This window comes from Micromonospora marina (assembly GCF_900091565.1).
In the GTDB taxonomy this organism is placed as follows: Bacteria; Actinomycetota; Actinomycetes; order Mycobacteriales; family Micromonosporaceae; genus Micromonospora; species Micromonospora marina.
In genome coordinates this window covers 285,263-342,710 of sequence record NZ_FMCV01000003.1, presented here as the reverse complement: position 1 = coordinate 342,710, position 57,448 = coordinate 285,263, and the positions used below count along the sequence as shown (strand labels likewise).

Here is a 57,448-nt window from a genome sequence, read left to right as displayed (position 1 = left end):
ACGTGGCGGTCGGGCCGGACGACCTGACCGTCTCCACCCTGGACGGCTCGGTGGTCGAGCGGAAGGTCCCGCTGCCCGGCCGCTGGCTGCGCGGGTTCGCCGAGGTGCACGTGCTCACCGCCGGTTTCGAACCGCGCGCCGAGATCGCGACGGCGGAGGCGGCGGCGTTCCTGCGCCGGCTGCCCGCCGCCGGCGACCGGAGCGTGCTGTGGGCGGTGCCCGCCGGGCGTACGCTGCGGCTGACCTCCCGCCCGGTGCCGGGCGCGGTCTGCCTGGCCGGCGCGGGAAGGCTCGCGGCGCTGCGCGGCGTGCTGCGGCACGCGCGCTCCCTGCGGGTGTACGGCCCGGCCGTGCGGGCCGGTTCACCGGCCGTGCCGAGCACGTGGGAGCTGGACACCGGGGCGTTGCGGGTGTCGCTGACACTCTCCCCCGAGCCGTACCGGGGGTTCTCCGGCGAGGGGGCGGCCCTGGCGGCGCTCGCGGGCGACGAGGTGGTCGACGACGCGGAGCTGGTGGGCGCGCTGCTCAACTGGGATCCGACGATCGACGTCGCCGCGCTGGCCGACGCCGCCGCGCTGCCCGACGAGCGGGTCCGCGCCGCGCTCGCCCAGCTGGGCACCGCCGGGCGGGTCGGTTACGACGTGGCGGACGGGGCGTACTTCCACCGGGTGATGCCCTACGACGCGGGCCGCGCGGAGCGGGACAACCCGCGGCTGGTCGGCGCGCGGGCACTCGTCGAGCGCGGCGCGGTCGAGCGCGACGGCGAGCACGCGACGGTACGCACCGGCGCCGAGACCTACCGGGTACGCCGGCACCCGGACGGCGCGTACTCCTGTTCCTGCCGCTGGTGGGCGCGGCACCGCGGGCAGCGGGGGCCGTGCCGGCACGCGCTGGCCGTGTCGATGGCCGCGGCGCCGGTGGAGGCGCTGTCGTGACCGGCTTCGTCGAGGCGGTGGCGCGCGGCAGGATGTCGAAGGTCCGGTCGGCTCTGGCCGGGCTGGACGAGCCGGCCCGGCGGGCGCTCGGCGACGAACTGGTCGCCGATGTGCGCCGCCGGCGGGACGCCTGGTGGTGGCAGGGCGAGGCGGCGACGCTGGCGGTGGCCGCGGTGGGGACGCTGAGCACCCCGACGAAGGTCGCCGCGCTGCTGGGCCGCCGGTCGGTCTGGCTGGTCGGCGTCGACGCCGCGCCGGTGGTCGACGTCGCCCGGGAACGCGGGGTGACCTGGCTGGCCGACGTGGCGTACAAGCTGGCCGACCGGCTCCCCCGGGCCCGGATGGTCGCGGGCTGGCGGTTCGTCGCCGGTCTCCTGCTGGCCGAGAAGGCGCCGCCGTCGACCGCTGACGACTTCGTGCGCGGCTGGGCGGCGGCGCAGGGCTGGCCGGACCCGCGCGGTACGCGCCCGCCGACGGTGGACCGGCTGCGTGCCGACCCGTTCCTCGACGCCCTGCTGCCGCGCCTGTTCGAGGTGGACGGTGTGGGCACCGAGCTGGACCGCGGCGACGGCACGGGGACGGAGGCGGTGCCCCGGGCGCTGACGGCGTTGGCGGCGGAGGGCCGGCTCGACCGGGCGGTCCTGCTCAACGGCGTCCTGGGCCGGCTGCTGCGCGGCGACCGGCCGGGCGCGCTGCGACCGTTCCTGGTCCTGCACGACCTGCTGGCGCCGACCCCCGACGAGGTGGCGGTGCGGTCGAGCGCCTATCTGCGGCTGCTCGCCGACGGCCCCGGTCCGGTGGCCAGCGCCGCCCAGCGGACGCTGCGGCAGGCCGGTGACGTCGCCGAGCCGGAGGCGCTGTGGGAGGCCGCCCGGACGGTGCTGGCCCGGCCGGAGAAGGCCCTGGTCCGGGCGCAGGTGTCCTGGCTCGACCGGCTGGCCCGCCAGCACCCCGACCGGGCCCCGCAGATCGGCGCGGTGCTCGCCGTGGCGGCCGACCATCCCGATGCCGGCCTGCGCGAGCGCGCGCTGACGCTGGCGCAGCGCCACGGTCACCGGCCGGTGGCCGTCACCAGAGTGGCCGAGGCGCGCGACGACCTGCCGCCGCCGCTGCCGGCAGCGGCCGCGCCGCCCCCGATCGCCGAGGTGGACGAGTTGGTGGAGGAGGTGGCGGCAGCGCTGCGCGGGCAGTGGCCGACAGCGGTTCTCGAACGGGTCGTGGAAGGTCTGGTGCGGCTGGGCACCCGCGAGCGCGACCGGGTCGCGGCGGCGCTGGCGCCGGTGCTGCGCCGGGCGGGGGTGGCCGAGTGTGACGAGAGCTGGGGCCGGTTCCTGCCCGCGGCGCAGGTGAACGGGTTGCTGCTGGCAGCCGCCGGGATCGGGGACGCCACCCGCCGCCGGGACCACTGGGCCTCGGTGCTGGCGACGTCCCGGTCCGCGCAGGCGGCATCCGGGCGTCCCGCACCGACGTGGCTCTACCGCCTGCGCCTGGCCGAGGCCGGGCAGCGGCTGGCCGGTCACGACGATCCGGGGTTGATGTCCGCGCCCACCTCGACCAGCGGGGCGATCGAACCGGCTGTGCTGTACGAGCGGCTGGCCGCGCTCGGCGACCGGCCGCACTGGCGGTGGGACTGCACGCAGGCCTTCCTGCGGCTGCCGGCCGTCGTCGACGAGCCGCTGGCGGCACGCGCGGAGGCGCTCGGCACGACCGCCGGGATCGAACTGGCGGTCTGGTTGCGTGGCGAGGTCGTGCCGGTGCCGGCGCAGGAGGTGGTGACTGTGGGCCGGCGGGAACGATCCCGCGCGTACGACTGGGCCTACGACTCGTTGCCGGACCGACGCCGGCTGGTAGCGCTCACCCCGCCGGCCGACGTGGACGACCGGTTCGGACTGCTCACCCTGGCGCCTCCGGCGATCGGCACCCGGATGTTCGGCGCCGTCGACCTGTGGCCGGCGGTGCTGCCCGGGCACCGGGGCGTGGTCGCCGCCCAGGTCCTCCCCGAACTGGCCATGGCCGCCCAGGAGGGTCTCGGCGGGCGAGGACCGGTCCTGCTGGCGCTCGCCGAGTGCACGGGCGCGGGCGGGCCCGCGCTGGACCTGGCCGTGGCGTACGGGCTGTGCGCCCGGCACGAGGCGGACCGGGTGGCCGCGCTCGACGCGCTGCTGCTCCTGGCGGCCGCCGGTGACCTGGACGCGCCTCGGATCGGCCGGCATCTGGGCGAGATGGGGACGCAGGGGCAGGTCGTCCTCACCCGGGCGGTCACGCCCCTGCGCGACGCGGTGGCGGCGGGTGCCCCGCTGAGCGCGTGGCGGCTGCTCGCCGAGGCGTTGCCGCCGCTGCTGGCCGCGCCGGCACCGCCCCGGGGCACACCGGACCTGCTGGCGCTGGCGGCGGAGGCGGCGGCCACGACAGGCGTCCGGATCGAGGTGCCCGGACTGGCCGACGTGGTGGCCCGCGGCGGCGGCAGCAGGCTGGTCGCCGAGGCCCGCCGGCTCACCACCGCCCTGGCGGCCTGAACCGGAGCCTCACCGGCCGAACCGGCGCTGTCCCCCGGGCGGTCCCGTCGTCACCCGAGCGGGCCGGCGTGCGGACGCGCACCGGCCCGCCGCACCCCCGGGCACGGCTCGCCGGGACGGACGCACCAGCCGGTGACCCGTGGACGGGCGGCGAAGCTGGCCGTCAGGTCCACCGCGTCCGCGTTGCCCTTGATCAACGACGCGCCGAGGTCGTCGACTGTCACCCGCCGGTCGGCCATCCGCCCATTCTGCGGCCCGTGGGCCGGACCCGCCCGGCAGTCGTCCCGGCCCGGCGGTGCGCCGCCGCGCGTGAGGGTGGTCATAACGGCTGGACGGCGGCCACGGCGGTGCTGCTAGCCTTCCGGGCAGGTCATGAGTGCCAGCGCGAAGCCCCGGCTCGCTGGCCGGCAACCCTCCTCCGCGGTGGGGTGCCCCGGGTGAAGACCAGGCACCGGCAGCCGCCGGTGCAAGCGTGGCCTGGCACCCAGGTCAGCAACAGACCAGGGAGACCGATGATCGCACCACCCTTCACCCCCTCCGACGACGTCGCCGCGTACCCGGCCCGCTTCGCGCTGGTCAAGCGCCGCCACGTCGACCTGATGCGGGTGTGCAGCGACGCCTGTCGCCGCGCGCGCTGAACGAACGCCACCCTCCTTTCCCCGATCCACCCTTCTCCGGCCCGGCCGTCCGTCCGGCGCGGGCCGGCACCGACGCGCGCCGCGCGTCAGTCCATTCTGGAGAGACATCGTGCGTTTCCGTACCGTCCTGACCCGTGCCGCCGCCGTCGGTGCGGCGGCCCTGCTCGCCGCCACCGCGCTCACCGCCTGCGGCGGCGACGACACCGCCGCGGCCGACAACCCGTACGGCCTGCTCCAGCCCGGCGTGATCCGCGCCGGCACGCTCACCGACGCCCCGCCGAACGTCTTCCTGAAGGACGGGAAGTTCACCGGCTTCGACAACGAGCTGCTGCGCGCCGTGGCCGCCAAGCTCGGCCTGAAGGTGGAGTTCGTCGGCACCGACTTCTCCGGCCTGCTCGCCCAGGTCAACAGCGGCAAGTTCGACGTGGGCAGCTCCTCGATCACGATCACCGAGGCGCGGAAGAAGACAGTCGACTTCGGCAACGGCTACGACTTCGGCTACTTCGGCCTGGACGTGCCCGCGGGCTCTGCGATCACCGGCTTCGACCAGCTCACCGGCAAGCGCGTGGTGGTGGTCCAGGGCACCGTGCAGGACGACTACGCCACCAGGCAGAACCTCGACCCGGTGCGGGTGCCCGACTACAACAGCGCGATCAACCAGCTCAAGGCCGGCACGGCAGACGCCTGGATCGCCCCGGCCGAGATCGGCGACAAGTCCGCCGCCGACAGCAACGGCAGGATCAAGGTCGCGGCGAAGCAGCTCAGCCCCACCCCGACCGCGTACGCGGTGGCCAATGGCGACGACAAGCTGCGCGAGGCGCTGAACAAGGGCCTGGACGAGGTGATCGCCGACGGCACGTGGAGCCGCCTGCAGGCCGAGTACTACCCGGGGCGGCCGATCCCGGCCGGCTTCGAGCCGGGCAGCGGGTCGGTGGCGGTGCCGTCGCCGTCGGCCGCCTCCTGAGCCGGTGACCGGGCACGAGCGGGGCGGACGGAGCGGACATGGATCCACTGAACACGCTGTGGGAGACGTTCTTCGACTGGGACTCGATGCGCGAGGCGCTGCCCGAGATGCTCACCGTCGGGCTGCCCAACACGCTGACCCTGGCGGTCTCCGCCGCCCTGCTCGGCTCGGTGCTCGGCATGCTGCTGGCCGTCGCCGGCATCTCGCGTACCCGATGGTTGCGGTGGCCGGCGCGGGTCTACACCGACGTGTTCCGCGGCCTGCCGGCCGCGGCGACCATCCTGCTGATCGGCGTGGGCCTGGCGCCGCTCGGCATGCAGGTGTGGGGGCCGAACCCCTACCCGCTGGGGGTGCTGGCGCTGTCCCTGATCGCCGCCGCCTACCTCGGTGAGATCTTCCGGGCCGGCATCCTGAGCGTGGAGGCCGCCCAGCTGGAGGGAGCACGGGCGCTCGGCTTCTCCTGGGGCGAGGCCATGCGCCTGGTGATCATCCCGCAGGGCGTACGCCGGGTGCTGCCCGCCTGGGTCAACCAGCTCATCGCGTTGATCAAGGACTCCAGCCTGGTCTACTTCCTCGGCCTGCTGGCCAGCCAGCGGGAGCTGTTCCGGATCGGGCAGGACTACGCGGCGAACACCGGCAACCAGTCCGCGCTGCTGCTGGCCGGGTTGTTCTACCTGGTGCTGACCGTGCCGCTGACCCACGCGGTCAACTGGCTGGACCGGCGCCTGCGGCAGGGCCGCCCGGCCGCGCCGCCCGAACCCGAGACCGAGCCGGCCGGCCTCACCCCGTCCGGAAAGGATCCGCGATGACCACCACCACCTCGGTCAGCCTGGCCGTCCGCGACGTGCACCTGGCCTTCGGCGCGCACCGGGTGCTGCGCGGCGCGGACCTCGACGTGGCCCGGGGCCGGGCGGCCTGCGTGATCGGCCCGTCCGGCTCCGGCAAGTCGACGCTGCTGCGCACCGTCAACCGGCTGATCGAGCCGGACCGGGGTGACGTCCTGCTGGACGGGCGCAGCGTGCTGCGCGACGACCCGGACGCCCTGCGCCAGCGCATCGGGATGGTGTTCCAGCAGTTCAACCTGTTCCCGCACCTGAGCGTGCTGCGCAACATCACGCTGGCGCTGCGCAAGCTCAAGAAGCTGAGCGAGGACGAGGCGGTGGCGCTGGCCCGTGCCCAACTCGCTCTGGTCGGCCTGGCCGGCAAGGCGGACGCCCGGCCCGCGCAGCTCTCCGGCGGCCAGCAGCAGCGCGTCGCCATCGCACGGGCGCTCGCGCTGCGCCCGCAGGTGATGCTGTTCGACGAGGCGACCAGCGCGCTGGACCCGGAACTGGTCAAGGGCGTGCTCGCGGTGATGGCGGACCTGGCCGCCGCCGGGATGACGATGGTGGTGGTGACGCACGAGATGGGATTCGCGCGCAGCGTCGCCGACACGGTGGCGTTCATGGACGCGGGCGTGGTGCTGGAGGCCGGGCCGCCGGAGGCGGTGTTCGAGGCGCCGGAGCACCCGCGGCTGCGGCGCTTCCTGTCCCAGGTGCTCTGACGTGCCCGGGCTCAGCCCCTGGCCGCGACGATCGGGGTGACGGTCAGCACCACCACCATCGTATGGTCAACGAACTGATCAAGACCGTGAGCTTGCCCAAGGGCGGATCGGGCGGGACGACGGGTCAGGCCGGGCAGCGGTCGGACAACGCGTAGCGGGTGAGCACCACGTCGCCGATCTGGCGCACCTCGACCACCCGGGCCCGGCGGCCCGGGTGCCACGGGAAGCGGCCGTCCCCGACGAAGCGCGGCGCCCGCCGGTCCCCCACGAAGAACGGGGCGACCACCAGGTGCAGCTCGTCGGCCAGGCCGGCGGTGAGGAACTGGCGGTGCATCGAGCCGCCGCCCTCCACCATCAGGCGCGTCACCCCGCGCCCGGCCAGGTCGGCCGCCACCGCCTCCGCGGTGGCCGGATCGCCCGCGTCGACCACAGTCGACACGGCGCCGACCTGCTCACGGGCCTTGTCCACCACTCCGCTCGGGCAGTACACCAGCTTGAGCCCGTCACCCATGGTGAAGAAGCGCGCCCCCGGATCGAGGTCGCCGCTGCCGGTGACAGTCACCTTCACCGGCGACGGGGGCAGGCCGCGCGCCACCCGCTCGGCGCGCCGTCGCTCGCTGCGGATCAGCAGGCGGGGGTCGTCGCGGCGCACCGTCGCCGCGCCCACGAGGATCGCGTCGCACCCGGCCCGGGTCGCGTCGACCCGGTCCAGGTCGTCGTCGTTCGACAGCAGAAGCCGGTCGGTGGTCGCGTCGTCGATGTAGCCGTCGATCGACATCGCGCAGCTGAGCAGCACGTACGGGCGGGTGGTCACGGCACGAACGGCAGGTCGAGGGCGTGATCGGCGCGGGTCACCTTGGCCGCCAGGTAACTGGCGTTGGCGGGCGACAGGTGCACGCCGGTGGACACCCGGTCGGCCACCGTGACGCCCAGCCGTTCGAGCTGGGCCGCCTTGTCCGGGTTGTTGCTGAGCAGGGCCACCCGGTCCACGCCCAGCGCGGCGAGCATCTGCGCGGCCACCGTGTAGTCGCGCTCGTCCGAGCCGTGCCCGAGCGCCAGGTTCGCCTCGTAGGTGTCGAGGCCGCCGTCCTGGAGGGCGTACGCGTCGAGCTTGGCGTACAGGCCGATGCCGCGCCCCTCCTGCCGCAGGTAGAGCAGGTAGCCACCGGCCTCGGCGATCCGCTCGACCGCCTCGCGCAACTGCGGGCCGCAGTCGCAGCGCTGGCTGCCGAACACGTCCCCGGTGAGGCATTCGCTGTGCGGCCGGACCAGCGGCGGGCCGGCGTCGGCGTGCTCACCGAGCCCGAACGCCAGGTGCTCGCGGCCGTCGACGAGACCGTGGAAGGTGTGCACGCGGGCCGTGGTCACGTAGCCGTCGGGGAACCGGAGCGGAACCGTCACGCGGGTCCGGACCGTCGCGGTGGGCAGCGTCTCGTCCATGGTTCTCCTGTCGTCCGGTCGCCGGGCGGACCCGGCGACGCACACCTCGTTCCCCACCGTAGGCGGGATCACCGACAGTTGCCGGGCTCGCGCCGAGGCATCCGCCGTGCCAGCAGCACCGCGGCGCCGGGCAGGCTGGCCACCAGCACCAGCGCGCCGTACACCGTGCCGGTCGCCACACCCTGCGCGGCGGTCAGCCCGGCCGAGGCGAACGCCCACGCGGCCACCCCCTCGCGCGGCCCGAAACCGCCCACGTTCAGCGGCACCGCCATGGCCAGCAGGGCGAGTAGCGTCAGCGGCAGCAGGTGCGACAGTGGGGCGTCCGCGCCGGCCGTGCGGGCGGCCACCACGAACGTGGCCAGGTGACCGGCGAACACCACTGTCGAGGCGACCACCACACCGGCCCAGGTCCGGCGGCCCAGCACCCCGGAGCGGACGTCGGCGAGCGCGGTCCGGGCCGCCCGGGCGAAGCGGGACGCCCCGGAACGGGGCACCGCGCGGGCGGCCAGCACCAGCACCAGCGCGACCACCGCGAGCGCGGCGGCCAGCGACGGCAGGTACCGGCGAACCGGCGACGGGAACGCGGCGAGCAGCGCCACCGCGATGACCACCTGCACCACCTGCCCGGCGGTGCGCTCCCACACCACCGCCCGGACGCCCCGGGCCACGTCCCCGGCGTCGCGGCCGTGCCGCACCGCCCGGTGCACGTCGCCGAGCACGCCGCCGGGCAGCGTGGAGTTGAGGAAGACCGCCCGGTAGCAGTGCGCCACCGCGGCACCCAGCGGCAGCCGTACGCCCAGCCCGCCGGCCACGAGCGACCAGCGCCAGGCGCAGCAGACGGTGGTGATCACGCCGATGCCGAGCGCGGCGGCCAGCGCCGGCGCGTCGATCAGCCGCAGCCCGGCCAGGAACGGTCCGGTGCCGACCGAGGCGACGAGAACGGCGAGCACGGCGAGCCCGAGCAGCGGGCGTACCCATGCCCGGCCCGCCCTGGCCCGGCGCGGCGGCGCGGGCGTGACGGCCGGTACGGGCCCGGCGACGGCGACGTGTGACAAACGGTCCTCCCTTGTTCCCACCGGTTGTCACGTGCCGACGGCCGGTACGGTTCAGCCGGCGAGCAGGTCGGCGTGGTGCAGCACCACCTCGAGTCGGCCGGCGGCGGCCTCGGTGAGCCGCCATCGGGTATACGTCGCGGCGGGCCCGGACAGATGCGGTCGTTCCTCGACCGCCGCGTCGACCCAGCCGGTGAGCCACTCGGCGGCGAGGTCCGCCTGCTCCGGGCCGAGCCGCCACGGCGTCGGCCGCAGGAGCGTCTCGACGCCGTGGCGGCGGAAGGCGGCCACCGTGACGTCCACGGCGTCCGGTCCGAGCAGGACCCGGCCGTCGACGGTACGGCGCTGGTGGGCGTTGAACGCGGCGGTCAGCTCGGCGTCCAGCGGGTCCGGCGGGGTGAACTCGGCCCGCCCGGTCACGGTGAGCGCGAACAGCGTCGGGTGGCCGGCGCAGGCCGCCGCCATCCGCTCGACCTCCTCGGCGGTGAGCATGTCCAGCAGCGCGGACGCGGTGACCAGGTGGGCGTCGGCCAGGTCGGCGGCGGTCAGCCGGGTGACGTCGGAGCCGCGCGTGGTCACCGCGACGTCGGTGCCGTCGGCGGCGGTGAGCCGTCCGGCGCGGGCCAGCGCCAGCAGGTCCGCGTCGCGTTCGTGCAGCACCCAGCGCTGCGGGCCGGGCAGCCGGGGCGCGAGCCAGCGGGCCATCGAACCGGTGCCGCTGCCCAGGTCGTGCACGACGACCGGCCGACCGGCGGGCAGCCGGTCGCGGACCGCGTCGGCCAGCTCGGCGCTGCGGGCCGCCGCGTCGGCGGGCTCACGCAGTCGCAGCCAGTCCGCGAAGCCGGGCGGGAGTGAGGTGGTCATGCCGCTGTCGCCTCCTTGAGCGCCGTCGCCAGCCGGTCCACGGTGACCGGCCAGCCGGAGAGGGTACGCCGCCGCTGCCGGGCGGCGTGGCGCAGCCGGTCCCGCAGGCGGGCATCGGTGAGCCAGCGGCGCAGCGCCGCGGCTGTCGCGCCCGGGTCGCCCGCCGGCACCAGCAGTCCGGGCCGGGCCCCGCCGGGGGCGTGCCCGAGCGTGGCCGGCAGGCCGCCGGTGTCGCTCGCCAGCACCGGTACGCCCCGGGCGAGCGCCTCGGTGACCACCATTCCGTACGTCTCCCGCCGGGAGGGCGCAACCAGCAGATCGGCGGCGGCGTAGGTGGCGGCCAGGCCGGGGCCGGTGCGCGGGCCGGTGAGCCGGACCCGGCCGTCGAGACCGGTGGCGGTGAGGCGTTCGCGCAGCCGGTCGGCGAACGCCCGGTCCCGGTCCACCGGCCCGACCCAGTTGCAGGTCCAGTCCAGGTCCGCCACCTCGGTGAGCGCGGCGGCGAGCACGTCGTGGCCCTTCACCGGGGTGACCGCGGCGACGCAGAGCAGCCGTCCCCCGCCGGGGGTGCCGGACGCGACGGGCGCCGGGTCGACGCCGGGCGGCGCGACGGTCACCCGTTCGGGGCGCAGCCGGTAGCGGGTGAGCAGCCGGTCGCGGGTCCACTCGCTGGTGGCGACCACGGCGGTGGCCGCCGCAAGCGACCGCGCCTCCGTCTCGCCCTCGATCGGCAGGTGCACCAGGATCACCAGGGGCAGCCGCGCGGCGTGCGGGGTGAGGACGTCCGGCACGGTCGAGGCGACCAGGCCGTCGAGCAGCACCGGCACGCCGTCGGGCAGCCCGCCGAGCAGCCCGGCCAGGTCGGCGCGTTCCCGGTGCCCCGGGTGCGGCCAGCCGCCGGGCACCTGGTGTTCCCGTACCGTCCAGCCGCGTGCCGCCAGGCCCCGGCAGACCTGGCGGTCGTAGGCGTTGCCGCCGCTGGGGTCCGCCGGGTCGTCGATGTCGCCCGGCAGCACCACGTGGACGGCGCTCATCCGGTCAGAGCGACCGCTCGTAGCTCGCCCAGGCGATGTGCGACTCGTGCAGCGTGACGGTGATGCCGGCCAGCCCGCGGGCGCCCTCCCCCAGCCGGCCGGCCGCCACCGCGTCGGCGAGCCGGTCGGCGACCGTCCGCGCGAGCACCTCGGTGGTGGTGTTCACCCCGGCGAAGGCCGGCTCGTCGTCCAGGTTGCGGTAGTTCAGCTCGGCGAGCACGGCCTTGAGCTGCTCGGTGGCCAACCCGATGTCGACCACGATCCCGTCGTCGTCCAGCTCGGCGCGGCGGAACGTGGCGTCGACGACGAACGTCGCCCCGTGCAGCCGCTGCGCCGGGCCGAACACCTCGCCGCGGAAGCTGTGGGCGACCATCATGTGGTCCCGGACGGTCACGCTGAACACGTTCACTCCTCGCCGTAGGTGATGAGATGACACAGCGCCGGCAGCCCGCCCGAGGCGAGCCGGTCCAGCACGTCGGGCAGGTCGTCGAAGCGCGACCGGCCGGTGAGCAGCGCGTCGAACACCGGGTCGGCCAGCAGGTCGAGCGCCAGCGCGAGCCGGGCGGCGTAGCTGCGGCCGGCCCGCCGGGGCGACACGGTGCCGACCTGGCTGCTGCGGATGCCCAGCCGTCGCGAGTGGAACGCGCCGCCCAGCGCCAGCGTGACCGGCCGGTCGCCGTACCAGCTCAGTTCCAGGACGGTGCCCTCCGGGCGCAGCAGTTCCAGTCCGCGTTGCAGCCCGTCGGCGGTGGCACTGGCGTGTACCACAAGGTCGCGCTCGCCGGTGGCGCCGGCGGGCACGGCGAAGTCGGCGCCGAGCGCGGCGGCCACCTCCGCCCGCGCCGGGTCGGCGTCGACCAGCTCCACGCGTACGCCGGGGAAGCGGGCCAGCAGCGCGGTGACCGCGCAGCCGACCATCCCGCCGCCGATCACGGTGACCCGGTCGCCGACCAGCGGGGCGGCGTCCCAGAGCGCGTTGACAGCCGTCTCCACGGTGCCGGCCAGCACCGCGCGCTGCGCCGGCACGCCGTCCGGCACGACGGTCACGGCGTCGGCCGGGACCACGTACGCGCTCTGGTGCGGGTAGAGGCAGAAGACGGTGCGCCCGAGCAGCCGCTCCTCGCCCGCCTCCACGGTGCCGACGCTCAGGTAGCCGTACTTCACCGGTGCTGGGAAGTCGCCCTCCTGGAACGGCGCCCGCATCGCGTCGTGCTGGTCGGCCGGGACGCGGCCGGTGAACACGAGCGTCTCGGTGCCGCGGCTGACGCCGGAGAAGCGCGTGCGCACCAGCACCTCACCGGGGCCGGGCGCGGCGAGCCGGACCGGCCGGATCTCGCCCTCGCCGGGGGCACGGAGCCAGAAGGCGTGGGCGTCGACCGTCACGAACTCTCCTCTTCCCCGCATTCCGACCGAGTTGTCGATCATAGACACGCAAGCGGGGCGTCCACGGTTCGAACCGCCCGTGACCCGATGCTCAGGCGGCGCGCCGGCGCTGCTCCGTACGCCAAATTCCGGGCTCGGCCCGCTCGGCGTGCCGGTCGCCGGCCAGTTCCATCGCCCGGTGGGCAGCGGTCAGCGCGTCACACGGCGCGGCCTGACCGTCACACAGCAGGCTCTCGCACCGGCCGGACCCGTCGGGCCGGTGGGCGACTGCCACGTCGTACGCGGCCCGCCAGAGCAACGGGTCGGTGACTCCCCGTGGCAGGTCGGCGTCCAGACTGGACCTGTTGCGGATCGTGTCGGGCACCGTGTCCCCCTTTGCGTCGTCGCTACCGTCCCAGTGACCGGCTGAGCGCAGATCAAACCTCTCACCTGGGCACATGCCGCGACCAGCGGTGTTTGTCACGCCGGATAGGCGCGCGTCTCGGCCGCCTTGACCGCCGCCCAGACACTCCGGCCGGGGATCAGGCCGAGATGCGCCGCGGCGGCGGGCGTGACGTCGGCGGCGACCTCGACCGGCCCGGTCAGCTGCACGCGCAGGTTGTCGCCGTGGCGTTGCACGCCGGTGACGGTGGCCGCCCAGACGTTGCGCGGGCTGCCCTCGGGCCGGGACGGGTGCAGCGCGACAGCGGCTGGCGGGTACGCGACGAACGCGTCACCGTGGACGGTGTCGGCGGTGGTGAGGGCCAGCTCACCGACGGTCACGGCGTGCCCGTCGGCGCGACCGCGGTGCAGGTTGAGGCCGACCAGCCGGGCCACGTAGTCGGTGCGCGGCCGGGCCGTGACGGTGGCGGCGTCGCCCTCCTGCACCACCCGGCCGTGCTCCACGATGACCAGCCGGTCGGCGAGCACCAACGCGTCGAGGGGATCGTGGGTGACGAGCAACGTCGCGCCGGAGTGCGCGCCGAGGTGGCGCTGGAGTTCGGCGCGGGTGTCCAGCCGGGTCCGGGCGTCGAGCGCGGCGAGCGGCTCGTCGAGCAGCAGCAGCGCCGGGTCGACGGCGAGCGCGCGGGCCAGCGCGACCCGCTGGGCCTGCCCGCCGGAGAGCTGCCGGGGCCGGCGGCGGGCCTGGTCACCGAGGCCGACCCGGTCCAGCCACTCCTGGGCGCGGGCGCGGGCGGCGCGCCTGTCGGCACCCCGGCGGCGCGGCCCGAACGCCACGTTGTCAAGCGCGCTGAGGTGCGGGAACAGCAGGTAGTCCTGGAACACCACGCCGACCGGCCGGCGCTCCGGCGGCGTCCACACCCGGCGGTCCGGCCGGTCCAGATCGGCACCGTCGAGCGTCAGGTGACCGGCGACGAGCGGGTGCAGTCCGGCGAGCACCCGCAGCGCTGTGGTCTTGCCGGCACCGTTCGGGCCGAGCAGCGCCACCACCTCACCGGCGGCGATGCGCAGCCGCACGTCGAGGGTGAACCCGTCCCGCTCGGCGACCAGGTGCGCGTCCAGCAGCATCCTCATGTGCTGCCGATCCACTTGTCGCGCAACGCGGCGAGGATGACCACGGAGACGGTGAGCAGGATCAGGCTCAGCACGATCGCCGCCTGGAGGTCGGTCTCCAGCGCCAGGTAGACCGCCAGCGGCATGGTCTGGGTGCGGCCGGGATAGTTGCCGGCGAACGTGATGGTGGCGCCGAACTCGCCGAGCGCGCGGGCCCAGCAGAGCACCGCACCGGCCGCCACGCCCGGGGCTACCAGCGGCAGCGTGACCCGGGTGAAGGCGGTGAACCGTCCCGCGCCGAGGGTGGCGGCGGCCTCCTCGTACCGGGGATCGGCGCCACGCAGTGCCCCCTCGACGGCGATGACCAGGAACGGCATCGCCACGAACGCCTCGGCCAGCACCACCCCGGCGGTGGTGAACGGCAGCGTCACCCCGAACGTCTCGTCCAGCCACGACCCGATCAGCCCGCGCCGGCCGAAGACCAGCAGCAGCGCCACGCCGCCGACCACCGGCGGCAGCACCAGCGGAACCGTTACCAGCGCCCGGACCAACCGCCGGCCGGGGAACTCCACCCGCGCCAAGAGCCACGCCAGGGGTACGCCGAGCGTCACGCAGAGCAGGGTGGCGACGGTGGCGGTCTCCAGCGACAGCCGCAGCGCGGTGAGCACACCCGGCTCGGCCAGCCGCCGGGGCAGCGTGGTCCAGGGTGCCCGGAGCAGCAGCCCGGCCAGCGGCAGGACGAGGAAGGCCAGTCCGAGCCCGGCGGGCACGAGCAGGGCGACCGGCACCCGCTGCCGGCGTACGCCGCGGCTCATGCGCCGGGCGGCGCCTGGAACCCGGCCGCGGTGAGCACGGCGAGCCCGGCGTCCGAACGGACGAAGTCGACGAAGGCGCGGGCGCCGGCCGGGTTGCCGGCGGCGCGCAGCACCACGATCGGGTAGTCGTTCACCGCGCGCGCGGACTCGGGGAACTCGACCGCGTCGAGTCCCGCGGCGGCGCGGACGTCGGTGCGGTAGACCAGCGCGGCGTCGACCTCGCCGAGGCGCAGCTTGGCCAGCGCGCCCTTGACGTCCTGTTCGAGCGTGGCGGGCGTGAGCCGCACACCCGCGGCGTCGAGCGCGGTGCGCGCGGCGGCGCCGCAGGGCACCTGCTCGGCGCAGAGCGCCACCTTCACTCCGGGGCGGGCGAGGTCGGCCAGGCGACCGACCCGGGCCGGGTTACCAGGGGGTACGGCGACGACGAGCTGGTTGCGGACCAGCACGACCGGGTCACCTGCGGCGTCACCGGCGTCGGTGACCGTCTTCATGGTGGCCGGGGAGGCGGCGGCGAACACGTCGGCGGGCGCGCCCTGGGTGATCTGGGTGGCGAGTCCGGAACTGCCGCCGAAGTTGAACGTGACGGCGTGGCCGGGGTGGGCGGCTTCGTACTCCTTGCCGAGCCGGATGAACGCCTCGGTGAGCGAGGCGGCGGCGAACACGGTCACCGGGCCGGCACCGTCCGGACCGGCCGGGTCGTCGGCGCTGCCGCAGCCGGACAGGCCGAGCGTCGCCACCAGCGCGGCGGCGAACGCGGCGCGGATCCACCGTACGGTCACGGACCGGTCCTTCCCCGGGGGGCGGTGGGGGCGCGCTCGACCACGACGGTGGTCGACTTGATCACCGCGACGGCGACGGAGCCGACCTGGAGGTCGAGGTCGTCGACGGCCTCGCGGCTCATCAGCGACACCACCCGGAACGGCCCGGCCTGGATGTCGACCTGGGCCATCACGGTGTCCTTGACGACGGCCGTGACGATGCCGCGCAGCCGGTTGCGGGCCGAGGACAGCTCGGGGTGGCCGGGGGCGCGGACGAACGCGGCCACGTCGGCGCCGTCGAGCACCCGGTGGCCGTGCTCGTCGCGGCTGGCCGGCAGCCTGCCGGCGTCGATCCAGCGGCGGACCGTGTCCGCGCTGACCCCGAGCAATTCGGCCGCCTCACCGATCCGGAACACCGTCACGCACTCACCCTAGCGGCCCGCAGGTGCGGGCCGGAAGGGGCGGGTTCGCTCGCATCCGCAAGCCTCGGCGCTAATCGGGGCCTGAAACTGCGGCTCAGCCGGCCGGGGCGATCCGGACCCGGCGCAGCAGTTGGGCGTTGAGCGCGACCACGATCGTGGAGGCGGACATCAGCACCGCGCCCAGCGCCGGGCTGAGCGCGATCCCCGCCCAGGCGAGGACACCGGCGGCGAGCGGGATCGCGACCACGTTGTAGCCGGCCGCCCAGGCCAGGTTCTGCCGCATCTTCCGGTACGACGCGCGGGACAGCCGGATCACGCCGCCGACCCCGCGCGGGTCGGAGCCGGCGAGCACCACCCCGGCGGACTCGATCGCCACGTCGGTGCCGGCGCCGATGGCCAGCCCGACGTCGGCGCGAGCCAGCGCCGGGGCGTCGTTCACCCCGTCGCCGACCATCGCCACCGTCAGTCCCCGATCGCGCAGCCCGGCCACCGCCTTGTCCTTGTCGGCGGGGAGCACCTCGGCGAAGACCTCGTCGACGCCGGGCCGGAACCCGAGGTCGGCGGCCACCGCCTCGGCGACCGGGCGCGCGTCACCGGTGATCATCACGATCTTGCGTACGCCGAGGTCGCGCAGCTCGGCCACGGCGGCCCGCGCCTCCGGGCGGACCTGGTCCTCCATCCCGAAGGCGGCGGTCACCTCCGGCGGGCCGTCCTCGGGCAGGCGGACCAGGTGCAGCACTGCCGCGCCGCGGCCCGACCACTCCCGCGCGGCCCGGGCCAGGTCGTCCGGCACCGGGGCGTCGAGTTCGCGCAGCAGCGCCGGCCCGCCGACCGCCCAGTCCACGCCGTCCACCGTGGCGCGCACGCCCCGGCCGGTCAGCGCCCGGAAGCCCCGCGCCGCCGGACGCACCGTCCCCGCGTCCCGGCCACCCGGACCCGCCTCGTGCGCGGCCGGGAGCCGGGCGGGCTCGGCCGGACCCGCCTGCCGGGCGTCGGCGGCGGCGACCAGCGCCCGGGCCAGCGGGTGCTCGCTGTCGGCCTCCACCGCACCGGCCAGGGCCAGGGCGGCGGCCTCGTCCATCCCGCCGGTGGCGGCCACGCCGGTCACCGTGTGCCGGCCGGTGGTGAGCGTGCCGGTCTTGTCGAACAGGACGGTGTCGACGGTGCGCATCCGCTCCAGCGCGAGCCGGTCCTTGACCAGGATGCCGGCGCGGGCCGACAGCGCTGTCGACAGCGCCACCACCAGCGGGATCGCCAGGCCGAGCGCGTGCGGGCAGGCGATCACCAGCACGGTCACGGTCCGCACCACCGCCTGGTCGGGGTCGCCGAGCAGCGCCCACACCGCGAACGTGGCCAGGCCGGCGGACGCCGCCAGGTAGAACAGGAGCGCGGCGAACCGGTCGGCGAGCACCTGCGCGCGCCCGCCGGAGGCCTGCGCCTGCGCCACGAGCCGCCCGATGCCGGCCAGCGCGGTGTCCGCGCCGACCGCCTCGACGCGTACCCGGAGGGTGGAGTCGGTGGCGACGGTGCCGGCGACCACCCGGTCCCCGGCGGCGCGGGCCACCGGCCGCGACTCCCCCGTGATCATCGACTCGTCCAGCTCGGCGGCACCCTCGACGATCCGCCCGTCGGCCGGCACCCGCCCGCCGGGGCGCACCAGCACCAGGTCGCCCACCCGCAGCTCGCCGACCGGCACCGGCTGCAGCCGCCCGGCGTCGTCCAGCCGCTCGGCGTCGTCGGGCAGCAGCGCTGCGAGCGCGCCGAGCGCGCCACGCGCCTGGCCGACCGCCCGCATCTCCTGCCAGTGGCCGAGCAGCATGATGGTGACCAGCGCGGCCAGTTCCCACCAGAAGTCCAGGTCGAACAGGCCGATGCTGGTGGCGGCCGAGGCGAGGTACGCGACCACGATCGCCATCGAGATCAGCAGCATCATCCCGGGGGTACGTTCGCGCAGCTCACGCAGGCCGCCGGTGAGGAACGGCCAGCCGCCGTAGAGGAAGACCACGGTGCCGAGCACCGGGCCGACCCAGCGCACACCCGGGAAGTCCAGCGTGTAGCCGAACCAGTCCATCACCATGTGGCTGGTGGCGACGATCGGCACGGTGAGCGCCAGGCTCAGCCAGAACCGGCGGCGGAACTGCTCCGGGTCGTGCCCGGCGTGCGCGCCGTGCCCGCCGCCGTGGTGGCCGGTGTCGTGACCGTCTGCGTGTTCCATCCGGCCACCATACCCCCTGGGGGTAGCTGCCGTGGCGGCTCGGCCGGGCTCGTCACGCCGCCGCGCACGATCCGGAACTCCGCCATGTGCGGCATGCTGCCGCAGGGGTACGACGCTCAGCGCTGAGGGCGGGCGCCCACGCCCGGCCGCTCCACCGGAGGACGGCCCTGCCAGGGCCAGCGCCCGTCCAGCTCCACCTCCAGCGAGAAGCTGAGGAACGTGCGGACCAGCACGATCAGCGCCAGCACGCCGACGCTGGTGAACGTGGGCGACACCGCGACCGTACGGATGATGTCGCCGCCGACCAGGAACTCCAGGCCGAGCAGGATGGCCCGGCCGACGCCCTGCCGGTACGCCCGGTAGTGCCCGACCACCTGGCGGGTCCGGGCGCAACGCACCGCGAACACCGCCGTGGCGACCGCGACACCGACCGTGATGACGAGCACCCCGGCCAGGTCGAGCAGCGTCCCGACGTGCTGGACGATCTCCTTCGTCGACACCCGGCACCCCCGCGACAAGCCTGACGTACGGCCGGTCGCGGGGGCGGCGTTTCCGCACTCTCGCCATCCGGTGGGCGGGAGCGCGGATCGTGCTCAGTCCCGGGCCTGCCAGCGGTAGAAGGCGGTCGCCACGGAGTCCTGCGGCCCCTGCCACCTCTCCGGCCGGTACGGCTCGATGTACGGGCCCAGGTCCTGCATCACCTTGCCGAAGGCAGGCTTGTCGCCGTGCTGGTCCCGGGTGGCCTCGGCCGCCGACGACTCCTGTTCGAGCAGGTGCACGTAGACGTCGTCGATCGAGTAGAGCCAGCGTCCGGTGACCCCGAGGTCGGCCGGGAGCGACCCGGCGTCGGACTCGCCAAAGACCCGTGCCACGTCCGGTTCCGCGCCCGGCTTGATCCGCCCGACGATCACGGTGAGCGTGGTGTCGGCGGGCGGTTCACCATCGGGTGCCCAGTGGTAGAACTCCTTCGCCACCGAGTCCGACGGGTTCTTCCAGTAGCGCGGGTACGGGGTGACGTACGGGCCGATCTCCTCGGCGATCTTCTGGAAGGCGGGCAGGCCACGAGTCTGCCCGGAGATCCGCGGGTCCTGCTCCCGCTCGATCACGTGGATGTAGAGGTCGTGGTGCGACAGCAGGTACCGGCCGATGACGCCCAGGTCCTGCGGCCGGGTGGCCTGGTCGTAGTGGCCGAACACGCCGCCGACGATCTGCTCGCTGCCGGGGACCATGTGACAGACGATCACGTTGCGGAAGACCATGACTGCTCCTCGATGATTGCGACGGGGGCGGCGGCGCGCGGCGGCGGCGCCGTCAGGCGGTGAAGGTGACAGGCAGTTCCAGCAGGCCGCGGAACGGCGAGGCGGCGGGGAGCCGGCGCACCTCGGCCAGCGGTACGCCGAGACGCAGTCCGGGCAGCCGGCGCAGCAGCGCGCCGAGCGCGAGTTCGGCCTCCATCCGGGCCAGCGAGACGCCCAGGCAGTAGTGGACGCCGTGCCCGAACCCGAGGTGCGGGCCCCGGACCCGGCGCAGGTCCAGCCGGTCCGGGTCGGCGAAGTGCGCCGGGTCGTGGTTGGCCGCGTTGATCGCCACCCCGACGATCGCGCCACGCGGGATGCGTACGCCCTGGTAGTCGACGTCCTCGGTGGCGATGCGCGGGCTGGCCACGGGCAGCGGCCCGTCGAACCGGAGCAGTTCCTCGATCGCGGCGGGCAGCAGGCGGGGCGTGGCGCGCAGCAGTTCCATCTGCTCGGGGTGGGTCAGCAGGGCCAGCACGGCGTTGCCGAGGAAGTCGGCGGTGGTCTGGTGCCCGGCGAACAGCAGCAGGAACGTGGTGGTGACCAGTTCCGCCTCGGACAGCGTCCCGTCCTCGTCGACGGCCGTGATCAGCGCGCCGATGATGTCGTCGGCCGGGTCGTCGCGTTTGGCGCGGACCAGCCCGGCCAGGTAGTGGTGCAGCCGGAGCTGGGCCTCCTGCACGGCCGCCCGCTCCTGCGCGGGGGGCCGGCTGGTGGAGCCGGAGGTGCGGATCACCTGGGTCCAGTCGAGCACCCGGTCGTGGTCGGCGGGCGGCACGCCGAGCAGTTCGCAGATGACTGTCATCGGCAGCGGGATGGCGAAGTCACGCATCAGGTCCGCCTCGCCGTGCGGTGCCATCTTGTCGACGAGCTGGTCGACGATCGACGCCACCCGGGGGCGCAACGCCTCGATCCGCCGGGGCGCGAACGCCTGCGACACCACCCGGCGCAGCCGGGTGTGCTCGGGCGGGTCGGAGTTGAGCATGTTGCGGTTCAGGCCCTCCGAGTTCGGGCCGAAGATCTTCAGGTAGTGCTGCTCCGGGCCGTACAGGTCCTTGGACAGACGCGGGTCGGTCAGCGCGGTGCGCGCGTCGTCGAAGCGGGTGATCAGCCAGGAGTCGAACCGCGGCGAGCCGACTGGGCAGACCGGCCGGTCCGCGCGCAGCCGGGCCAGGGTGGGGTACGGGTCGGCCGCGAACGCGTCGGTGTAGAGCTCGCTCGCCGGCACCACGTCGTCGGTCATCGCCCCTCCCCCGGCTCGCCGGTCACGCTGTGCAGTACCTGGTAGGTGTGCCGGTCGGCGGACTCGCGCAGTTCGCGGATGATGCTCAGCAGCCGGTCCCGGTGCGCGCTGCGGCCGAACGCGTCCAGCCGCTCGCGGTCCGCCCAGTCGCTGATGATCAGGTAGCTGCGCGGGTCGTCGGCGTCGCGGACCAGGTCCTGGTGCAGGCAGCCGTCCAGCGTGCGGATCTGTTCGGCGGCGGTGAGCCACTCCGACTCGAAGCGCTCCTCGCAGCCCTCCCGGGTCCGCATCGACAGCACGGTCCGGACCCGGCTCACCTGGCGCTCCCGAACCCCAGGTGCAGGTGCTTGCGCAGCGCGTCCGGGTCGACCGGCGCGCCCCGGAACCCGATGTGCCCGTCCGGGCGGATCAGGTACAGCCCGGTGCCGTCCAGGCCGTACGCGGCGCGGAAACGGCGCTCGGCGTCGCGCACCACGGGCGGGTCGAGCAGGCGTGGTTCGTCGGCGTCGGGGTCGAGGAGCAGGTACGCGTCGAGTTCCCCGCCCGCCAGCCGGCGCGCGTCGGCGCACAGGGCGGTGAACCCGGCCGGCACCTCCGCGCCGGCCGTGCGGTCGGCGTAGAGCAGCAGCGTGTGCCGGGTGCCCCGGGTGAGGTCCCGCAGCCGCAGCGGGTGGCCGACGCCGCGCCGGCGCAGCCCGTCCACGTCGGGCGCGATGTCGCCGGGGCGGGGCGCGTCACCGAGCGCGGCCGGGTCGGCGACGGTCTCCCCGACCAGCGGGCTGCCGGCGTAGCTGAGCAGCATGGACATCTCCTGGAGGAACTGGCGTTCCAGGTCGGCGCGGTCCACCTCCTCGGTGCCGGCCATCCGTACCGCCCGGCCGACGATCTCCTCGCCCTCCGGCCGCCGCTCGGTCTCGTAGCTGTCCAGCAGGCCGGGCGCGGCGAGTCCGCGTACCGCCAGGGCCAGCTTCCAGGCCAGGTTCCAGGCGTCCTGGATGCCGGTGTTCATGCCCTGGCCGCCGGCGGGCGGGTGCAGGTGGGCGGCGTCCCCGGCCACGAACACCCGGCCTTCCCGGTAGCGGTCGACGATGCCGTGGCTGATCCGGAACACCGACGACCAGCGCAGGTTGCTCGCCCGGGTGCCGGGCGGCGCGAGGCGGTCCAGCGCGGCCTGCACGTCGGAGATGGACGGCTCGTCGAGTTCCTCGCTGAACCCGGGCGGGGCGTCGCGCCCGCCGGTCTGGGCGAAGAACCGGGGCGGGGCGAGGGTGGCGATGCGGTAGCGGTGCGCGCCGCGCAGCGGTACGCAGACGAGCATCCCGTCCATCTTGCCGTCGGTCGTGTGCAGGAACCGCAGCAGGTGCCCGTCCGGCATATCCCAGTCCACGTCGACGTCCACCAGCATGAACAGCTGCGGGAACCGGCCCAGCCCGCCGGTGAAGGTGAGCCCGAGCCGCTCCCGTACCCGGCTGTGCGCGCCGTCGGCGCCGACCAGGTACGCCGCGCGTACCGTCCCGGTGCCGCCGTCGGCGGTGCGGACGGTGGCGGTGACGCCCTCGGCGTCCTGGTCGAAGTCGACCAGTTCGGCGCCGCGCTGCGGGCGGACGCCGAGCGTGGCCAGCCGGGTGGTGAGGATCCGCTCGGTCTCGTACTGCGGCAGGCCGAGGTGGGCGTACGGCAGGCCGGGCAGCTCCCAGCTCATCCGGTGGGTCTGCTCGCCGTTGACGAAGACCATGTTGCCGGTGAGCCAGATGCCGGCGTCCATGGCTTCCCGGACGACGCCCTGCTCCTCCCAGATCTCCATGGTGCGGCAGTGCACACCGATCGCCTTGTCCGCGTGGCCGGGCGGGGTGACCTGCTCGTCGATCACCAGGCAGTCGATGCCCCGCCGGGCCAGTTCGACGGCGGCGGTCAGCCCGGTGGGGCCCGCCCCGACGACGAGTACGTCTGTTGTCCTGTGCACGTCGGCCTCCCAGCCCGTGGTGGGGTGTCGGCGGCCGTCCGCGTCGGGGACGACGTGGAACAGCCGGCGCCGGATGTCGAGAAGGAACGGCGCGATCGGCCCGGCCTGCGCCGAGGCGTGGGCCGGGTCGCCGATCCAGGTGAGGAACGGCGCGGCGCCGTCCCACTCGGCGAAGATGTGGTGGATGTCCGAGCCGGGTTCGCGCAGCAACTGTTCGCGGCGGTAGCCGGGGATCGCGGCCATCCGCCGGACCACCTCGGGGTAGCCCCGGTGGAACTCGGCGAGCCGGTCGAGCGGCACGGTGAGCTCGACGTCCACGTAGACCGGGCCCGTGCCGTCCCGGGTCTCCCGCAGCAGCGGGTAGCCGGGTCCGTCCGCCGGCTCGGTCAGCGGCCGGAGCAGGCCGGCCAGGCGGGCAGCCACCGGCCCGCGCCGGTACGCGGCCAGCGCCGCCTCGTCGGCCCACTCGGTGACGACGACGAAGCCGCGCGGGTCGAGGGCGTCCCGCAGCAGCTCGTGCCGCAGGTTGCCGGTCAGCGCGCCGAGCTGCCCGGCGACCGCCTCGAAGGCCGGCCCGACCGCGGGTTCGCAGCCGGTGCGTGCGCGCAGCCGGAGCATCGTCCTGATCATGCAGCCCCCTGAGAACGGCGCCGTCGTCGTGCCGCGACCCTGCCGCAGCGCGCGTCACCGCCCCGTCACCGCGGCCCCGCCGTACGTCCGGTCCCGGTGACGCCGCCGGGACGGCGCACCGCTTGTTGCAAAAGTTTGGCAACAAGCCTCGACAGGACTGCGTGCCGGTAACTATCGTGAGCGTCATGACTCCTTACGACTTGGATGTGCGCGCCTGGCAGGAGAGCTGGGACCGGCAGCAGGAGGCGTTCATGCCGGACCGGGAGCACCGCTTCGCGGCGATGCTCGACGCCGTCGAGGCGGTCACCGGCGACCGGCCGCCACGCGTGCTCGACCTGGCCGGCGGCACCGGATCGATCAGCCTGCGTACGCTGGCCCGCCGGCCCGACGCCGAGGTGACGGTGCTCGACCTCGACCCGGTGCTGCTCACCCTCGCCGAGGCGGCGCTGGCGGGACGGGCCACAGTGGTGACCGCCGACCTCAACCGGTCCGACTGGGCCGCCACGCTGCCGCACCGCGACTACGACGCGGTACTCACCGCCACCGCCCTGCACTGGGTGGACGGTCCGCGCCTGGCTCAGCTGTACGGCGAGATCCGCGACGTGCTGCGTCCCGGCGGCGTCTTCGTCAACGCCGACCACATGCCCGACGACACGATGCCGTCGCTCGCTGCCCGCCTCGGCGACCTGGCGAAGGCGCGCCGCGCCGCCCGGCACCGGGCCGGCGCGGCGCCGTCCTGGCCGGAGTGGTGGGAGCAGGCCGCGGGTGACCCGGTGCTCGGGCCGCTGGTGGAGAAGCGGCGGCAGATCTATCCGACCGGGCACAGCCCGGAGTGGAGCCCGCCCGCGGCGTGGCACCTGGACGCGCTGCGCGCGGCCGGCTTCACCGAGGCCGGCGTGCTCTGGCGCGGCGGCGCGGACGCCGCGGTGGCCGGGCTGCGCTGACTGCGGCCCGGCCGCCCGCCCCGTCGCCCGGCGTGCCCGCCCTCCGCACGCTGACCGGCGTGGATCTGGAACCGGATCAGCTCCGCGAAGCGGGCCACCTCGTCCTCGGGCACGCCCTGCTCGCTCGCCGTCCGCCGGAATTGATCTCTCTCGTTCGCGATCGCGGAGGGCAGCCCCGCCGTCCGGCCTGGAGCACGGACCGGGTCAGGGCCCGGCGCGCGGCCGCACCGCCGGTGACCAGGTGACGTGGTAGCGCTCGGTGGCCACCGCCTCGGCGAACGCGGTCGCCGCCGCCGGTGAGCCGGCGATGCGCCAGTCCTTCTCCTTGTCCACCTCGAACCAGATCAGCCCGATGAGGCCCGGATAGCGGGGCAGGGCGCGGAAGGTGTCCCGGATCCACCGGGCCTTGTGCCCGGCGGCGTCGGCGGCGCCGGTCTCGGTGACCACGAGCGGCTTGCCGGTGATCTCGCGGATCTCGGCGATCGTCGGGCCGAAGATCTGGTCGAACGACCAGTACGTCTCGGTGAACGCGCCGCTGCCGTAGTAGCCGGTGACGCCGACCCAGTCGACGTACTCGTCGCCCGGGTAGAGACCGGTGAGCCCGGCGGTCGTCTTGTCCCAGCGGGCGTTCGGGCTCCACACCCAGGTGACGTTCGTGGTGCCGGCCTCGGCGAAGACGTCGTGCACGTGCCGCCAGGCCCGGACGTAGTCGCCGGGGCGGTTGCCGTTGGCCCGCTCGCACCAGGGGTACCAGTCGCCGTTCATCTCGTGCGCGAAGCGGATCGCCACCGGGTAGCCCAGTGACCGGACGCCCTCGGCCCAGGAGCGCAGGTAGGCGTCGAAGTCGCCGCGCGCGATGCGGGCCAGCCGGTAGTCCGGCTGGGTGGCGCGCAGCCGGTCGACCTGCCGGTCGGTGAGGCCGGTACGGCGGGCCGCCTGGTCGACCGTGTGGTCCCAGGGCTCCCAGCCGAGCATCGGCATCATGCCCCGCTCGGCGATCCGGTCGAACAGGCTCCGGTCGAACGCGGCCGACGCGAAGTCGGCGCCGAAGAGCATCACCTGCGGCGACCGCCCGGCCGCCTCGGCGAACCGGTCGACGGGCGCGAAGTCGTACGGTCCCTTGTCGGTCATGACGCCGAAGAACGCCTGCCCGGCCGGGGGGAACGGGCCACCGCGAAGGGTCGGCACGACCGCTGCCGGCACGTCGGTGCTCGCCTGCGGCGTCGCCGGGGCGGGCCGCCGGGCCGAGGCGCCCGTGCCCGGGTCGCGCCACGCGACCGGTGCCACCACGAAGGCGTACGCGAGCAGCAGCAGCCCGGCCAGCGCCAAACCCACCCGGGGTAGCGTCGGCCTCAGCACGGCACACCGCCGCCGGTCACGGTCCGGGACACCAGCTGGGGCTCCCGGGTCACGTCTGCGGTCCGGTCCCGGCGTGCCCGCAGACTCTCCACCCAGGCGATCAGTGGCGGCGCGAGCCCGGTCAGCAGCGTCAGCGCCGGCCAGACCCGCAGCAGCGGGTAGTCGTGGTCCAGCGCGAAGCTCGCCGCGAGCAGTCCGGCGGCGGCGAGCGCCCAGCACAGGTGCAGCCGGAACGTGCGCGGCGACTCGACGGTGCGCAGCGCGCCCTTGGCGGTGACCACGAAGCCGAGCTTGCGGCGCAGCAGGGCGCCCACCGCCGCGGCCACGTAGACGGGTCCGGCGAACAGCGCCAGCGCCATGCCGGCCATGCCCACCTCCTCCCGCTCGTGCGGGGCGATGTTGAAGCGGCGCAGCCACAGCCAGAGCAGGAACCAGGTGCCGATGGTGCAACCCCACAGCGTCGCCCAGACCTGCGGGTCGAGCCGGCCCGCGTCGACGCCGGTCAGCAGGTACAGCGCGGTGGCGGCGTTGCCCAGCAGCAGGCTCACCGCCACGCTGGGGTAGTAGAACTGGAGCAGCCGGTACTGCCAGCGGCGGCGGGACGGCAGGTCGCGCGGCGTGCGCAGTTCGCGCCGCAGCAGGATCTCGCAGATCCCGGCCGCCCAGCGCTTCTGCTGGTTGAAGTAGTCCGCCCAGGAGGTCGGTCCCTCGCCGAGCGCCACCACGTCGGGGGTGTAGACGCCCTTCCACCGGTTGCCGGTGGCCGGGTTGACGGCGGCGTGCACACGGATGCTGGTGAGGTGGTCCTCGATGATCGAGTCCTGGTAGCCGCCGACGGTTCGCCAGGCCGCCGGGCGGTAGAGGTGCCCGGTACCGGTCAGCAACGGCGCGTCCAGGCCGTTGCCACCCCGGGCGATCAGCCCGTTGTAGAGGTACTGCTGCACCGAGGCGCCGTGGGCGACGAAGTTCTGGTGCATGTTGCCGTACACCTGCGGGGTCACCACGAACGCGACGTCCGGGTCGCGGAAGTAGCCGAGCGTGCGTTCCAGGAGGTTCGGCAGCGGCACGTGGTCCGGGTCGACGTTCGCGACCACGTCGTAGCGGTGCTCGTGCTCGGCCCGCCAGGCGTTGTGGTTGCCGGACTTGGTGCGGGCCCGGAACTCGCCGCCGGGCCGGTTGTACTCGGGCCGGCCCTTGCGGGTGAAGTGTCGTACGCCCAGCCGGGCGGCCATCGCCCGGACCGCCGGGTCGTCGCCCTCGTCGAGGATCCACACGTCGACGTGCCCGCAGTAGACGATCTCCCGCAGCCGGCGCAGCGTCCGCTCGGCGACCTCGATCGGCTCCTTGCTCGGCACGATCGTGGTGAGCAGGGCGACCCGCAGGCCGACCGGCGGGTCGACCGGCACCGGATCCCGGGCGTGGAAGGCGAAGACCCAGACCACCACGTTCTGCGCCAGGCGGATCAGCTCGACGCCGACGACCACGCAGAACGCGAGCCGGGCGGCGGCGGTCTGCCAGCCGCCGAGCCCGACGACGCCGGGGCCGGCTACGTGCTGGGGCAGCAGCAGCCAGCCGACGAAGACCAGTCCGGCGGCGCTGTTGACGAGCACCAGCAGCGTCAGGACCAGTCGTGCGGCGACCGACGCGGTGGGCCGGAACTCGACCGCCGCGCCGGGGCGCCGGGGCGGGCGCAGCGGGCCCGCGGTGGCGCCGCAGCGCGCGTACGCGAGCCGGGCGCGGACGTTACGCTGCCGGCGGTCCGCGTCGTCCGGCGCACCGGGCGGGACGGGCGCGATCTGGCGAGCACCCGGTGTCCCGGCCGTCGTGGCGCGGGACGGGCGTGTATCGGCGGCGACGGCCACGTTTCCCCCATGGTCTGCATCCGGCTCAGGAGCCGACCGAATGCTAAGCCGACAATAAGTAGCAAAAGGTGCGAATCAGACAGAGGTCGCCCGTTCGTCGACGGGTCACCCGGTCACACGGGAAGCCGGTCGGCCACGGCGAGCAGCGCCACGAGCCCCAGCACGGCGAGCGCACCGGCGGCACGCGCCCGGGACAGGGCGACCCCGCCGAGCACCGCCCAGGCCGGCACCGTGAACAGCAGGTTCTCCGCCGACCAGACCGGCACCGCCTGCGCCAGCGCCAGCAGCCCGAGCGCCGGCACCAGCGCCCAGGCGGTGCAGATCGCGGCGGCGTACCGCAGCGGGAGGCTGAACAGGGCCAGCCCGGCCAGCACGCCGGCGAGGGCGGCGACGCCGAACAGATCCCCGGGCGTGGCCGCGAGCACGGCGGCGCCGGGACGCGCGCCGGACGCGAGGCGCCCGCCGTCGCTCAGGCCGGGGGCGAGCAGCGCGGCGACCGGGAGCAGGCCGAGGGTCACGGCGGCCAGCCACCGGATCGCACCGCGGCGACGGAACGCCAGCACGGCCCAGCCGTGCCCGGCCAGCAACAGCAACGCCACCGGCTGGCACATGCCCAGCAGCGCCACCGCGCCCGCGTAGGGCACGAGCCGGCGGGGACACGGCCGGTCGAGGGCGGGCACCAGCAGCCAGGTGGCGAGCACGGCGGCGAACACCGCCAGGGCGTACGGCTGCGCCTCCTGCGCGTACCTGGCGGAGGTCGGCAGCACCGCGAAGATCACGCCGGCGAGCAGGCCGGTGGCGGGTGTGGCGATGCGGGCGGCGAGCGCGCCGACCAGCGCCGCGGCGCCGGCCATGGCCAACAGCGACGGTACGCGCAGCGCGAGGTCCGACGCGCCGAACAGCGCCGCCCAGCCGCGTACGAGCAGATGGTAGGGCCCGAGCGCGAGGTCGTCGCCGGTCAGCGCGACGCCGATCCCCCGCCACGGCGACGTGGCCGCGCGCCGGGTCGCGAGCTCTCCGGCGCCCGGCCCCGAGGCCGTGATCCGGGCGGCGCCGAGCACGCCGGTCAGGACCGCCGGCACCAGCCACGCCGCGATCCGCCATCGGAGCACGCCGGGCGCGGCGCGGGCGGCGACCCGGCGCGGCCGGTCCTCGCCCCACGGGTCTTCGGCCACGGCGTCCCCGAGCCGGGGCAGGACCATGGTGTCCGCGTCCATCATCGTGACTCACGCATCCCTGTGGGTGCCGGCAACCGGGATCCAGCCGGCCGGGCGGCGGGACGCGACCCGCGCACGGCGGGCGGCACCGTCCCGGCTCACGGGCTGGATGACATCCTGGAGCCTACTGAGTCAAAAACGGCATAACACCGATATGTGTTGAAAGGGCCCGCGGACCGTCCTGTGGACGACCGGCGGACCCGGCTCAGCGGAGATCGGTCGTCGTCCAACGGGGCGAGGCGGTGGTGATCGCGGCGGTGTCTCCGGTCAGCGTCGTCCGCGCCTGGGCGTCGCGCCGGGCGCTCGTACCCACCCAGACGTCGACCTCCCCGGGCTCCACCACCCGGGTGAGCGCGCGACCGGTGAACGCCAGCCTCGTCGTCGGGACGGTCAACTCGACGATCACCGAGCAGCCCGGCTCCAGCCGCACCCGCCGGTAGCCGAGCAGCTGCGCGACCGGCCTGGTCACCGAGGCGACCAGATCGCGGCCGTAGAGCTGCACCACCTCGTCACCGGCGACCGGGCCGGTGTTCGTCACGCGCACCGACACCCGCAGCACCCCGTCGGTCGGCACCTCGGCCGGCACGGTCAGGTCGGTGTACGCGAACGCGGTGTACGACAGCCCGTGCCCGAACGGCGCCACCGGCGTCGCCGGCAGGTTGGTGCCGTTCGTGCCCTCCCCCAGCTCCGGGTGCAGGTACGAGTACGGCTGCGCGCCGGCCGAGGCGGGCAGGCTGACCGGCAGCCGGCCGGACGGGTTGACCCGCCCGGAGAGCACACCCGCGACCGCCCCGGCGCCCTCCTCACCCGGGAAGAACGTCTGCACCACCGCCGCGCACCGGGACATCGCCCAACCCAGCGCGTACGGGCGGCCGGTGAGCAGCACGAGGACGACCGGGGTGCCGGTGTCCAGCACCGTCTCGACGAGCTGCCGCTGCACGCCGGGCAGCTCCAGGTCGTCCCGGTCGCAGCCCTCGCCGACGGTGCCGCGGCCGAACAGGCTCGCGTGGTCGCCGACCACGAGCACTGCCACGTCGGCGGCGGACGCGGCGGCGACCGCCGCCTCGAACCCGGAGCGGTCCGCCGAGTCCACCTCGCAGCCGGCCGCGAAGGTGACCCGGCCGGCGCCGAACTCGGCGCGCACCGCCGCCAGCACGGTCGGCACCTCGAAGCCGGTCTCCACGCCCGGATGGTGGGCCAGCACGTGGTTGAGGAACGAGTAGCAGCCGAACAGCGCGCCCTGCCGGTCGGCGTTCGGGCCGACCACCGCCACCCGACGGCCCGCCGGCAGCGGGAGCACGCCCTCGTTGGAGACCAGGACGATCGACTCCTCGGCGAGCCGGCGCGCGATCGACCGGTGCTCCGGCGAGTCGAGGTCGATCGCGCCCGGCGGCTCGTCGCCGAACGTCGCGTCGAGCAGTCCGAGTTCCTGCTTCTGGCGCAGGACGCGCAGCACCGCCCGGTCCACCAGCGCCTCGTCCACGGTGCCGGCTCGCACCGTCTCGGACAGGGTCAGGTAGGCGTCACCGGTGGGCAGCTCGATGTCGAGGCCCGCGCTCAGCGCCTGCACGGCGGCGTCCGCGTTGTCGGCCGCGACGTGGTGCAGCAGGTTGAGGAAGGCGACCCCGTAGTAGTCGGCCACCACCGTGCCGTCGAAGCCCCACCGGTCCCGCAGCAGGTCGGTGAGCATGGCCGGGTCGGCGGCGACCGGCACGCCGTCGATCTCCGCGTACGAGTGCATGACGCTGCGCGCGTCGCCGTCGAGGATCGCCATCTCGAACGGCGGCAGCAGCACGTCGGCGAGTTCCCGGGGACCGGCGTGCACCGGACCGAAGTTGCGCCCCGCCCGTGAGGCGGAGTAGCCGGCGAAGTGCTTCAGCGTCGCGAGCACGCCCTGGGACTGGAGCCCCCGCACGTACGAGGTGCCGATGGTGCCGACGAGGTACGGATCCTCGGCGATGCACTCGTCGACCCGGCCCCAGCGGGGATCCCGGATCACGTCCAGCACCGGGGACAGTCCCTGGTGGATGCCGAGCGCGCGCATGGAGGCCCCGATCGCCGCCGCCATCTCGGTGACCAGCTCGGGGTCGCACGCGGCGCCCCAGGCCAGCGGCGTCGGGAAGGTGGCCGCCTTCCACGCCGACAGGCCGGTCAGGCACTCCTCGTGCACGATGGCCGGGATGCCGAGCCGGGTGCCCGTCACCAGATCCCGCTGGAACTTCCACAGCCAGGCCGCGCGGGCCGCGGCGTCGACCGGGCGGGTGCCGTAGGCGCGGGTGAGGTGACCCAGCCCGTGGCGGGAAAAGTCCTCCAGCCGGCCGGTGTCGGCGAACTCGCCCTGCAGGGGCGCGACCGCCTCGCCGTCCTCCTTCTCCCAGAACCCGACCAGCTGCGCGACCTTCTCCTCGATCGTCATGCGAGCGAGCAGGTGCCGTACGCGCGTCTCGGCGTCGTGCCCGTCCGGCCGGTCGTGGTCCGGACCTGCCTGAGCCGGTAGCGGCCCGTCCACCACCGCGTGGACCTCTGTCATGGGTGTGCCTTTCCACTGGTTGTGCTGGTACCGCTGCCGCTCAACCCTTGACCGCGCCCTGGAGGCCGCCCACGATCTGCTTCTCCGCCAGGGTGAAGAGCAGCAGCGCCGGCAACATCGCCAGCGACGTGAAGGCGAGGACGCCAGCGGTGTCGGTGGTGTACTGGCTGGAGAAGTTCTGCACACCCAGCGGCAGGGTGAGGTGATCAGGTTGTTACCTGCCGGGGAGCCTTACAGGACCGCAACGCGAAGTCAATCGGTATCGATAACGTTTTCGACATCGTCTTCGATCGCCCCGGAGAGCCCTCTATCATCGTCGGCGTGGTGTTCCAGGAGCGCGTCAAGATGTCGGATGTGGCACGCACGGCCGGCGTCTCGGTGGCAACCGTATCGAAGGTTGTCAATGGTCGCTACGGTGTCGCCCAGGCCACCGTCGAGCGCGTCCAGCAGGTCATCCGCGAGCTCGGATACGAGGCCAGCCTGGGGGCGCAGAGCCTGCGCAGCCACCGCACGAACGTGCTGGGCATCCTGGTCGCCGAGTTCGAGCCGTTCTCCACCGAGTTGCTCAAGGGCGCGTCCCGGGAGGTCGCCGGCAGCGGCTACCAACTGCTCGCCTACTCCAGCGGCGACGGCGAGGGCGCGGCCATCGGGTGGGAGCGGCGCTCGCTGGCCCGGCTGTCCGGCACGCTCATCGACGGCGCGGTGATCGTGACGCCGACAGTGGTCGAGACCAAGCACGGCTTCCACGTGGTGGCCGTCGACCCGCACACCGGCCCGTCCGGCCTGCCCACCGTCGACTCCGACAACTTCGCCGGCGCGGTGCTGGCCACCGACTACCTGCTGTCGCTCGGGCACCGGCGGATCGCGCACATCAGCGGCCGCCCCGACCTGGAGTCGGCCCGTCTGCGCGAGGCCGGGTTCCGCAGGGCGATGGCCGACGCCGGCCTGGCGGTGGACGAGCGGCTCGTCCGGGTCGGCGGGTTCCGCACCGAGAGCGCCGCGAGCACGGCCGCCGAGCTGCTCGCGCTCCCCGACCGGCCCACCGCGATCTTCGCCGGCAACGACCTCTCCGCCATCTCCACCGTCGACGTCGCCCGGGGCCTGGGCCTGCGCGTACCGGACGACCTGTCGGTCATCGGCTTCGACAACATCCCGGAGTCGGCGCTCGTCGACCCTCCACTCACCACCATCCGGCAGCCGCTGCAGCGCATGGGCGCCGAGTCGCTGCGCCTGCTGATCGACCTCATCGCCGGCGTCGAGCGGGACACGCACATCCAGCTCCCCACCGAGCTGGTCGTCCGGGCCTCCTGCCGCCCGCTGCGCTGAGGCGGCCACCGCAACGTCGTCCCCGCGACGGCCGGGCCCCTACGCCCCGGCCACGCAGCGCCTGCGCGACCTGGCCAAGCGTCACGGCCCGTACGTGGGCACCGCCGTCGACTTGGCCGCCCTCAACGACGCCGCCGACCCGCTACCCCGAGCTGGCCGAGTCCGAGTTCTCCACAGTCACCGCCTCGAACCCACCCGCGGCACCTGCAACCGGGCCCGGCCGACGAGCTGATCGGCTTCGCCCGCAAGAACAACCAGCGGGTCCGGGGCCACGTGCTGGTCTGGCACAACCAGCTGCCGGGTACGCCCTCACCTCGCCCGGCGCCGGCCCAGTTCCGACTCCAGCCGACCGATGAGCGTCTTGCGGGCCTTGCCACCGCGCTCCCGGCGCAACGCCGCGTCGAGCTGACGGGTGTCGAGGTCGCGGACCAGCTTGACCGCCTCGGCCACCGGCAACTCGCTGATCTGCTCGGCGGCCGTGGCGTCCCGGCGGGCCCGCTTCGCCGGGCCGGTGTTCGGCACGTACTGGCGGCCGGAGCGCGACGCGCGGCGCTTGCGGGTGTCGGTGGCGCGCCGCTCGGACTCCGACATCTCCTCCCACGCCTGTTCGGGCAGGTAACGACGCGTTTCGCCGCCGTGACGGGCACGCGTGTCACCGCCGCGGGTCTGCCACTTCTCGCCGCCCCAGCGTTGCAGCGAGCGCTGCCGTGCGTCCTTCGGGCCCTCGAATCCCCCGCCGGCCTTCTTGTACTCGTTCGTGAGCAGCTGCGACTTGCGGGCCGACCACTGCCCCGGCCGTCCGCCCTTGTCGGAGGCGCGGATCTCGGCCTTGAGGCGCTCGCGCAGTTCCGGCTCGGTGTACTTCGCCATGACGCAGCCATACCCGGCCCGGCAGCGGCCATGCCGGTCCGGCTACGTACGCCTCCCGGTCGCCGGCGCGTACGCGGGTGACGAGGTCGTCGCCGTCCAGGGCAGCCTCGGCTGTCGGTCCGCATCCATGACACCGCCCGGCACGGCCGGATTCCATCAGGCGTTTGGCCGGGCGCCGGGCCGGAAAGAGTGGCCTCATGAGCTGGGCGAGAAGAGCCGTACCCGCAGCAGCAGCAGCCGCCGTCGCCGCGCTGGCGGCGCGAGACCTGCTGCAACGCGACCACGCGCTGCGACGCAACTTCCCCGTGCTGGGCCGCGCCCGGTACCTGATCGAGTCGATCGGCCCGGAGCTGCGGCAGTACATCGTGGCCGGCAACGACGAGGAGCGGCCGTTCACCCGCGACCAGCGGCGCTGGGTGTACGCCTCGGCCAAGCAGGAGAACAACTACTTCGGTTTCGGCACCGACAACGACATCGAGCACACCTCCGGCTATCCGATCATCAAGCACCGTACGTTCGGCCGGGCGGTCCCGCCGTCGGCGCCGACCGCCGGGCACGACGTGACGCTGCCCTGCGCCAAGGTGCTCGGCGCGGCGCGCGGCCGGGCGCACGCGTTCCGGCCGGAGTCGGTGGTGAACATCTCCGGGATGAGCTTCGGGTCGCTGTCCGGCAACGCGGTGGAGGCGCTCAACCGGGGCGCCGCGCTGGCCGGCTGCCTGCACAACACCGGCGAGGGCGGACTGTCGCCGTACCACCGCAACGGCGGTGACCTGGTCTTCCAGCTCGGCACCGCGTACTTCGGCTGCCGGGACGAGCAGGGCCGGTTCAGCCTGGAACGCCTCAAGGACCTGGTGGCGTCGGCACCGGTCCGGGCGCTGGAGATCAAGCTCAGTCAGGGCGCCAAACCGAGCCTCGGCGGGCTGCTGCCGGCGGCCAAGGTGTCCGCCGAGATCGCCGCCACCCGGGGCATCCCGGAGGGACGCGACTGCGTCAGCCCGTCCCGGCACGCCGAGTTCTCCGACTGCGACAGCCTGCTGGACTGGGTGGAACTGCTCGCCGCCGAGACCGGTCTGCCGGTCGGCATCAAGTCCGCCGTCGGCGACCTGGGGTTCTGGGAGGAGCTGACCACGCTGATGCGCGACACCGGGCGCGGCGTGGACTTCGTGGCAGTCGACGGCGGCGAGGGTGGCACCGGCGCCGCGCCGCTGATCTTCAGCGACTCGGTGTCGCTGCCGTTCCAGCAGGGCTTCTCCCGGGTCTACCGGACGTTCGCCGAACGCGACCTGCACCAGAGCGTGGTGTTCGTCGGTGCCGGCAAGCTCGGCCTGCCGGACAACGCCGTGGTGGCGTTCGCGCTCGGCGCCGACATGGTCAACGTCGGGCGGGAGGCCATGCTGGCGATCGGGTGCATCCAGGCGCAGAAGTGCCACACCGACACCTGCCCGACCGGTGTCGCCACGCAGAACGCCTGGCTGGCCCGAGGTCTGGACCCGGCCCGCAAGTCGGTGCGGGCCGCGAACTACATCCGTACGCTGCGCCGCGACCTGGTCAAGGTGGCCGAGGCGTGCGGCGTGGAGCACCCCGGGCTGATCGGTACCGACTCGGTGGAGATCCTCGACGGCCGGACCTCGTCGACCCCGCTGGACCGGGCGTTCGGCTACCGGCCGGAGTGGGGGATGCCGTCGGCGGCGGACCGGTCGGAGATCGTCCGGCTGATGACTGCCGAGGCCCCGCAGGGCGGTAGCGCGCCGCCCTCCCCCACCGCCGTCGGGTAGCGGCACTCACGCGGCCGGGCGGGCGACGGCCGGCCGCGCACGGGACCGCGCCGGCGGTGGAAACCCGGTCGGCCGCCGCACCGCCGCCGCGTACAGTCCGCCGCATGGCTGTGGACACGAGGCCGGCGGTGCGCGCCGGCCGATTCCGGCTGCTCCCGCTGGGCGTGGTGTTCCTGACCGTCGGCCTGTCCACCGCCGTGGTGCTGCCGTTCCTGTCGCTGTTCCTCGACCGGGAGGTCCACGCCAGTCCGTTGCGGGTAACCGTGTTCCTGGTCGTCGCGCCGCTGTCCGGGGTGGTCGCCTCCGCGCTGGTCGGCCGGCTGTCGGACCGCCTGCCGATCCGGCGCGCGCTGCTCGTCGGCGCCGCGCTGGCCGGTGTGGTGGGCGCGGGGACGACCGCGTACGTCCGCGACTACTGGATCCTGCTGGGGCTCACCGCTACCGCCCTGGCGCTGGCGAACTCGCTGTTCCCACAGTCGTTCGCGTATACCAGGGCACTGTTCGACAGGGACGATCCGGCGCGGGCCGCGTTCGGCGTCAGCCTGATGCGTACCGTGTTCTCCCTGGCCTGGGTGGCCGGGCCGGCGCTGGCCGCGGTTCTGCTCGACGTCGGCGGCTTCCGCCTGGTCTACGGCATGGCCGCCGTCATGTACGCGCTGGCCGCGCTGGTGGCCGCGTTCCGGCTGGAGGAGCTGCCGCTGCCGGCGCGGCCGGTCGCGGCCGATCCGGACGGCGCCGCGCCCGGCCCACCCGGCGCATCCCGGCTGCGGCTGGCGCTGACCGCGCTCACGTTCGTCCTCCTCCAGTGCCCGCTGACGGTCGGCGTGCAGGCGATGCCGCTGTTCATCGACACCGAGCTGAACGACGACCCCTCCCGCGCCGGGCTGGTGCTGGGCCTGTGCGCGGCGCTGGAGATCCCGCTGATCCTCGGCCTGGGCGCGCTGACCGCGCGGGTCCGGCTGCGGACGCTGGTCCTGGTCGGGGCCGCCTGCGGGGTCGCCTACTACGCGACCGCCGCGCTGGTGCCGAGCGTGCCGGTCCTGCTGTTCGCGCAGCCGGTGAACGCGCTGTTCATCGCCGCGGTGTCCGGCATCGGCATCGCCTACGTGCAGGATCTGCTGCCGGGCGAGCCGGGCCGGGCCACCACGCTGTTCACCAACACGTTCCCGATCGGTGCCATGCTCGCCGGGCCGCTGCTCGGGATCTCCGCGCAGGTCGGCTACCGGTGGGCGTACGGCATGAGCACCGCGCTGTGCGCGACCGGGCTGCTGGTGCTGCTGCTGACCCGGCCGCGAACGCGGGCCTGACCGGCGCGGCGGTCAGCGGCGCCGCACCAGCACCACGTGGTCGATCAGCTCGCCGGTCTGGCCGTCCGGCCCGGTGGCGGTGCGACGCGCCGCACCCAGCCGCTCGGTGTCCCAGCCGTCCGGGTCGAGGCTCATCGCGGCCAGGATCTCCTCCGGTTCGGCGAACCGGTGGTGGCCGGTGTCGGGTCCGGCCCAGGGCGGCGGCGCGCCGTGCTCGACGACGAGCAGCCGGCCGCCGGGCGCGACCGCCTCGGCCGCCGGGGGCAGCACCTTCTCCCGGGGCAGGACCAGCGGCGACTGGAAGAACTGCGCGGACACCAGGTCGTACCGGCCGGGCGGGAAGCCCTGGGTGAGGTCGTGCCGGACGGTGGTGATCCGGTCGGCCACCCCGGCCCGCTCGGCCTCCACGGCGAGGCGGTCCAGCGCGACGGACGAGATGTCCACCGCGGTCACCTGCCAGCCCTTGGACGCCAGCCACACCGCGTCGCCGCCCTCACCGCTGCCCAGGTCGAGCACGGTGCCCGCGGGCAGCGGGCCGGCCACCTCGGCCAGGACCGGGTTCACCCGGCCGCTCCAGATCCGGTCCCGCTGGCCGTACCGCTCGTCCCAGAACCGGGCCGGGTCGGTGTCCGCCGCCAGGTGCTCGTGGTGGTGCCCCGTCATGTCCGCCTCCTCGCCGCCGGTCGTCTCCGGACCGGGCCCCGACATCGTGCGCCGCCGACCACCGGACAGCAAGGAACCTTGCCGTTCCGGCAAACCAAGCCGCTGAGCGACCGCAGGATTAGCGCACCGCACCCGTGGGCAGACATTTGTCATCAGACACGCGACAGAGGGGCTGACGGCATGGCGAAGGGCGACATCGACACCTACCAGCAGGACGGGCAGTGGAAGAACCGCCCGGAGGGCAACGAACGCGCGACCAGCCGCCACGACACCAAGGCGGAGGCCGAGGCGGCCGGCCGGGAGATGGCGGCCGAACGCGGCACCGAGCACGTGATCAAGAAGCAGGACGGCACGATCGGCGAGAAGAACACGTACCCCCGCGAGCGCGACCCCCGGGACATCCCGGGCTGAGCCCGGCCGCAGGCACGTCACGGCGCCGGACCCGAGCGGGTCCGGCGCCGTGACGCGTACCGGCTGGTAGTGAGTGGCTGGCTAAAAACTTTTGTTCGGTTCCCACAACGGTCCCCGCTCAGGCTTCGGCCGTTACGACATAGCGCCGCCCGCGCACAGGCGGAAAGGTGAGGCGGGCCGGGGGCATCGCCGCGCCCGGCGCAGGAGTGGGTCAACCGAAGGGGACGGTCACGTGTTCACCCGTGTCGCCATCGTCAACCGTGGTGAGGCCGCGATGCGGCTCATCCACGCGGTCCGGGAACTGGCCGCGGAGACCGGCAGCCGGATCGAGACCGTCGCGTTGTACACGGACGTCGACCGTACCTCCACCTTCGTCCGCGAAGCGGACGTCGCCTACGACCTGGGCCCCGCGTCCGCCCGCCCGTACCTCGATCTGAAGACCCTGGAACGCGCGCTGGTCGAGACCGGCGCGGACGCCGCGTGGGTGGGCTGGGGTTTCGTGGCCGAGGACCCGGCGTTCGCCGAGCTGTGCGACAAGATCGGCGTAACGTTCGTCGGACCGAGCCCGGACGCCATGCGCAAGCTCGGCGACAAGATCGGCGCGAAGCTCATCGCCGAGGAGGTCGGCGTGCCGGTCGCGCCGTGGAGCCGCGGCGCGGTGGAGAGCCTGGACGACGCACTGCGCGCGGCCGCCTCGATCGGCTACCCGCTGATGCTCAAGGCCACAGCCGGTGGCGGCGGGCGCGGCATCCGGGTGATCCGCAGCGACGCCGAGCTGGCCGACGCCTACGAGCGCACCAGCCAGGAGGCGGCGCGGGCGTTCGGCAGCGGCGTGGTGTTCCTGGAGCGCCTGGTCACCGGTGCCCGGCACGTCGAGGTCCAGGTGATCGCCGACGGCCAGGGCACCGCGTGGGCGCTCGGCGTACGGGACTGCTCGGTGCAGCGGCGCAACCAGAAGGTGATCGAGGAGTCCGCGTCGCCGGTGCTGAGCCCGGAGCAGACCGCGGAGCTGAAGGTGTCGGCGGAGCGGCTGGCGGTCGCCGTCGGCTACCGGGGCGCGGCCACAGTCGAGTTCCTCTACCACCCGGGCGACCGGCTGTTCGCGTTCCTGGAGGTCAACACGCGCCTGCAGGTCGAGCACCCGATCACCGAGTCGACCACCGGTTTCGACCTGGTCAAGGCGCAACTGCACGTGGCCGGCGGCGGCCGGCTCACCGGTGAGCCGCCGGTCGAGCGCGGGCACGCGATCGAGGCGCGGCTCAACGCCGAGGACCCGGACCGTGACTTCGCGCCCTCCCCCGGCCGGATCACCCGGCTCGACCTGCCCGCCGGGCCGGGCATCCGGGTCGACACCGGGGTCAGCGAGGGCGACACCATCCCGGCCGACTTCGACTCCATGATCGCGAAGATCATCGCGTACGGCCGGGACCGGGACGAGGCGCTGGGCCGCCTGCGCCGGGCGATGGCGAACACCACGGTGGTCATCGCCGGCGGCGCGACGAACAAGGGCTTCGTGCTCGACCTGCTCGACCAGCCCGAGGTGATCGACGCCAGCGCGGACACCGGCTGGATCGACCGGGTACGCGGCGAGGGCCGTCTGGTCGCGCACCGGCACTCCGCCGTGGCGCTGGCGGCGGCCGCGATCGAGGCGTACGAGGAGGACGAGACCGCCGAACGGCAGCGGCTGCTGTCCACCGCTGCCGGTGGACGCCCGCAGGTGCAGCACCGCAGCGGCCGGCCGCTGGACCTGAAGCTGCGCGGCGTGACCTACCGGATGCGGGTGGCCCGGGTCGGCGCGCACCGCTTCCGGGTCGGTGTCGAGGCCGCTGGTGACGTGCGCACCGCCGACGTGGAGCTGGACCGCTTCGACCGGCACACCGGCCAGATCGCCGTCAACGGCGCCCGGTTCCGCCTGCTCACCGACACCCACGGCCCGGTCCACCTGGTCGAGGTGGACGGCGTGACGCACCGGATCAGCCGCGACGAGGGCGGCGTACTGCGCTCCCCCATGCCGGCGCTCGTGGTCGCCACGCCGCTCGCGGTCGGCGCGGAGGTCGAGGCCGGCGCGCCGGTGCTGGTGCTGGAGGCGATGAAGATGGAGACGGTGCTGCGGGCGCCGTTCCGGGCCCGCCTCAAGGAGTCGTCGGTGGCGGTGGGCACCCAGGTGGAGGCCGGGGCGCCGCTGCTGCGCCTGGAGCCGGTGGCGGAGGAGGGCACCGAGGCGGCGGCCGGACCGGCCGGACCGGCTGTCGAGCTGGACCTGCCCGCGGCGCCCGCGGACGTGCCCGCGCGGTCCCGGGCCGAACGCGGCCAGGAGGACCTCTGCTCGCTGCTGCTCGGCTACGACGTGGACCCGCACGACGAGCGCCGGGTGCTCGACGACTACCTGGACTCGCGGCGGGCGGCCACCGAGGCCGGGCACCGCCCGCTCGCCGAGGAACTGGACCTGGTCAACGTCTTCGCCGACCTGGCCGAGCTGAGCCGCAACCGGCCCGGCGACGACGCGCCGGCCGGGCACGTGCACAGCGCCCGCGAGTACTTCCACACCTACCTGCAGAGCCTGGACGTCGAGCGGGCCGGATCCCCGGAGTCGTTCAAGGCCCGTCTGGCCAAGGCGCTCGCCCACTACGGCGTCACCGAACTGGACCGCTGCGCCGAACTGGAGGCCGCGGTGTTCCGGATCTTCCTGGCCCAGCAGCGGGCCGCCGCCGACGCCACGGTGATCGCCGCGCTGCTGCGCTCCTGGCTGCGCGAGCCGCCGCCGGACGAGGCGCTGCGCGAGCCGGCCGGTCTGGCGCTGGAGCGGCTCGTCGCGGCCACCCAGGTCCGCTTCCCGGTGGTCGCCGACCTGGCCCGGGGCGTGGTGTTCGCCTGGTTCGCCCAGCCGCTGCTGCGCCGCAACCGGGCCCGCGTCTACGCCCAGGTCCGCACGCACCTGCGGCACCTCGACGCGCAGCCGGACGCGCCGGACCGCGCCGACCGGATCGCCGAGATGGTCCGCAGCACCGAACCGCTGGTCCGGCTGCTCGGCCAGCGACTGGTCCGCAACGACGTGGACAACGCGGCCATGCTGGAGGTACTGACCCGCCGGTACTACGGCAACAAGGCGCTCACCGAGGTCCGTACCCGCACCGCCGGGGGTTGCACGTTCGTGGTGGCCGGACGGAACGGGTCGAGCGTGGTCTCGGCCGCCGTCCGCTTCGACGCGCTCGGCGACGCGCTGCGCGGCCTGGCCGAGGTGGCCCGGGCCTGCGACGCCGTCGACGCGGACGTCTACCTGGCCTGGGAGAACCAGCCCGAGGACCTGGACGCCGCCGCCGCCGCGCTGCTGGACGTGGTGAACACGCATCCGCTGCCGCAGCAGGTACGCCGCCTCACCACCACGGTGGCCGGGCGCGGCGGCGCGGTCATGCACCACCACGTCACGTTCCGGCCGGCCGCCGGCGGCGGGATGGCCGAGGAGCGGCTGATCCGCGGCCTGCACCCGTACATCGCGCAGCGGATGCAGCTGGAACGGCTGCGCGAGTTCGACCTGACCCGGCTGCCGTCGCTGGACGAGGAGGTCTACCTGTTCCAGGCGGTCGCCCGGCAGAACCCGTCCGACCAGCGGCTGGTGGCGTTCGCCCAGGTACGCGACCTGACCGAGCTGCGGGAGCAGGACGGCCGCCTGGTGGCGCTGCCGACCACCGAGGACACGGTGGCGGCCTGCATCGACTCGATCCGCCGGGCGCAGTCGCGGCGGCCGTCGAAGTCGCGGTTCCCGACCAACCGGATCGTCGTCTACGTGTGGCCGCCGAGCGAGCTCACCCGCGAGGAGATGGAGCTGATCGCCGGACGGGTGCGCCCGACGACTGTGGGCGCCGAGCTGGAGGAGATCCTGTTCATCGCCCGGCAGCGCGACCGCCGGACCGGCGAGCTGACCAAGGTCGGCGTGCGGATCACGTTCGACGTGACCGGCCACGCCCGGCTCACGGTGGGCGAGCCGCCGGCCGAGCCGGTCGAGCCGCTTGACGACTACCGGCTGAAGGTGCTGCGCGCGGCGGGCCGCAACACGGTCTACCCGTACGAGCTGACCGGTCTGCTGGGCGACTTCGCCGAGCACGACCTGGACGCGGACCACCGGCTGGTTCCGGTGGACCGGCCGAAGGGCCGCAACACCGCGGCGATCGTGGCCGGTGTGGTGACGACGCCGACGCCGCGGCACCCGCAGGGCGTGACCCGGGTGGTGCTGCTCGGCGACCCGACCAAGTCGCTCGGCGCGCTGTCGGAGCCGGAGTGCCGGCGGGTGATCGCCGCACTGGACCTGGCGCAGCGGATGGGCGTGCCGCTGGAGTGGTACGCGCTGAGCGCCGGCGCCCGGATCTCGATGACCTCCGGCACGGAGAACATGGACTGGGTGGCCGCGGCGCTCAAGCGCATCGTCGAGTTCACCCAGGACGGCGGTGAGATCAACATCGTGGTGGCGGGCATCAACGTCGGCGCCCAGCCGTACTGGAACGCCGAGGCGACGATGCTCATGCACACCAAGGGTGTGCTGGTCATGACGCCGGACTCGGCGATGGTGCTCACCGGCAAGCAGTCGCTCGACTTCTCCGGCGGCGTGTCCGCCGAGGACAACTTCGGCATCGGCGGCTACGACCGGGTGATGGGCCCGAACGGGCAGGCGCAGTACTGGGCGCCGAACCTGTCGGCCGCGCGGGACGTGCTGATGGCGCACTACGACCACACGTACGTCGCGCCGGGCGAGGACGCCCCGCGCCGGGCCGTCACAGTGGACCCGGTGGACCGGGACATCTGCGGCTACCCGCACGCGGTGGCCGGCAGCGACTTCGCCTCTGTCGGCGAGATCTTCTCCGCCACCGCGAACCCGGACCGCAAGAAGCCGTTCGACATCCGTACCGTGATGCGGGCGCTCGCCGACCAGGACCACCCGGTGCTGGAACGGTGGGCCGGCATGGCCGACGCGGAGACGGCCGTGGTGCAGGACGCACACCTCGGCGGCATCCCGGTCTGCCTGCTCGGCATCGAGTCCCGCTCGGTGCCCCGGCACGGCTTCCCGCCCACCGACGGCCCGGACACCTACACCGCGGGCACGCTGTTCCCGCGCTCGTCGAAGAAGGCCGCACGGGCGATCAACGCGGCCAGCGGCAACCGGCCGCTGGTCGTGCTGGCCAACCTCTCCGGCTTCGACGGCTCGCCCGAGTCGATGCGCAAGCTGCAACTGGAGTACGGCGCGGAGATCGGCCGGGCGATCGTCAACTTCCGCGGCCCGATCGTGTTCTGCGTGATCTCCCGCTACCACGGCGGCGCGTTCGTGGTGTTCTCCAAGGCGCTCAACCCGGACATGACGGTGCTGGCGATCGAGGGGTCGTTCGCCTCGGTGCTCGGTGGCGCGCCCGCCGCCGCCGTGGTGTTCGCCGGCGAGGTCGCCGCCCGCACCGCAGCCGATCCCCGGGTACGCGAACTGGAGGCGAAGGTGGCCGCCGCGGTGGGCACCGAGCGGGCGACGCTGACCGCCGAGCTGGACGAGCTGCGCACGTCGGTGCGGGCGGAGAAGCTGGGCGAGGTGGCCGCCGAGTTCGACCGGGTGCACAGCATCCAGCGCGCGGTCGAGGTCGGTTCGGTCGACGCGGTGATCCGCGCCGCCGAGCTGCGTCCCCGCGTGATCGAGGCGATCGAGGCGCGCCTGGGCTGACCCGGCGCACCCCCGGACGGGAACAGGTCACCGGCGCTGCGCGACTGCTGACGGCGGCTCGCCGCGGGCGGGTCACCGCCCGCGGCGGCGGCTCAGGCGGCGCAGCGGTCGCAGGTGCCGAAGATCTCCAGCGTGTGCCCGACGTCGGTGAACCCGTGCTGCGCGGCGACCTGGTCGGCCCACCGCTCCACGCCCGGGCCGGCCACCTCCACGGCCCGGCCGCAGCGGCGGCAGACCAGGTGGTGGTGATGGCGGCTCTGGCTGCAGCGGCGGTAGAGGTGCTCGCCGCCGGGCAGCCGGGCCGAGTCGATCTCGCCGTTGTCGACGAGCATCTGGAGCGTCCGGTACACCGTGGTGAGGCCGACCTTCGCCTGCCGCTGGACGAGCATCTGGTGCAGCTGCTGCGCGCTGTGGAAGCCGTCCAGCTCCCGCAGCAGCGCCAGCACCTCGGCGCGCTGACGGGTGTTGCGGGTCGCCCCGGTCGTCGCCTGCGGCACCGTCGCCTCCCTCATCCGGGCGCCCGCCCGGCACCCTCGTCCGGCCGCGCCCCGGCGCGCCACCTGACACCCGGAACCATTATGCCTTCCGGGCGCACCGCCGATCCCGGGCCCGCGACGGCCCGCCGCCCGAGGTGTGACATGCCCGACCGCGGCGGCCGGAACTATCCGGCGTCCCGCACCGACAAACGATACGAACACCGGATCTTCGAGGGGAAGACATCATGCCGCGCACCACCAGCCGCCGGTTCCTGCGCCCGGCCGCCCTGATCGGCGCCGCCGTGCTCGCCGCGTCGGTCACCGCCTGCGGTTCCTCCGGCACGCCGTCCGCCGCCACGCCGACATCGGCCTCGGCGTCGGCGGATGCGGCGGCGGGGGTGCTCACCGTCCGCGACCCGTGGGTGAAGGCCGCCGACAAGGGCATGACCGCCGCGTTCGGCACGCTGGTCAACGACGGCGACACCGACGTCACGATCACCAAGGCGGCCACCGAGGTCTCGCCGATGGAACTGCACGAGATGACCATGAAAGACGGCAAGATGGTCATGCAGGCCAAGGAGAGCGGCCTCGTGATCAAGGCGCGCTCCAGCTCCACGCTGGAGCCCGGCGGCGACCACCTGATGCTGATGGACCTCGCCGAGCCGGTCAAGGCGGGCGACGAGCTGAGCTTCACGCTCACCTTCGCCGACGGCCGGACCCAGACGTTCACGGCGGTGGCGAAGCCGTTCACCGGTGCCCAGGAGTCCTACGCCCCCGGTCACGGTGACTCCCCGATGCCGGAGATGAGCATGAGCCCGGCGTCATGACCGACCGTCCCGCCACGGCCCGCCGGGTGAGCCGGCGTGGCCTGCTCACCGGCGGCGCGATGGCCGCCGGGGGCGCGCTGGCCGGGGCGGGCGCCCTCGCCGCCGCCCGCCCCGGCGACCCGGGGGTACGCCCCGCCGAACCGGTTCCGGTGGCGCAGGTGGGCAGCGCGGTCGAGCCGTTCCACGGCGCCCGCCAATCAGGGGTGACCACCGAGCCGCAGGCACACGCCGCATTCGTCGCCTTCACGCTGCGGCCCGGCACCGACCGGGCGGCGATCGGGCGGATGCTGCGGCTGCTCTCCGACGACGCGGCCCGGCTCACCCAGGGCCGCCCGGCGCTGGCCGACACCGAACCGGAGCTGAGCGTGCTGCCCGCTAGGCTGACAGTCACGTTCGGCTTCGGTCCCGGGCTCTACGCCGCCGCCGGTCTCGACGACCGCCGGCCCGCCTCGGTGGCCGAGCTGCCCCCGTTCGGCATCGACCGGCTGCAACCCCGCTGGTCCGGCGGGGACCTGCTGCTCCAGATCTGCGCCGACGATCCGCTCACCGTCGCCCACGCCCAGCGGGTCCTGGTCAAGGACAGCCGTCCGTTCGCCGTCGTCCGCTGGGTCCAGCAGGGCTTCCGGCGGGCGGCCGGCGCCGAGCCGGGGCACACCCAGCGCAACCTGTTCGGGCAGCTCGACGGCACCGCCAACCCGAAGCCCGGCACGCCCGCGGACACCGCGGTGTGGGTGACTGACGGACCGGACTGGCTGCGGGACTCCACCACGCTCGTGGTGCGGCGGATCAGCATGAACCTGGAGACCTGGGACCTGCTCGGCCGCACCGACCGGGAACTCGCCGTCGGGCGGCGCCTCGACACCGGCGCGCCGCTGACCGGCCGGGCCGAACACGACGAGCCGGACTTCGCCGCCCTCGGCCCGGACGGGCTCACCGTCATCCCCGACTTCTCCCACCTGACCCGCGCCCACGTCACCGACGACCGGCAGAAGATCCTGCGCCGGCCCTACAACTACGACGGCGTGCCCACCCCCGAGGGCGACGCGGACAGCGGGCTCGTCTTCGCCTCGTACCAGGCCGACATCGCCGGCCAGTTCCTGCCCATCCAGCGCCGGCTCGCCGAGCGCGACCTGCTCAACGAGTGGACCACCCCGATCGGCTCCGCCGTGTTCGCCGTACCGCCCGGCTGCCCCGAGGGCGGCTGGATCGGCCGGCAACTGCTCGGCTGACCACCAGAGGAAGGCGCGTCATGCGTACCCGTTCCGTCACCGCGCTGCTCGCCGCGGTCCTCACCGCCCTGCTGCTGGTCCCGGCCACGCCCGCGGCGGCGCACAACTCCCTCCAGGAAGCCACGCCGGCACGCGACGCCCGGCTCACCGCCGCGCCCACGCAGGTCACGCTGAGGTTCCTGCAACGGCTGAACCCCTCCTACACCACCATCACGGTCAGCGACGCCGATCAGCGCAAGGTGCCCACCTCCGCACCGGCTGTGGACGGCGCCACCGGCACGGTGACGATCGACGGACCGCTGGGCAACGGCACCTACACCGTCGGGTACCGGGTGGTGTCCCGCGACGGCCACCCGGTCCAGGGGTCGTACCGCTTCACCGTCGCCGACCCGGCCGCGCCCGCGCCGTCGGCTCCCGCCTCACCGTCGGCTCCCGCGTCGGCGGCGGCTGCCGTGTCGACCGGCGCGGACGCTGCGGGCGAGCCGGACGCCTCCGGGGCGCGGTCCGGCGACGACAGCCCGCCGGTCGCGCTGCTGGCCGGCGGGACGGTCGCCGGTCTGCTGGTGGTCGCCGGGGTCGTGTTGTTCGTCGCGCGCCGGCGGCGCGCTCGTCGCACGACCTGACGACCGGACCGTACGGGGGCGGGCGGGCCGCGACCGGCCAGCGGCCCGGCGGTCCGCGACTCGATCTGCGCCAGCAGCAGGTCGATGCTCGCCGCGGCGACCGCGCCGAAGTCCGGCCGGACGGTGGTCAGCGGCGGGAGGAGGTACGCCGGCTCGGGCACCGCGCCGGCGTCAACCCCCGCCGCCTAGGGATAGACGTCCTCGTGCGCCTTGCGGTAGTCGACGATCTCGTCCAGCCGCCCGGCGGCGGCGTGCCGCACCCAGGCCGGGTTACCCAGCAGCGCGCGACCGAGCGCCACCAGGTCGAACTCCCCGTCCGCCAGCCGCGCGGCCAGGCCCGCCACCGACTCCGGGCCGTCCGGACGCAGGAAGTCCCGCCGCAGCCCGACCGAACCCACGGTGATCGACGGCAGGCCGGTGAGGCGCTTCGCCCAGCCCGCCAGGTTCAACGCCGAGCCGGGGAACGCGGGCTGCCAGAAGCGGCGCTGCGAGGCGTGCAGCACGTCCGCGCCGGCCTCGGCGAACGCGGTGAGGATCTGCGCCAGCTCGGTCGGCGTCTCCGCGATCCGCGCGTCGAACGCCCGCTCCTTGAACTGGGAGAAGCGCACGATCACCGGACGGGGAGCCGGAACCTGCCCGCGTACCGCACGCACCACCGCCGCCGGGAACGCGGCCCGCCGTGCCGGTGAGCCACCGAACGCGTCGGTCCGGCGATTCGTGTACGGCCACAGGAACTCGTCGAGCAGGTATCCGTGCGCGGCGTGGATCTCGATCGCGTCGAACCCGGCCCGCACCGCGACAGCTGCCGCGTCCGCGTACGCCGCCAGCAGCACGTCCGCGTCGTCGGCGGTCATCGCGCGCGGCGCCGGGCGGCCCGGCTCGCGTACCCCCGAGGGGGTCCACGCCGCAGCGCCGTCCACCGGTTCGCGCAGGCTGCCCAGGTGCCACAGCTGCGCGGCGATCCGGCCGCCGGCGGCGTGCACCGCCTCGACCACCTCCCGCCAGCCGGCCTCGGCCGCGCCGGCGGTCATCCGCGGCACGGTGTCCTCGTGACCCGCGCTGGGATGGTCGACCAGCACGCCCTCGGTGACGATCAGGCCGATGCCGGCGGCGGCGCGACGCCGGTAGTAGCCGGCCATCTCCGGTGTGGGCACGCCGCCCGGCGCGCGGTTACGGGTCATCGGCGCCATCACGAAGCGGGACGGCAACGGCAGCCCGGCGACGGTGACGGGTTCCAGCAGCGGCGCCACCGGCGATCCGGTGTCCAGGGTCGCGTTCATGACCCGACGCTAGGAGTTGACACCGGTGTCAAGGGCAAGCGCTCAGGCGGCCGGATCCCGGGTGTCCTCGGTCACTGTCATGTCGGACACCACGTCGTCGAGCACCGCGACGGCGTGCGCGAGCCGTGCCATCTCGGCGGTCAACCGGGCCCGCTCCTCGCGCAGCCGGTCGGTGAGCCACGAGGTGCGGATCTCCGGATCGGTCACGCACGGCAGCAGCTCGGCCATCCGGCGGCTGCTCAGCCCGGCGTCGAACAGCCGCTGGACGAGCCGGACCCGGTCCACCGCCGACTCGGCGAAGACGCGCTGCCCGCTCGCCGTGCGCACGGCGGCGAGCAGGCCCTGCTGCTCGTAGTACCGGATGGACCGGGCACTGACCCCGGTACGCGCCGACAGCTCCCCGATCCGCATCGCGCCTCCCCGCTCGCGCCTCCATCATCGAGCATGCCGCGCCGGTCAGGACAGCAGCTCGACGTACCCGTCGGTGCCGTGCACGCGGATCCGCCCGCCGTCGGGGATCAGCCGGGTCGCGTCCGGCACCGCCACCACGGCCGGCAGACCGTACTCGCGGGCGATCACCGCGCCGTGCGTCATCAGTCCGCCCACCTCCGTCACCAGGCCCGCGACGGCCACGAACAGCGGCGTCCAGCTCGGGTCGGTGTGCGCGGTGACGAGGATGTCGCCCGGCTCCAGGTCGGCGCCGGCCAGGTCCGCCACCACCCGGGCCCGCCCCTCGACGACGCCGGCCGAGACCGCCAGTCCCACCAGGGCGGCCGGTGGCACGTCGTCGCGCCGGTACGAGCCGTCGAGGGCCTCACCGGCGGAGGTGAGCACCCGGGGCGGCGTGAGCCGCTGGTGCGTCCGGAACTCCTCCCGCCGCCTGCGGATCAGCCCGGCGTCGACCCGGCCGGTGGCCGCGACCTCGCGGAACTCCTCGAACGTCAGGTAGAAGACGTCCTCGGCGGCGGCGAGCACACCGGCGCGCACCAGCCGATCGGCCTCGGCCATGAGTGCCTGCTTGTAGACGGCGTAGCGGCTGACGATGTCGTACTTCGGGTACTCCCGGTAGCCGGCGAAGGTCCGTACCCGCTCGATCATGGCTTTCGTCTCGGCGGCCTTGCGCTCACCGTCGGGCAGCGCGCGCAGGTGGTCGAGCACCTCCCGGGCCTTCGCCTCGGCCCGCTCCCGGCCCTGCGCGAACCGGCGCGCGGCGGCGCCCGGGGCGAAGGTGCGGACGTGGTCCAGGATCAGCGGCACGAGCGTTGCCGGGCGCTCGCTCCAGCGGGGCCGGGTGATGTCGATCTCGCCGAGGCAGCGCATGCCGTACCGGTCGAGGTAGCCGGCGACAGCCGCGCGCGCCTGCGCGCCGCCCGGCAGTCTCGGCAGCTCGTCCAGGAACCCGTCGCCGGCCCCGTCGCGCAGGAACGCCACCACCTCGGGGTGCGCGCGGATCACGTCGGCCACGTCGAGCAGCGCCAGCCCCATCTCGGCGGTGACGTTGCCGGGCGCGGACAGCGTGAGCGTGTCGGCCGCGTCGCGCTCGCCGAGCCACTCCCCCAGCTTGTCGTCGAGCCACCAGGCGGCCTGCATCCCCGCCATGATCACCTGAGCGCTCAACGGATCGGCGAGTACCCGCTTGTGCTCGGCGAACGCCCCGGTCAGGAAGTCGAACAGCTCGGGCCCGGACCGGGCGCCGACGTCGCGGCGCAGGGCGGCGAGGGACACCCGGCTGCGCTCGACGAGCGTGGTGACGACCGCCGGGTCGGTGCCGATCGGGGGCGGCGGCCCACCCGCGGGCGGGCCGTCCGGGGCCGGCTCCGGCGCGGCCGGCACGACGTCCCGGGCGAGGACCGTCTCCAGCGCGTCCCGGGTGAGCGGGTCGACCCGGCCGATCATGCCCAGGAACGCGGTACGGCCCGCCGGGGTGGACAGGTGCGGCGTGGCGTCGACGAACAGCCGCCCGCCCGCCTCGTGCATCGGCACCATGGCGGTCAACCGCCACATCGACAGGCCCAGCGGCTTCATCGCGTCGGTCATCATCTGCTGGTGGCCGACCGACAGGTAGACGTGGAACCGCCCGTCGACGGCGGCCGGCACCGGGAACAACGTGGTGATCGGCCGGCTCTGGAGGATGTGGACGTCGTCGCCGGTTACTGCCCACTCGATGTCCTGCGGGCAGCCGAGATGCGCCTCGATGCGCCGGCCCAGCGCGGCGATGCGTACGGCCTGCGCGTCGGTCAGCGCGGGCTGGACCCGCCGCGCCGGGTCGACGGACGTCTCCCGCGTGCCGCCGCCGGGCACCGGGTGCACCGCCACCGACTTCGCGCCGATCGTCCGGCCGACGACCACGCCGTCGCGCACCGTGAAGAGGTCCGGGTTCACCAGGCCGGAGACCAGGGCCTCGCCGAGGCCGAGACCGGCCTCCACCGAGACCACCGTCCGGTCGCCGGTGACCGGGTCGGCGGTGAACATGATCCCGGCCGCGTCCGGGACGACCATCCGCTGCACCACCACCGCCATGTCCACGGCCCGGTCGTCGATTCCGTGGCGCCGCCGGTAGGTCACCGCCCGGTCGGTGAACAGCGAGGCCCAGCAGCGGCTGACGTGCCGCAGCACCTCGGCCGTGCCGGCCACGTTCAGGTAGGTGTCCTGCTGGCCCGCGAACGAGGCGGCCGGCAGGTCCTCGGCGGTCGCGCTCGACCGCACGGCGTACGCGGCGTCCGCACCGAGCCCGGACAGCGCGGCGGTGACCGCCGCCGCGACGTCGCCCGGCAGGGGGGTCCGCTCGACCGCGCGACGGACCTCGGCGGCGGCCGAGCGGAGCGCCGCCCGGTCGTCCTCGTCCGCGCCGGCGAGCCGCGCCAGCGGGCCGGCCAGCGCCGGCGTCCGCGCGACCAGCCGGAAGGCGCCGGTCGTGACGCAGAAACCTTCGGGTACGCGCACCCCGTCGATCCGTGTCAGCGCCCCCAGACCGGCGCCCTTGCCGCCGACCTCGGCGATCCGCGTCTCGTCGGCCTCGTGCAGTTGCCACACGTACCGTCCACTCATGCCGTGCCCCCGTTTTCGCAGCTCAACCCGCATCGACCGAGGATTGTGCGGCATCACCGGGGCCTTGCGGCAAGACCCGGGGTGCGGTATAAGTTGATAGTGGCGAGGAGAGCTGTCTCCTTGCCCTTCTTTGTGGCCGCCCCACCCTTCTCCCTGCCGCCCCGCGGATCCCTGCTCCCACGTGAGCCAGGTCTCCCCTCCCCGGGTGGAGTGCCGAGGGCGCGACGGGGCAAGAAGGCGACCACGAGGCCGTGATGCGGCCCGGACGAGCGGGATCCGACGGGGTGGGGGAGACTCGTGCGATGAGCGGCGCTGACACCGACCCGCGTGCGCCTGCCGACGTCTTCGCCGTCGACGGTGAGATCGGGCCGGACCTGGCGCGGATCGACTGGTCGGCGCACCCCCTGGGCCCGCCGGACACCTGGCCGCAGAGCCTGCGGACCGCGGTGCGGATCCTGCTGTCCTCCCGGTTCTCCATGTGGATGGCCTGGGGGCCTCGGCTCAGCTTCTTCTGCAACGCCGCCTACCGGCGGGACACGCTCGGCCGCAAGTACCCGTGGGCGCTGGGGCGCCCGGCGAACGAGGTGTGGGCGGAGATCTGGGACGACATCGGTCCTCGCGTCGACACCGTGCTGCGCACCGGCGAGGCGACCTGGGACGAGGGCCTGCTGCTGTTCCTGGAGCGGGCCGGCTACCGGGAGGAGACGTACCACACGTTCTCCTACAGCCCGCTGCGCGGCGACGACGGCGGCCTGGTCGGGATGCTCTGCGTGGTCAGCGAGGACACCGAGCGGGTCATCGGTGAGCGGCGGATGGCCACGTTGCGCGACCTCGGCTCCGACCCGAGCGTCATCCGCACCGAGCGGGAGACGCTCGCCTTCGTCAGCCGCCAACTGGCCCGCAACCCGCAGGATCTGCCGTTCACGCTCACCTACCTGTACGACGACGGCGGCGCCCGGCTGGTGGAGGCGACCGGACTGGCGGAGGGCCACCCGGCGGCACCCGCCACGCTGTCCCTGGACGACCCGGCCGCGCCGTGGCCGGCCGGCGCCCTCGCCGACGGCGAGCCGGTGCGGGTCGCGCTCGACGGGCCGGTCTTCACGGACCTGCCCGCCGGTGTCTGGCCCGCGGCGCCGGCCGAGGCGCTGCTGGTGCCGCTGCGACAGCAGGGCGGGGCACCGTACGGATTCCTGGTCGCCGGGCTCAACCGCTACCGGGCGCTGGACGACGGGTACCGCGGCTTCGTGGAGCTGACCGCCGGGCACCTGGCGACCGGAATCGCCAGCGCCCGCAGCTACCAGGCGCAGCAGCGGCGGGCCGAGGAACTCGCGGAGCTGGACCGCGCGAAGACCGCGTTCTTCTCCAACATCAGCCACGAGTTCCGCACCCCGCTGACGTTGATCATGGGGCCGCTCGACGAGCTGCGCGGCCGGTTGCCGGACGCCGACGAGCAGGTCCGCGCCGAGCTGGACGTCATCCGCCGCAACGGGCTGCGCCTGGGCAAGCTGGTCAACAGCCTGCTCGACTTCTCCCGGATCGAGGCCGGGCGGATGCAGGCCCGCTACGAGCCGGTGGACCTGGCCGCGGTGACCGCCGACCTGGCCAGCGCGTTCCGGTCGGCGATCGAACGGGCCGGTCTGTCGTTCGAGGTGGACTGCCCACCCCTGCCCGAGCCGGTGCACCTGGACCTCGGCATGTGGGAGAAGGTGGTGTTGAACCTGCTCAGCAACGCGCTGAAGTTCACCTTCGACGGCACCATCCGGGTGGAGCTGCGCGGCGAGGGCAGCACGGCGGTGCTGCGGATCTCCGACACCGGCATCGGCGTACCCGCCGCCGAGATGCCGCGCCTGTTCGAGCGGTTCCACCGGATCGAGAACGCCCGCTCCCGCTCCGGCGAGGGCAGCGGGATCGGCCTCGCCCTGGTCCGAGAGCTGGTCACGCTCCACGGCGGCGACATCGACGCCGAGAGCACAGTGGGCCGGGGCACCACCTTCACGATCCGGCTGCCGCTCGGCACCGGGCACCTGCCCGCCGACGCGCTCGCCCCGGCGGGCACCGGCCGGACGCCGGCGTCGGCCGAGCCGTTCGTGCAGGAGGCGCTGCGCTGGCTGCCCGCCGACCCGGGCGCCGTCGTCGCCGGGGACGACCCGGCCGGCGGACCGGTCCAGCCGCTGTCCGGCGGGGCGCCGGCCCGCGTCCTGGTGGCCGACGACAACGCCGACATGCGGGAGTACCTGACCCGGCTGCTGCGTTCGGCCGGGCACGAGGTCCACGCGGTCGCCGACGGGCAGGACGCCCTGGACGCCGTCCGCGCGGACACCCCCGACCTGGTGGTCAGCGACGTGATGATGCCCCGGCTCGACGGCCTGCAACTGGTGGCCGCGCTGCGCGCCGACCAGCGCACGGCCGGCACTCCGGTGCTGCTGCTGTCCGCCCGGGCCGGGCAGGAGGCCTCGATCGAAGGGCTGGAGGCCGGCGCCGACGACTACCTGGTCAAGCCGTTCCCGGCCGCCGAGCTGCTGGCCCGCGTACGCGCGAACGTGGAGCTGGCCCGGCTGCGCAACCACCACGCCCGCTGGCGTACCGCGCTCGTCGACTCGTTGCAGGAGGCGTTCTTCGTCTGCGACGCGGACGGCACGGTGGTCGAGATCAACAAGGCGTTCACCGCCATCCTCGGCTACGGGACCGAGGGCCTGCCCTATCCGGCGGTGCACCCGTGGTGGCCGGACCGGGAGGCCGAGCCGGAGGCGCACCGCCAGGTGGCGGCCGCGTTCTCGACGCTCGTGGAGCAGACCCGTGGCACGTACACCGTGCCGGTGACCCACCGCAACGGGCACCGGATCTGGATCTCGGCCGCGTTCAACCAGGTCGACGAACCGGACAGCGGCCGCCGGATGATCGTCGGCACGTTCCGCGACGTCACCGCCGAGCACTACGCCGTGCAGCGGGAGACCGCCCTGGCCGGGCTCAGCATGCGGCTGTCGAAGGCGGACGACCTCACCGACGCGCTGCTCGGGGTGCTGGACGAGCTGCGCAAGCTGTGGCGGGCCGCCGGCGTGCTCACCGCCGTGTTCGGCGACCTGCCCGCCCCCGACGTGACCGCCACCGACCCGGCGGCACGCTGGGACACGTTGCCGCAGGAGCGCCGGCAGGCGTTGCTCGCGCTGCGGGACACCCCGCTGCTGACGCCGGTGGCGACGCGTACGCACGGCGCCGGCATCGCCGTCGAACACCCGCACGGCACCATGGCGCTCTGGATCGACCTGGGCGAGAAGCGGCCCTTCACCGAACAGGACCAGACGCTGCTGGCGCTGCTGGCCGGTCACATCGGTCAGGGGCTGCACCGGGTGCACCAGATCGACCAGCAGCGGGAGACCGCGCTGGCCCTGCAACGGGCGATCCTCGGTCCGGCACGGCTGCCCGCCGGCTTCGCGGTGCGGTACTCCCCCGCCGCGATGCCGCTCAAGGTCGGCGGCGACTGGTACGACACCGTCGAACTGCCGGACGGGCGCATCGGCATCGTGGTCGGCGACTGCGTGGGCCACGGACTCCGGGCCGCGACGGTGATGGGGCAACTGCGCAGCGCCTGCCGCGCGCTGCTGTTGCAGGACCCGAGCCCGGCCCGCACGCTCGCGGCCCTCGACCGGTTCGCCACGCTGCTGCCGGGGGCGTCCTGCGCCACCGTCTTCTGCGGCGTCCTCGACCCGGCCACCGGGCTGATGCGCTACTCCAGCGCCGGTCACCCACCGGCCATCGTGGTCCGCGCCGACGGCACTGCCGAGTTGCTGCGACACGGCCGGTCCCGGCCGCTAGCCGTCCGTCCGGGCCAGGAACGCCCGGAGGCGGAGGCGACTGTGGCCCCGCGCGCCACTCTGATGCTCTACACCGACGGCCTGGTGGAACGACGCCGCCAGCCGATCACCGCCGGCATCGCGCGCGCCACCGACGCCATCCAGCAGGGGCACCACGCCCCGGTCGAGGCCCTGGCGACCGAGATCATGGAACGGCTCACCCCGGACGACGGCTACCACGACGACGTGGCGCTGCTGCTCTACCGCCACCCCGGACCGCTGGAGCTGGAGTTCCCCGCCGAGTCGACGCGGCTGGCCGAGGTCCGCACCGCGCTGCGGGGGTGGCTGGACCGCTGCGGGCTGGCCCCGGCCCACGCCTACAACATCCTGGTGGCGGCCGGGGAGGCGTGCGCCAACGCGATCGAGCACGGACACCGCGACCACCCGGGCGGCCGGATCCGGCTGCGCGCCGCCGCCACCGCCGGCGACCTGCGCCTGAGCGTCACCGACAGCGGCCGGTGGCGGGACCGGGACCAGCCCTCCGGTCCGCACCGCGGCCGGGGACTCGTGCTCATGCGCGCGCTGATGGACAGTATCAGCGTCACCCCGGGAGCCACCGGCACCACAGTCGACATGCAGGCGAGGATCACGCCATGAGCACGTCCCTGAACCTGACCACGAGCGACGGTCCCGACGGCGTGCGCGTGCTGGCCGCCGTGGGCGAGATCGACATGAGCAACGCGTCCGCCTTCGCCGACGCGCTGACCGAGGCCGTACGCCCGGACGGCGAACCGCTGGTCGTGGACCTCACCAAGGTGGAGTACCTGGACAGCGCCGGGCTGGCCGCGCTGTTCCCGCACGCCGACCGGATCGCGCTGATCGCCGGCCCGTTGCTGGAGCCGCTGCTGACCATCTCCGGGCTGGCCGACCTGACCACTGTCCGCAGCGCCTGACGTCGCACTGTCAGGCGACGTTACGCACGATCACCAGCGGCGAGTGGGCGTGGTGCAGCACGGCGTGGCTGACCGAGCCGAGCAGCAGCCCGCCCAGCGCGCCCCGGCCGTGCGCGCCGACCACCACCAACTGACTGTCCTTCGACTTCTCCACCAGCATCCGAGCCGGGGCGCCGTCGGCCACCACGCCGGTGACCGGTACGTCCGGCGCGACCTTGCCGGCCTCGGCGACCGCCTCGGCGACGTGCCGTTCGGCCTGGTTGCGCAGGCCGGCACCGGCGGGCGCACCCGGGGCCGGGGCGAGCGGCGCCCGGGTCAGCGGCCAGATGAACGCGTGCACGACCCGCAGGGGCCGGTTCCGCTCGGCGGCCTCGCGAGCAGCCACCCGGACCGCGTCCAGCGAGGCGGCGGAGCCGTCCACACCCACCACGACGGGGATCTGCGAGTGGATCGTCATGTCGTCCTCCTTCACTCGTCCTCAGCCTGCCCGTCAGGCCGCCGGCCGGGCAGGGCCGGCGGTCCCGGCCTGCGGGTCGTTGGTCCCGCGAAGGCGGCGGGTCAGCCGTAGCACCAGCCCGGGCAGGACTCCGATCGCGGCGCAGGCGAGCAGGTCGAGTGCGCTGAGCGGCGACGTGCCGAGCAGGTCGCGCAGCGGCGGCAGCAGCACGCCCGCCACCTGGAGGACCGCGGAGACCGCGACCGCCACCGGCAGGGCGAGGTTGCGCTCGCGCGAGCCCGGGGTACGGATCGCGCGGACCGCCAGCGCCACACCGAGCTGGGCCAGGCCGAGCACCACGAACACCACCGACTGCCACGGCCGGTCCGCCGCGGCGGCCCACACGCCGGCGCCGAGCGTCGCCGCGGCGATCAGCGCGCCGGTGAGCAGCACGTCCCGGCCCAGGCCACCGCCGAGCACCGACTCCTGCGGCGAGCGGGGCGGCCGGCGCAGCGTGCCCGGCTCGGCCGGTTCCGCGCCGAGCGCCACCCCGGGAACGCCGTGGGTGAGCAGGTTGATCCAGAGGATCTGCGCCGGCAGCAGCGGCACCGGCAGGCCGAACAGCGGGCCGAGCAGCATCACCGCGATCTCGGCCACACCTCCGGCGAGCGCGTACCGCAGGAACCGGCGGATGTTGTCGTAGATCCGGCGGCCCTCGCCGATGGCGGTCGCCACAGTGGTCAGGTCGTCGTCGACGAGCACCAGGTCGGAGGCCTGCCGGGCCACCTCGGTGCCGCCGCCCATTGCCACGCCGATGTCCGCGCGGCGCAGCGCCGGGGCGTCGTTGACGCCGTCGCCGGTCATCGCCACCACGTGCCCCCGGTTTTGAAGGCCGGCGATGATGTCGAGCTTCTGCTCCGGCTGGGTCCGCGCGTACACCCGGGTCTCCGGGTGGGCGCGGCCCGGGTCGCCGTCGTCGCCGTTGGCGAGCGGATCGTCGTCGCGCCAGAGGCCGAGGCGCCCGCCGATGGCGGCGGCCGTCGCCGGGTGGTCGCCGGTGACGAGAACCAGCCGGATGCCTGCTTCCTCGAAGCCCGCGGCGATGCCCGGGGCCGCCGCGCGCAGCGGATCGCCGACCGCGACCAGGCCCAGCGGGCGCAGACCGGTCGGCCGGGCCGGGTCCGGCGGGGTGCCGACCACTGCCGAGGCCACCGCCAGCACCCGCAGCCCTTCGGCGGCGAGCCGGTGCGCGGCGTCGGTCAGCTCGGCCAGTTCCCCGGCGTCCGCGTCCACCAGCGGCGCGGCCAGCAGGTTCTCCGGCGCGCCCTTGCACACCACCAGGTAGCGGCCGTCGCAGCGGCGGTGCACCGTGGTCATCCGGCGCAGATCCTGGTCGAACGGCGCCTCCGCCACCCGGGGCCAGGCGTCGCGGGTGGTGTCCGGGTCCAGGCCGCAGCGGGCGCCGAAGGTGACAAGTGCCGCCTCCAGCGGGTCGCCGATCGCGGTCCACTCCGGCCGCTCGTCGGTCGGCGGCGTCACCGTGGCGTCGTTGCAGAGCAGTCCGGCGCGGGCGAGGGCGCGCAACTCGTCCGGGGCGCTCACCGGCTCGCCCCGGTGGTGCA

Annotated in this window: 48 protein-coding genes, 2 pseudogenes and 1 riboswitch (2 of these 51 cut by a window edge); of the genes and pseudogenes, 18 read left to right on the top strand and 32 right to left on the bottom strand. The window is 74.6% G+C overall.

All coding sequences use genetic code 11. The features are described 5' to 3' along the window. Positions 1–935: the 3' portion of an SWIM zinc finger family protein gene (locus GA0070215_RS06000; RefSeq protein WP_091042696.1), read on the top strand. 400 nt of this gene lie to the left of the window's left edge; 935 of the gene's 1,335 nt are visible here — the last part of the coding sequence; the start codon falls outside the window, past its left edge; its stop codon occupies positions 933–935. Next, the gene (locus GA0070215_RS05995) at positions 932–3,451 is read left to right on the top strand and encodes a hypothetical protein (protein WP_091042899.1); all 2,520 of its coding nucleotides are present in this window, start codon (positions 932–934) and stop codon (positions 3,449–3,451) included. The genes GA0070215_RS06000 and GA0070215_RS05995 overlap by 4 nt, the downstream gene beginning before the upstream one ends. Positions 3,452–3,501: 50 nt before the next feature. On the opposite strand, the gene GA0070215_RS05990 is transcribed toward GA0070215_RS05995, so the two are convergent. Further along, complete coding sequence (locus GA0070215_RS05990; RefSeq protein WP_141708158.1) at positions 3,502–3,690, bottom strand: hypothetical protein; 189 nt, start codon at positions 3,688–3,690, stop codon at positions 3,502–3,504. Between the two features lie 129 nt (positions 3,691–3,819). After that, positions 3,820–3,930, top strand: a riboswitch (SAM riboswitch). Positions 3,931–3,963: 33 nt separating this feature from the next. Between GA0070215_RS05990 and GA0070215_RS29495 the strand changes: the two genes are divergently transcribed. The 4 genes from GA0070215_RS29495 (at position 3,964) to GA0070215_RS05975 (ending at position 6,596) form a co-directional block, all read left to right on the top strand. Beyond that, the gene (locus GA0070215_RS29495) at positions 3,964–4,089 is read left to right on the top strand and encodes a hypothetical protein (RefSeq protein ID WP_279616539.1); all 126 of its coding nucleotides are present in this window, start codon (positions 3,964–3,966) and stop codon (positions 4,087–4,089) included. 109 nt (positions 4,090–4,198) lie between these two features. Beyond that, positions 4,199–5,053: an ABC transporter substrate-binding protein gene (locus GA0070215_RS05985; RefSeq protein ID WP_091042690.1), complete on the top strand. Its 855-nt coding sequence runs from the start codon at positions 4,199–4,201 to the stop codon at positions 5,051–5,053. 38 nt (positions 5,054–5,091) lie between these two features. Beyond that, the gene (locus tag GA0070215_RS05980; RefSeq protein ID WP_091042687.1) at positions 5,092–5,862 is read left to right on the top strand and encodes an amino acid ABC transporter permease; all 771 of its coding nucleotides are present in this window, start codon (positions 5,092–5,094) and stop codon (positions 5,860–5,862) included. Then, entirely contained in the window at positions 5,859–6,596 is a 738-nt protein-coding gene (locus tag GA0070215_RS05975) for an amino acid ABC transporter ATP-binding protein (protein WP_091042684.1), read from the top strand. Before GA0070215_RS05980 ends, GA0070215_RS05975 begins: the two co-directional genes overlap by 4 nt. A gap of 124 nt (positions 6,597–6,720) precedes the next feature. On the opposite strand, the gene GA0070215_RS05970 is transcribed toward GA0070215_RS05975, so the two are convergent. The 18 genes from GA0070215_RS05970 to GA0070215_RS05885 all read right to left on the bottom strand — a co-directional run bounded on the left by GA0070215_RS05970 (position 6,721) and on the right by GA0070215_RS05885 (position 23,204). Next, on the bottom strand, positions 6,721–7,410 hold the full coding sequence (locus tag GA0070215_RS05970) for a RibD family protein (protein ID WP_018784006.1): 690 nt from the start codon (positions 7,408–7,410) through the stop codon (positions 6,721–6,723). Then, positions 7,407–8,036, bottom strand: coding sequence for a GTP cyclohydrolase II (locus GA0070215_RS05965; protein WP_091042681.1), 630 nt, complete (start codon positions 8,034–8,036; stop codon positions 7,407–7,409). Before GA0070215_RS05965 ends, GA0070215_RS05970 begins: the two co-directional genes overlap by 4 nt. A gap of 68 nt (positions 8,037–8,104) precedes the next feature. Continuing rightward, complete coding sequence (locus tag GA0070215_RS05960) at positions 8,105–9,001, bottom strand: lysylphosphatidylglycerol synthase transmembrane domain-containing protein (RefSeq protein ID WP_231394701.1); 897 nt, start codon at positions 8,999–9,001, stop codon at positions 8,105–8,107. Between the two features lie 141 nt (positions 9,002–9,142). Continuing rightward, positions 9,143–9,952, bottom strand: a complete 810-nt coding sequence (locus tag GA0070215_RS05955) for a small ribosomal subunit Rsm22 family protein (protein ID WP_018784003.1) — start codon at positions 9,950–9,952, stop codon at positions 9,143–9,145. Beyond that, entirely contained in the window at positions 9,949–10,986 is a 1,038-nt protein-coding gene (locus GA0070215_RS05950) for a glycosyltransferase family 4 protein (protein WP_091042677.1), read from the bottom strand. Before GA0070215_RS05950 ends, GA0070215_RS05955 begins: the two co-directional genes overlap by 4 nt. 4 nt (positions 10,987–10,990) lie before the next feature. Next, positions 10,991–11,389: a 6-pyruvoyl trahydropterin synthase family protein gene (locus tag GA0070215_RS05945; protein ID WP_026267567.1), complete on the bottom strand. Its 399-nt coding sequence runs from the start codon at positions 11,387–11,389 to the stop codon at positions 10,991–10,993. Between the two features lie 2 nt (positions 11,390–11,391). Further along, entirely contained in the window at positions 11,392–12,411 is a 1,020-nt protein-coding gene (locus GA0070215_RS05940) for a zinc-dependent alcohol dehydrogenase (RefSeq protein WP_369752971.1), read from the bottom strand. 49 nt (positions 12,412–12,460) lie between these two features. Continuing rightward, on the bottom strand, positions 12,461–12,733 hold the full coding sequence (locus tag GA0070215_RS05935; RefSeq protein ID WP_091042674.1) for a hypothetical protein: 273 nt from the start codon (positions 12,731–12,733) through the stop codon (positions 12,461–12,463). A gap of 95 nt (positions 12,734–12,828) precedes the next feature. Next, positions 12,829–13,884: an ABC transporter ATP-binding protein gene (locus GA0070215_RS05930; protein ID WP_167361486.1), complete on the bottom strand. Its 1,056-nt coding sequence runs from the start codon at positions 13,882–13,884 to the stop codon at positions 12,829–12,831. Further along, on the bottom strand, positions 13,881–14,678 hold the full coding sequence (locus GA0070215_RS05925) for an ABC transporter permease (RefSeq protein WP_018783997.1): 798 nt from the start codon (positions 14,676–14,678) through the stop codon (positions 13,881–13,883). The genes GA0070215_RS05930 and GA0070215_RS05925 overlap by 4 nt, the downstream gene beginning before the upstream one ends. Next, entirely contained in the window at positions 14,675–15,457 is a 783-nt protein-coding gene (modA, locus tag GA0070215_RS05920) for a molybdate ABC transporter substrate-binding protein (RefSeq protein WP_091042669.1), read from the bottom strand. The genes GA0070215_RS05925 and modA overlap by 4 nt, the downstream gene beginning before the upstream one ends. Then, positions 15,454–15,858 (bottom strand): TOBE domain-containing protein, encoded by a 405-nt coding sequence (locus GA0070215_RS05915; RefSeq protein ID WP_018783995.1) that lies wholly within the window; start codon positions 15,856–15,858, stop codon positions 15,454–15,456. Before GA0070215_RS05915 ends, modA begins: the two co-directional genes overlap by 4 nt. Positions 15,859–15,952: 94 nt before the next feature. After that, positions 15,953–18,073: a heavy metal translocating P-type ATPase gene (locus GA0070215_RS05910; RefSeq protein ID WP_091042666.1), complete on the bottom strand. Its 2,121-nt coding sequence runs from the start codon at positions 18,071–18,073 to the stop codon at positions 15,953–15,955. A 116-nt stretch (positions 18,074–18,189) separates the two neighbouring features. Further along, positions 18,190–18,573 carry a DUF1622 domain-containing protein gene (locus tag GA0070215_RS05905; RefSeq protein WP_018783993.1) on the bottom strand — a complete coding sequence of 128 codons (384 nt, stop codon included), beginning with the start codon at positions 18,571–18,573 and terminating at the stop codon, positions 18,190–18,192. Between the two features lie 93 nt (positions 18,574–18,666). Beyond that, positions 18,667–19,332, bottom strand: coding sequence for a TcmI family type II polyketide cyclase (locus tag GA0070215_RS05900; RefSeq protein WP_018783992.1), 666 nt, complete (start codon positions 19,330–19,332; stop codon positions 18,667–18,669). A gap of 52 nt (positions 19,333–19,384) precedes the next feature. Further along, positions 19,385–20,611, bottom strand: coding sequence for a cytochrome P450 family protein (locus GA0070215_RS05895; RefSeq protein WP_018783991.1), 1,227 nt, complete (start codon positions 20,609–20,611; stop codon positions 19,385–19,387). Beyond that, positions 20,608–20,928 (bottom strand): putative quinol monooxygenase, encoded by a 321-nt coding sequence (locus GA0070215_RS05890; RefSeq protein WP_018783990.1) that lies wholly within the window; start codon positions 20,926–20,928, stop codon positions 20,608–20,610. The genes GA0070215_RS05895 and GA0070215_RS05890 overlap by 4 nt, the downstream gene beginning before the upstream one ends. After that, a complete protein-coding gene (locus GA0070215_RS05885; RefSeq protein ID WP_091042663.1) occupies positions 20,925–23,204 on the bottom strand; it encodes an FAD-dependent oxidoreductase in 2,280 nt (759 codons plus the stop codon). The genes GA0070215_RS05890 and GA0070215_RS05885 overlap by 4 nt, the downstream gene beginning before the upstream one ends. Positions 23,205–23,389: 185 nt before the next feature. Here GA0070215_RS05885 and GA0070215_RS05880 point away from each other — a divergent pair, with 185 nt between their 5' ends. Further along, on the top strand, positions 23,390–24,148 hold the full coding sequence (locus tag GA0070215_RS05880; RefSeq protein ID WP_091042659.1) for a class I SAM-dependent methyltransferase: 759 nt from the start codon (positions 23,390–23,392) through the stop codon (positions 24,146–24,148). 204 nt (positions 24,149–24,352) lie between these two features. On the opposite strand, the gene GA0070215_RS05875 is transcribed toward GA0070215_RS05880, so the two are convergent. From GA0070215_RS05875 to GA0070215_RS05855, 5 genes are all read right to left on the bottom strand, one after another. Next, positions 24,353–25,483 (bottom strand): glycoside hydrolase family 26 protein, encoded by a 1,131-nt coding sequence (locus GA0070215_RS05875; protein ID WP_244166884.1) that lies wholly within the window; start codon positions 25,481–25,483, stop codon positions 24,353–24,355. A gap of 17 nt (positions 25,484–25,500) precedes the next feature. Next, entirely contained in the window at positions 25,501–27,369 is a 1,869-nt protein-coding gene (locus GA0070215_RS05870; RefSeq protein WP_091042651.1) for a glycosyltransferase family 2 protein, read from the bottom strand. Between the two features lie 113 nt (positions 27,370–27,482). Continuing rightward, entirely contained in the window at positions 27,483–28,589 is a 1,107-nt protein-coding gene (locus tag GA0070215_RS05865; RefSeq protein ID WP_091042648.1) for a glycosyltransferase family 39 protein, read from the bottom strand. 202 nt (positions 28,590–28,791) lie between these two features. Continuing rightward, a complete protein-coding gene (locus tag GA0070215_RS05860; protein ID WP_091042644.1) occupies positions 28,792–31,116 on the bottom strand; it encodes a beta-xylosidase/alpha-l-arabinosidase in 2,325 nt (774 codons plus the stop codon). Positions 31,117–31,156: 40 nt separating this feature from the next. Beyond that, positions 31,157–31,300, bottom strand: coding sequence for a hypothetical protein (locus GA0070215_RS05855; RefSeq protein WP_244166883.1), 144 nt, complete (start codon positions 31,298–31,300; stop codon positions 31,157–31,159). Positions 31,301–31,437: 137 nt separating this feature from the next. On the opposite strand from GA0070215_RS05855, the gene GA0070215_RS05850 reads away from it, so the two are divergent. Both GA0070215_RS05850 and GA0070215_RS29795 read left to right on the top strand, forming a co-directional pair. Further along, positions 31,438–32,442, top strand: a complete 1,005-nt coding sequence (locus GA0070215_RS05850) for a LacI family DNA-binding transcriptional regulator (RefSeq protein ID WP_091042640.1) — start codon at positions 31,438–31,440, stop codon at positions 32,440–32,442. Positions 32,443–32,646: 204 nt separating this feature from the next. Next, a pseudogene (locus GA0070215_RS29795) lies at positions 32,647–32,733 on the top strand (endo-1,4-beta-xylanase); the annotation flags it as partial. Between the two features lie 18 nt (positions 32,734–32,751). Here the strand turns inward: GA0070215_RS29795 and GA0070215_RS05840 are convergent. Further along, positions 32,752–33,312 carry a DUF5872 domain-containing protein gene (locus GA0070215_RS05840; RefSeq protein WP_091042634.1) on the bottom strand — a complete coding sequence of 187 codons (561 nt, stop codon included), beginning with the start codon at positions 33,310–33,312 and terminating at the stop codon, positions 32,752–32,754. A gap of 197 nt (positions 33,313–33,509) precedes the next feature. Between GA0070215_RS05840 and GA0070215_RS05830 the strand changes: the two genes are divergently transcribed. Further along, entirely contained in the window at positions 33,510–35,087 is a 1,578-nt protein-coding gene (locus tag GA0070215_RS05830; protein WP_091042631.1) for an FMN-binding glutamate synthase family protein, read from the top strand. Positions 35,088–35,191: 104 nt separating this feature from the next. After that, positions 35,192–36,394 carry a sugar efflux transporter gene (locus GA0070215_RS05825; protein WP_244166882.1) on the top strand — a complete coding sequence of 401 codons (1,203 nt, stop codon included), beginning with the start codon at positions 35,192–35,194 and terminating at the stop codon, positions 36,392–36,394. Between the two features lie 12 nt (positions 36,395–36,406). Here the strand turns inward: GA0070215_RS05825 and GA0070215_RS05820 are convergent, their stop codons facing one another. Continuing rightward, positions 36,407–37,057, bottom strand: coding sequence for an SAM-dependent methyltransferase (locus GA0070215_RS05820; protein ID WP_091042896.1), 651 nt, complete (start codon positions 37,055–37,057; stop codon positions 36,407–36,409). Between the two features lie 180 nt (positions 37,058–37,237). Here GA0070215_RS05820 and GA0070215_RS05815 point away from each other — a divergent pair, with 180 nt between their 5' ends. Both GA0070215_RS05815 and GA0070215_RS05810 read left to right on the top strand, forming a co-directional pair. Further along, on the top strand, positions 37,238–37,468 hold the full coding sequence (locus GA0070215_RS05815) for a DUF2188 domain-containing protein (RefSeq protein WP_091042624.1): 231 nt from the start codon (positions 37,238–37,240) through the stop codon (positions 37,466–37,468). A gap of 232 nt (positions 37,469–37,700) precedes the next feature. Continuing rightward, positions 37,701–43,163 carry an ATP-binding protein gene (locus tag GA0070215_RS05810; protein ID WP_091042620.1) on the top strand — a complete coding sequence of 1,821 codons (5,463 nt, stop codon included), beginning with the start codon at positions 37,701–37,703 and terminating at the stop codon, positions 43,161–43,163. A 92-nt stretch (positions 43,164–43,255) separates the two neighbouring features. Here GA0070215_RS05810 and GA0070215_RS05805 read toward each other — a convergent pair whose 3' ends face one another. After that, positions 43,256–43,675 carry a Fur family transcriptional regulator gene (locus GA0070215_RS05805; RefSeq protein ID WP_018783976.1) on the bottom strand — a complete coding sequence of 140 codons (420 nt, stop codon included), beginning with the start codon at positions 43,673–43,675 and terminating at the stop codon, positions 43,256–43,258. 209 nt (positions 43,676–43,884) lie between these two features. On the opposite strand from GA0070215_RS05805, the gene GA0070215_RS05800 reads away from it, so the two are divergent. Genes GA0070215_RS05800 through GA0070215_RS05790 form a run of 3 tightly spaced genes read left to right on the top strand, consistent with a single transcriptional unit; the run spans position 43,885 to position 46,318 of the window. Next, on the top strand, positions 43,885–44,466 hold the full coding sequence (locus GA0070215_RS05800; protein WP_018783975.1) for a copper chaperone PCu(A)C: 582 nt from the start codon (positions 43,885–43,887) through the stop codon (positions 44,464–44,466). Next, positions 44,463–45,695, top strand: a complete 1,233-nt coding sequence (locus tag GA0070215_RS05795) for a Dyp-type peroxidase (protein ID WP_018783974.1) — start codon at positions 44,463–44,465, stop codon at positions 45,693–45,695. Before GA0070215_RS05800 ends, GA0070215_RS05795 begins: the two co-directional genes overlap by 4 nt. Positions 45,696–45,715: 20 nt before the next feature. Next, positions 45,716–46,318 (top strand): copper resistance CopC family protein, encoded by a 603-nt coding sequence (locus GA0070215_RS05790; RefSeq protein WP_091042616.1) that lies wholly within the window; start codon positions 45,716–45,718, stop codon positions 46,316–46,318. A 185-nt stretch (positions 46,319–46,503) separates the two neighbouring features. Here GA0070215_RS05790 and GA0070215_RS05785 read toward each other — a convergent pair whose 3' ends face one another. The 3 genes from GA0070215_RS05785 to rph are packed head-to-tail and all read right to left on the bottom strand — an operon-like array spanning position 46,504 to position 50,646. Then, positions 46,504–47,598 carry an oxidoreductase gene (locus tag GA0070215_RS05785; protein ID WP_018783972.1) on the bottom strand — a complete coding sequence of 365 codons (1,095 nt, stop codon included), beginning with the start codon at positions 47,596–47,598 and terminating at the stop codon, positions 46,504–46,506. 42 nt (positions 47,599–47,640) lie between these two features. Then, positions 47,641–48,009 carry a MerR family transcriptional regulator gene (locus tag GA0070215_RS05780; RefSeq protein ID WP_018783971.1) on the bottom strand — a complete coding sequence of 123 codons (369 nt, stop codon included), beginning with the start codon at positions 48,007–48,009 and terminating at the stop codon, positions 47,641–47,643. A 45-nt stretch (positions 48,010–48,054) separates the two neighbouring features. Further along, on the bottom strand, positions 48,055–50,646 hold the full coding sequence (gene rph, locus GA0070215_RS05775; RefSeq protein WP_091042613.1) for a rifamycin-inactivating phosphotransferase: 2,592 nt from the start codon (positions 50,644–50,646) through the stop codon (positions 48,055–48,057). Positions 50,647–50,948: 302 nt separating this feature from the next. Here rph and GA0070215_RS05770 point away from each other — a divergent pair, with 302 nt between their 5' ends. Both GA0070215_RS05770 and GA0070215_RS05765 read left to right on the top strand, forming a co-directional pair. Further along, the gene (locus GA0070215_RS05770) at positions 50,949–55,094 is read left to right on the top strand and encodes a SpoIIE family protein phosphatase (RefSeq protein WP_091042609.1); all 4,146 of its coding nucleotides are present in this window, start codon (positions 50,949–50,951) and stop codon (positions 55,092–55,094) included. Next, positions 55,091–55,390: an STAS domain-containing protein gene (locus GA0070215_RS05765; RefSeq protein WP_018783968.1), complete on the top strand. Its 300-nt coding sequence runs from the start codon at positions 55,091–55,093 to the stop codon at positions 55,388–55,390. Before GA0070215_RS05770 ends, GA0070215_RS05765 begins: the two co-directional genes overlap by 4 nt. 13 nt (positions 55,391–55,403) lie before the next feature. Here the strand turns inward: GA0070215_RS05765 and GA0070215_RS05760 are convergent. Both GA0070215_RS05760 and GA0070215_RS05755 read right to left on the bottom strand, forming a co-directional pair. After that, positions 55,404–55,847: pseudogene (locus GA0070215_RS05760) on the bottom strand (universal stress protein); the annotation flags it as partial. Positions 55,848–55,880: 33 nt separating this feature from the next. Then, positions 55,881–57,448: the 3' portion of a cation-translocating P-type ATPase gene (locus tag GA0070215_RS05755; RefSeq protein WP_244166881.1), read on the bottom strand. 1,060 nt of this gene lie beyond the right edge of the window; 1,568 of the gene's 2,628 nt are visible here — the last part of the coding sequence; its start codon lies off the right edge, out of view — the gene reads right to left on this strand; its stop codon occupies positions 55,881–55,883.

Coding starts and splice junctions, on each gene's coding strand:
- GA0070215_RS05815 (WP_091042624.1), top strand. CDS start 37,238: ATGGCGAAGGGCGACATCGACACCTACCAGCAGGACGGGCAGTGGAAG.
- GA0070215_RS05990 (WP_141708158.1), bottom strand. CDS start 3,690: ATGGCCGACCGGCGGGTGACAGTCGACGACCTCGGCGCGTCGTTGATC.
- GA0070215_RS05795 (WP_018783974.1), top strand. CDS start 44,463: ATGACCGACCGTCCCGCCACGGCCCGCCGGGTGAGCCGGCGTGGCCTG.
- rph (WP_091042613.1), bottom strand. CDS start 50,646: ATGAGTGGACGGTACGTGTGGCAACTGCACGAGGCCGACGAGACGCGG.
- GA0070215_RS05780 (WP_018783971.1), bottom strand. CDS start 48,009: ATGCGGATCGGGGAGCTGTCGGCGCGTACCGGGGTCAGTGCCCGGTCC.
- GA0070215_RS05765 (WP_018783968.1), top strand. CDS start 55,091: ATGAGCACGTCCCTGAACCTGACCACGAGCGACGGTCCCGACGGCGTG.
- GA0070215_RS05825 (WP_244166882.1), top strand. CDS start 35,192: ATGGCTGTGGACACGAGGCCGGCGGTGCGCGCCGGCCGATTCCGGCTG.
- GA0070215_RS05910 (WP_091042666.1), bottom strand. CDS start 18,073: ATGGAACACGCAGACGGTCACGACACCGGCCACCACGGCGGCGGGCAC.
- GA0070215_RS05950 (WP_091042677.1), bottom strand. CDS start 10,986: ATGAGCGCCGTCCACGTGGTGCTGCCGGGCGACATCGACGACCCGGCG.
- GA0070215_RS05790 (WP_091042616.1), top strand. CDS start 45,716: ATGCGTACCCGTTCCGTCACCGCGCTGCTCGCCGCGGTCCTCACCGCC.
- GA0070215_RS05895 (WP_018783991.1), bottom strand. CDS start 20,611: ATGACCGACGACGTGGTGCCGGCGAGCGAGCTCTACACCGACGCGTTC.
- GA0070215_RS05820 (WP_091042896.1), bottom strand. CDS start 37,057: ATGACGGGGCACCACCACGAGCACCTGGCGGCGGACACCGACCCGGCC.
- GA0070215_RS05955 (WP_018784003.1), bottom strand. CDS start 9,952: ATGACCACCTCACTCCCGCCCGGCTTCGCGGACTGGCTGCGACTGCGT.
- GA0070215_RS05965 (WP_091042681.1), bottom strand. CDS start 8,036: ATGGACGAGACGCTGCCCACCGCGACGGTCCGGACCCGCGTGACGGTT.
- GA0070215_RS05770 (WP_091042609.1), top strand. CDS start 50,949: ATGAGCGGCGCTGACACCGACCCGCGTGCGCCTGCCGACGTCTTCGCC.
- GA0070215_RS05925 (WP_018783997.1), bottom strand. CDS start 14,678: ATGAGCCGCGGCGTACGCCGGCAGCGGGTGCCGGTCGCCCTGCTCGTG.
- GA0070215_RS05885 (WP_091042663.1), bottom strand. CDS start 23,204: ATGATCAGGACGATGCTCCGGCTGCGCGCACGCACCGGCTGCGAACCC.
- GA0070215_RS05805 (WP_018783976.1), bottom strand. CDS start 43,675: ATGAGGGAGGCGACGGTGCCGCAGGCGACGACCGGGGCGACCCGCAAC.
- GA0070215_RS05785 (WP_018783972.1), bottom strand. CDS start 47,598: ATGAACGCGACCCTGGACACCGGATCGCCGGTGGCGCCGCTGCTGGAA.
- GA0070215_RS05830 (WP_091042631.1), top strand. CDS start 33,510: ATGAGCTGGGCGAGAAGAGCCGTACCCGCAGCAGCAGCAGCCGCCGTC.
- GA0070215_RS05865 (WP_091042648.1), bottom strand. CDS start 28,589: ATGATGGACGCGGACACCATGGTCCTGCCCCGGCTCGGGGACGCCGTG.
- GA0070215_RS29495 (WP_279616539.1), top strand. CDS start 3,964: ATGATCGCACCACCCTTCACCCCCTCCGACGACGTCGCCGCGTACCCG.
- GA0070215_RS05880 (WP_091042659.1), top strand. CDS start 23,390: ATGACTCCTTACGACTTGGATGTGCGCGCCTGGCAGGAGAGCTGGGAC.
- GA0070215_RS05860 (WP_091042644.1), bottom strand. CDS start 31,116: ATGACAGAGGTCCACGCGGTGGTGGACGGGCCGCTACCGGCTCAGGCA.
- GA0070215_RS05840 (WP_091042634.1), bottom strand. CDS start 33,312: ATGGCGAAGTACACCGAGCCGGAACTGCGCGAGCGCCTCAAGGCCGAG.
- GA0070215_RS05930 (WP_167361486.1), bottom strand. CDS start 13,884: ATGAGGATGCTGCTGGACGCGCACCTGGTCGCCGAGCGGGACGGGTTC.
- GA0070215_RS05940 (WP_369752971.1), bottom strand. CDS start 12,411: ATGATCGACAACTCGGTCGGAATGCGGGGAAGAGGAGAGTTCGTGACG.
- GA0070215_RS05975 (WP_091042684.1), top strand. CDS start 5,859: ATGACCACCACCACCTCGGTCAGCCTGGCCGTCCGCGACGTGCACCTG.
- GA0070215_RS05800 (WP_018783975.1), top strand. CDS start 43,885: ATGCCGCGCACCACCAGCCGCCGGTTCCTGCGCCCGGCCGCCCTGATC.
- GA0070215_RS05900 (WP_018783992.1), bottom strand. CDS start 19,332: ATGGTCTTCCGCAACGTGATCGTCTGTCACATGGTCCCCGGCAGCGAG.
- GA0070215_RS05980 (WP_091042687.1), top strand. CDS start 5,092: ATGGATCCACTGAACACGCTGTGGGAGACGTTCTTCGACTGGGACTCG.